This window comes from Halopseudomonas sp. L-58, from assembly GCF_056859475.1.
In genome coordinates, this window is record NZ_JBSXON010000059.1 from 10001 (window position 1) to 67671 (window position 57671).

Below are 57671 nucleotides of genomic sequence, written 5' to 3' on the forward strand. Positions count from 1 at the left end.
CCTTGAAGCTGTAGTAGCGGAAGTTACTGACCATCAGCAAGCCGCCTAGCGCAGTGAGTATGCCAACCAACAGAGCAATATCATTGCCGTCAACACCGAAGTCACTCAGTGACCAGACCATGCCGGCGACGAGCCCCGCCCCCGATGGGCTCGGCAACCCGGTGAAGTAACGCTTATCGTCATCACCAATATGCGTGTTGAAGCGAGCCAGACGCAGTGCAGCACCCGCTACGTAGATGAACGCAAACACCCACCCCACCTTACCCAAATCAGTCAACGCCCAACTGAACACAACAACAGCTGGGGCGATGCCGAAAGCGACCATATCCGACAACGAGTCGTACTCGGCACCAAAGGCACTCTGGGTGTTGGTCAGACGCGCAACGCGGCCGTCCAGGCCATCAAGCACCATGGCAATGAAAATGGCGACCGCCGCATGGGTGAAGTTGCCGTCCATTGCACTGACAATGGCGTAAAAGCCGGAAAACAGCGCCGCCGTGGTAAACAGATTGGGCAGCAGATAAATTCCTTTGTGACGAATCTTACGACCGTCTGGCCCTGACACCTCTTCGACGTGCTCATCAATCGGCAGCAGCGCGTGTGCACCTTCTACCTCGGTGTCATGGTCTTTGATTTGATGTTCTGTCATAGAGTTACCTTGCAACATTGCCGGGCTGAACAGTGTGGCAATTTGACAAACAAATAACCAGTTCAGCTCCGCGTTCGGACATAAAAAAACGCGGCTTGAAAGCCGCGTTTTTCATTATCGCTCGACTTAGTTCTTGGACTTGTCGACGATCTTGTTCGAAGCAATCCACGGCATCATTGCGCGGAGCTTCTCACCCACCTGCTCGATCGGGTGCGCCGCGTTGTTACGACGGGCAGCAGTCATCGACGGATAGTTGTGAGCACCTTCAGCGATGAACATCTTGGCGTACTCACCGTCCTGAATACGCTTCAGGGCATTGCGCATGGCTGCACGGGACTCATCGTTGATGACTTCCGGGCCAGTCACGTACTCACCATACTCCGCGTTGTTGGAGATGGAGTAGTTCATGTTGGCGATACCGCCTTCGTACATCAGGTCGACGATCAGCTTCAGTTCGTGCAGACATTCGAAGTAGGCCATTTCCGGCGCGTAGCCTGCCTCAACGAGCGTTTCGAAACCGGCCTTGACCAGCTCGACAGCACCGCCACACAGAACAGCCTGCTCACCGAACAAGTCGGTTTCGGTCTCATCCTTGAACGTAGTTTCGATGATGCCGGTACGACCGCCGCCCACACCGCTGGCGTAGGACAGCGCAACGTTCTTGGCATTGCCGGACGCGTCCTGGAAGATCGCGATCAGGTCAGGAATACCGCCGCCCTTGACGAACTCCGAGCGCACAGTATGGCCCGGCGCTTTCGGTGCGATCATGATGACGTCAAGGTCAGCACGCGGAACGATCTGGTTGTAGTGGATAGCAAAGCCGTGAGCGAAGGCCAGGGTAGCGCCCTGCTTCAGGTTGGGCTCAATCTCGGCCTTGTACAGCTGAGACTGGAATTCGTCCGGGGTCAGGATCATGACAACGTCAGCTGCTGCAACAGCGGCCGGCACATCGCTGACCTTCAGGCCATGGGCCTCAGCCTTGGCGATGGAGCTGGAACCAGGACGCAGGCCAACAGTTACATCGACGCCGGAGTCTTTCAGGTTGCAGGCGTGCGCGTGGCCCTGCGAACCGTAGCCGATGATGGCAACTTTCTTGCCCTGGATGATGCTCAGATCACAATCTTTATCGTAATAGACTTGCATGAAATTCCCCTGCTTACTGAGCGGGCCATCTGGCCCGCAACCCATTAGTTTAGATACTCAAAACCTTTTCACCGCGGGCGATACCCGATACCCCAGTGCGCACAACTTCCAGTACCGACGTCGGACCGATGGCCTCGACAAAGCTGTTCAGCTTGTCGCTGGTTCCAGTCAGCTGCACGGTATAGACACTCGGTGACACATCCACGATCTGACCGCGGAAGATATCAGTCGTCCGCTTGACCTCGGCACGCTGAGCGCCGGTAGCCTTGATCTTGACCAGCATCAACTCGCGCTCAATGTGGGCACCTTCGGACAAGTTGACCAGCTTCACCACTTCGATCAGCTTGTTGAGGTTCTTGGTGATCTGCTCGATCACCTCATCCTGACCGACGGTTGTCAGCGTCAGGCGCGACAAGGTCGGATCTTCAGTCGGCGCAACCGTCAGCGTCTCGATGTTGTAGTTGCGCTGCGAAAACAGACCAACCACCCGAGAGAGCGCGCCTGGCTCGTTTTCCAGAAGAACGGAAATGATGTGTCTCATGTCAGGTGCGCTCCGTTTTGCTCAGCCACATATCACGCATCGCGCCACCACGAATCTGCATCGGGTAGACGTGCTCACTGGTATCAACCGCAATGTCCAGGAAGACCAGTCGATCCTTCATGGCAAACGCTTCAGCCATCTTGCTCTTGAGCTCCTTCGGATCAGTGATGCGAATACCCACGTGACCATAGGCCTCGGCCAGCTTGACGAAGTCCGGCAGCGAATCCATGTAGGAGTGCGAATAGCGACTGTTGTACTGCATGTCCTGCCATTGGCGGACCATGCCGAGCGCACCGTTGTTCAGATTGACGATCTTGACCGGCATGTCGTACTGCAGGCAGGTCGAGAGCTCCTGAATGTTCATCTGGATACTGCCTTCGCCGGTAACACAGGCGACGGTGGCCTCCGGAAAATTCAGCTGCACGCCCATGGCTGCCGGAAAGCCGAAGCCCATGGTCCCCAGGCCGCCGGAGTTGATCCAGCGATTGGGCTTGTCAAAGCGGTAGTACTGCGCCGCGAACATCTGGTGCTGGCCAACGTCAGAAGTGATGAAGGCATCGCCTCCAGTGACTTCCCACAACGCCTCGATCACGGCCTGGGGCTTGATGATGCTGCCGTCACCCTTGTCATAGGGAAACAGCGCGCCATCGCCGCGCCACTCGTCGATCTGCTTCCACCAGGTTGCCTGCGCATCAGGATCGGGTGTTTCACCGATCTCCTTGAGGATCGCAACCATCTCGGTCAGCACGCTCTCGACCGGACCGACGATCGGAATATCGGCCTTGACCATCTTGGAGATAGACGCCGGATCAATATCGATATGAATAATCTTGGCGTTCGGGCAGAACTTGGAAGAGTCCTCACCGTTGATGACGCGGTCATCAAATCGTGCGCCGACCGCCAGGATTACATCCGCGTGATGCATTGTCAGGTTGGCGGTGTAGCTGCCATGCATACCCAGCATGCCGACAAACTGCTGATCGGTGCCAGGGAATGCGCCCAAGCCCATCAGCGTGTTGGTAACCGGCACATTCAGCGCCTTGGCCAGCTCGGTCAGAGGAGTTGATGCTCCACCCAGAATGACCCCGCCACCGGAGTAGATGACCGGACGCTTGGCCGCCAGCATCATCTCGACGGCTTTGCGAATCTGGCCGGAATGACCGCGGGTAGCCGGATTATAGGAGCGCAGCTTGACCTTCTTCGGGTAGCTGTACTCGAACTTGTCGGCCGGATTGGTCATGTCCTTGGGAATGTCGATGACAACAGGGCCAGGACGACCACTCTGAGCCAGATAGAAGGCCTTCTTGATGACCTCGGGAATCTCGCGCGGATCCTTGACCATGAAGCTGTGCTTCACGATCGGGCGGGAGACGCCGACCATGTCGGTTTCCTGGAAGGCATCGGAGCCCACCATGTTGCTCGCAACCTGACCGGAGATGACGACCATCGGAATGGAATCCATGTAGGCAGTCGCAATACCGGTAATGGTATTGGTCGCGCCCGGACCGGAGGTCACCAACACCACACCGGGCTTGCCGGTGGCGCGCGCGTAACCATCAGCCATATGGGCTGCGGCCTGTTCGTGGCGAACCAGAATATGCTCTACGTCATCCTGCCGAAAAATGGCATCGTAGATATGCAGAAGGGCACCGCCCGGGTACCCGTAGATGTATTTAACACCCTCGTCACGCAATGAGCGGACGACCATCTCAGCGCCGGATAAAAGCTCCACTTTTGAATCACCTCTAGCATGCCGACCACCAACATGGCGGGCAGCAGGATACCTGTTTACTGCTCGGCAGCGCAGAACAACGGTGGTTGTACTGCATCAGCTTTGACTACGTGCTTGGAGGCGCATTCCTGCTGTTTCGGAATCACCTCACCCAGCGCGAGGTAGCGCGTGCGGGTGCCAGGCCAGGTGGCGACGGGTTTCGCCTCCCGGAATGAGCAACAAAATCAGCCGTCACGAACGCGGGGTGTGCTCCGAAAACAGCTGACTCATGAGAACCACGAATTGTTTACACTCAAGACGTACAAGTCAAGCCAAGTTGCAGAAAACCCCTACCAAGGGATATACCTTGTCAAGAGGATCCGCACTCGGTAGCGGGCAACGCTTATTTCGCGGCAATACAAGGATGCTAGAACCATGCGCAAGTTGATGATCACCTTCCTACTGGCCCTGGGCTGCAGCAGCGCAATGGCGACCCAGCTGTACAAATGGGTCGATGAAAATGGCGTGACACAGTTCAGCCAGCAACCTCCGCCAGACAGTCAATATCAGCGCATGAACGTTGCACCCGTGCCGGAGCTGGGTGCGCCGGCGCAGCCGAACCCACCTGTGACCAGTGACAGCCCGGAGCCAGCGACAAACGATGTATCCCCGGCAGTCGATGAGGCCGCTGCCAAAGCGGAGCTTGAAGCGTACTGTGCATCACAGCGCAATCGCCTTACCACGATGGAGAACAACCCGCGACTGAGTCGCACCTTGCCGGACGGCACGGTTGAGCGCATAGGTGAAGATGAGCGACAGGCCATGATCGCCGAAACTCGCTCAGACTTGCAGAAGTACTGTCAGGACTGACGGACAGCCTCAGCCCAGCGGGCAGCAAGGTGATCGATACTGATCAGAGCAGCCAGCAGACTTTCGCGTCGACGACCGAGGTGAGCAAAAACCTGCTCACCCATCGGATGCAGCCGACACTCACCGGGCAGTGGCCGCCCCTGCTCAATGAGCATCGTTATCTGCGGTATGAGCACCCACTGCAGCCAATGCTCGAAGGCAAGAGTATCAACACAGAATGGTTCCTGACTCTCCAGGCGCCAGTCTTCCGGAGCTGTCTGCGACCAGAGCCCCAGCTCGCGAAGGACTTGCTCAAGTTCGCCAAGCGCATTGAGCAAGGCCTGTCCGGTAGCCGCACTCAAAGCGAAACGCGAGCCCGCTGACGCGCCTGTTCGGCACCAGCGCTATTGCCTTGCGCATCACGCGCCTGCGCGACCAGCTCCCAAAGCCCGGCCTGCAGGGCTGGACGGCCGGACGCGTAGGTCAGACCGCGCTGTGCCAGTTGTTCTGCCTGGGCGGCATCCCCTTGACGCAACCGCACCTGCGCCAGCCGATACAGCACCTGAGGTTCGCGCGGAGCGATGCGCATGGCTCGCTCCAGACTGGCATTGGCACCATTGAGATCACCGCTGCCTTCCTGTTGCCGCGCAGTCGTCAGCAACGCCAGCACCGGGCCGGAAAGCTGCTCATCGGGTTGCAGCACGGAGCTGCCGCCGGTACTGCTGCCAGTGCTGCTACCGGCTGTGCCTGCAGCGGCGCCGCCGACATCGGTCGAAAACACCGGCTGACTGTCCAGCGGGTAGGACTGCACGGCACTGGAGCCGCCAGCACCATCCGGAACCATCACGACCACGCCACTATCCTGCGGCGCAGAGGTTTGCGGAGAACTGCCGACGACCCTGCCCGCACCGGTGCGCATATCCTCATTGGATACCGGGCGCCCCGAATCCACTACCGGGATCGCCCCGCCCGAAACGGTACAACCGGACAGCACCGCCAGGACGGCTGCAGTCAGTGCAGCCTGTTTAATCATCTTCACGTCTGTTCCTCTGCTGAATCATCTGAACCGGGATTCGCAACAGCATACTGAGAGCAGCTCAACGCAGCCAGTCGCGAATGGTATCCAGCACACGATTGGCACCGTCTCGAAGGACCTCGGTATCGATCACCGGCCGGCATCCCGGGCCAGGCAGTGGCTCGTAACCGGCGCGGAACGGAAACTCGACGCTGCCCTCGCAGGACGGATCGCTGCCAAGCCCGGTCGCGGGGTCAACCCAGGCCGAAACCACACCACCCGGCGGCACTGCCGACAGGCTCTGCGGATGCGCCTGCCCCATAAACGCGTTCCAAACCTGAAGCGCGCCAGTCGCACCGGTCAGTCGCGTCTGACTGTTGTCATCACGACCGATCCACGACACGGCGACCAGATCGTCAGAGAAGCCGGCAAACCAGCTGTCGCGCAGGTCATTTGTTGTGCCGGTTTTGCCCGCCAGTCGCACGTTCGCCGGCACATGGCTGTAGGCCGAACGACCGGTGCCTTCACTCATGACATGACTCATGGCTTCCTGAGTCAGGTAGATCGTCGCCGAATCAAAGCGCTGGCGCACCTCGAACGGATAACGCTTGAGCGGCTCGCCCTCGGCAGTCAGTACGTTGCGAATTGCACGCAGCGGCGTATTGAATCCGCCATTGGCGATGGTCTGAAACATATCGGCTACCTGCATGGGGGTCATTGCGCCAGACCCCAGCAGCATCGCCGGATAGGCCGGCCAGTCGTGGTCAACACCAAGCCGCCGGACAGTATTGAGCACATTGTCCACGCCAACATCCACGCCAACACGCACCGCGGCCTGATTGTAGGACTTGGCCAGGGCCATATAGAGCGGCACCTGCCCGTGGCTCTGCCGATCATAGTTCTGCGGAGACCAGGTCTTGCCGGGCTCGGCCTCAAGGGTAATCGGCTCATCGTCAATCGGAGTAATCAGCGAATAGCGCTCCGGCTTTTCCAGGGCAGTCAGATAGATCGCGGGCTTGATCAACGAGCCGATTGGCCGCGAAGCATCAAGCGCCCGGTTGAAACCGGAGAAACGCGGATTGCTGCCGCCTACCAGCGCAAGCACCTCGCCGGTCTGCGCGCCAGTCACCACCATTGCCGCTTCCAGCGGCGGTCTGTCCGGTGTCTGACCAAAGCGCTTGAGCGTCGATTGCACGGCATCTTCAGCCTTCTTCTGCAGCAACGGATCAAAGCTGGTGAAAATACGCAGCCCCTCGCTGGTCAAATCCTCATCGCGATAGTCGGCACGCAACTGACGTTTGACCAGATCCATAAACGCCGGATGACTGGTGTTGGCCATACTGCCGCCAACCGTCACATCCAGCGGCTTACCTTTGGCATCACTGGCCTGCTGCTGGCTGATCATGCCCTGCTCAGCCATCAGATCCAGAACCAGATTGCGCCGGGTCATCGCCCGCTCCGGGTTGCGACGCGGATTGTAGTAGGACGCCCCCTTGACCATACCCACCAGCAGCGCGACCTGGTGCAGCTGCAGTTCCTGCAACGGTTGGGCGAAGTAGTACTGACTGGCCAGGCCAAAACCGTGTACGGCACGATTGCCATCCTGGCCCAGGAACACTTCGTTGAGGTACGCCTCGAGAATGTCTTCCTTGCTGTAGTGCAACTCCAGCAGCACCGCCATCATGGCTTCAAGCCCTTTGCGCACGATATTGCGGTCGGCCGAGAGGAAGAAGTTTTTTACCAGTTGCTGGGTCAGCGTGCTGCCGCCCTGCTGCAAGCTGCCAGAGGTCAGGTTGACGAACATCGCACGGGCAATCCCCTTGGGCGATACGCCGAAGTGATTGAAAAAATCGCGGTCTTCCACAGCAACCAGCGAATCAACCAGATAAGGTGGCGCCTGATCCAGCCGAATCAGGATGCGATCCTCGTTGTGTGCCGGGTAGATACCGCCGATCATCATGGGCTCAAGCCGCGCCATCACCAGGTCACGATTGCCGCCAATGCTGCTGATAGTTGAACCGTTGAAGTGGACGCTGACCTTCTGCGCTGGCTCGGTGCCCTCGAAAAACTGAAAGCCGCGGGTGTAGACATCGATACGACTGCTGCCCACCGCCATCTGCCCCGGCCCGTTGGCCGCATTGGTCTGCCGGTAGCCCAGCGCACGCAGTTCGGTGAGGAAGTCATCACGGGTGAGGGCACGCCCCGCGTACAGTTCCAGCGGCCGCGCGAATACCTTGGCCGGCACGGCCCAGCGCTTGCCCGAAAACTTCTCCTGCACAACCGCGTCCAGATAGACCGCGAGCGCGCCCAGCAGCACCATGCCGACCAGTCCCAACTTGAGCAGCCAACCCCATAACCGGCGCCCGCCAGTGGACTTGACCTTGCCTCGAGACCTGCGTTTTTTAGCCATCGTTGTCTGTCTTGCTCCGCATCCGTTGAACCCGCAGCCGCTGCCGCCGGTAATTGACTATGGTTGGCCTCGGACCAGCCAACCCGCATAATGTTCGCATTGCCGACCAAACAAGGAAACGTCGTGAGCCAGACCCTGTTAACTGCGCTGCAGAACCCTGACCTGTATGACCACCCGGTGAGCGGTTTTACTCTGATCGAGACCCACATTTCCTGGGTACTGCTGACCGGCGACTACGTCTACAAGGTCAAGAAGCCCGTGAACTTCGGTTTTCTCGACTTTTCCACACTGGCGCAACGCGAGCATTTCTGCCGTGAAGAGGTTCGTCTGAACCGCCGTATCGCGCCCGACCTGTACCTTGACGTCATTGCCGTCACCGGCAGCGAAGACGCACCAACCCTGGGCGGCGAAGGTCCTGCCATCGAGTACATGGTCAAGACCCGGCAGTTCCGCCAGCAGGACCTGCTGAGCAATCTGCAGCGGGACGGCGGTCTGACCAGCGCCCATATCGACGAACTTGCCCAGGTTATGGCGCGTTTTCACGGCCAGATCGAACACGCCGAACTCGATACCCCGTTCGGCGCGCCGGAGCAGGTTCATGCCCCGGTTGCCCAGAACTTTGAACAGATCCGCCCCTTCCTCAGCAGTGCACGGGATCTTGGACAGCTCGACGCGCTCGAGCAGTGGGCGAATACTACCTACCAGCGGCTGATTCCCCAAATCGCCGAACGCAAGGCCGGCGGTATGGTCCGCGAATGTCACGGCGACGTTTACCTGGATAACGTTACCCTGATCGACGGGCAAGTGACGCTGTTTGACTGCATCGAGTTCAACGAGCCCTTCCGCTGGACCGACGTCATGGCCGATGTCGCGTTCATGAGCATGGATCTTGAAGACCGCGGCCTGCACGCCCTGTCAAACCGTTTTGTCAGCGCCTATCTGGAACAGACCGGCGACTACCAGGGACTCGCAGTGCTTAACTACTACAAGGCCTACCGGGCCGTGGTACGAGCCAAGGTTGCCCTGTTCGGCCTCAACGACGGCATGACCGAGGAGCAGCGGGCAGCGACAATGCAGCGCTACTACAGCTATACCGCGCTGGCCGAAAGCTACAGCGAACTGGCGCCGCGTTTCGGCCTGCTGACCTTCGGCGTCTCAGGTAGCGGCAAAAGCACCCTGGCCGTCAAGCTGGTTGAGCAACTCGGCGCCATTCGCATCCGTTCCGACGTCGAGCGCAAACGCCTGTTCGGCGACGAAGACAATGCCAGCCTGGAGTCCGGCCTTTACAGCCCGGAACGCAGCGAACAAACATACCGGCGGCTAGCCAATCTGGCCGCCCAGATACTCGCCAGCGGCTACCCCGTGATTGTTGATGCAACCCATCTGAAGCAGAACCAGCGCGACCTGGTCCGCGATGCTATCGAAAATCAGGGCGCGCCCTGCCTGATTCTGCAATGCGAAGCACCGCAGGAAGTAATCGAACACTGGCTTGAGCAACGCCAGCAGCAAGGCGGTGACATCTCCGACGCAGGTATTGAAGTCATGCACCACCAACTGACCACCCGGCAACCGCTCAGTGACGAGGAGGCACAACTGGCTGTGCAGATCGATACCAGCAGCGAGGAAGCCATGAACAGCATTGCCGAGCAGCTTCGCCAGCGCCTTTAAGCGCTGGCCGTCGCTCGCTGTACGGATAGCCAAGGTCGATCTACACTGCAGTTCGGGATCACTAATAACAAAAGCCGAACCCGACGCCATGCCGCATATTACTCTGTGCCCGGATACCGTGCCGGGCCCATCTCGCCTTCTGCCTTTGCTGTCTTCACGTAGCACCCCAGAATCGCAACGATCCACGCGGGAGTGCCCCTATGGATACCGATGAACTGCTGGGCCTGCGCAACCTTGGAAAAACCTCGGCGCAATGGCTGCACGCCTCCGGCATCCACAGCCTTGACCAGCTCCGCCAGCTGGGGCCGGTAGAGGCCTACCGCGCCGTTCGCACGCGCGGCTTCAATGCTTCCAAGGCACTGATGTTCTCAATCGCCGGCGCCCTGCAAAACGTGCACTGGAATGAACTTGATCCGGCATACAAGCGCCAGTTGCTCGAGCAGCTTGAGGGCAGAACAGGCAGCGACACCGGCGAGGATTAAGCGACCTGGCTCACACTGGCACCGCGATCATCTTGCCCGTGTACCGGCAGCCTTTTATGTTGACGTAATGCAACCTGACTGCGCTAATGTAACGCTATCCTGCAGTGTCGGCGCCCCCGTCCGACCCCGTGATTCCGACGGCGTATCAGGGCAACAACAAAAGGAATTCAGCCATGTATCTGATAGGTGATCAGCCACCCTACGCCGAGAAGCTCATTGCCTCGCTTCAACGCATACCGGAACTTCTGCTTGAGGGGCTTGAGCCCTGCGGTGAACCGATTGAACTGGGTGCGATAGACAACCTTTACGATCACGTCAGCGGAGCTCAGCTTTATCTGCTCAAAAGCGGTCTGCTGCACGCACTGATAGATGGGAAGCCATTGTTCTACATCCAGGAGGGTGACCTCATCGGCTTGCGTCAGGGCCTGAATGCGGCGCCCTGCACCTATCTGAGCGAAGAATCGCTGACTCTGATTCCCTACGACCGCGAAGCCCTGTTCAGGCACATTCACGCTGACAGCCGCCGTCAGGAGCAGTTCACCCAGTATGTGCTGGGTCAGGCCGCACTGATGTCGGATGCACTGGCACACACCAAGCAACCCGAAGTCAGGCCGGTCACAGGGTTCCAGCACTTTGCCCCGGGAGCGGAGCTGATTCGCCAGGGGGATGAGGCTGATCACGTATTCATCATCACCGAGGGTCACGCCGAAGCCTTCGTTCAGGGCATCAAGGTCGGTGACGTACAGAAAGATGAAATTTTCGGTGCCATGGCCCTGTTCACCCGCGAAAAGCGCTCCGCCACCGTGATTGCCAGCGTGCCGACCACCGTCATGATGATCCCTAAGGAACAGTTCCTCGCGCTGATGCAGAGCAATCCACGCATCGCGCACAGCCTGATTGAAAGCATGGCCCGACGCATCGACCTGATGAACAAGGAACTGACGCACTACAAGCAGCAGGCGCAGAAATAATTCTCATTTGGGCTTGACAGGCAAATGATAACGTTTATCATTAGCAACAAGTCATCGCGAGATGGCTGTGATAACAGGATTGTCGCGAGACAAACGGTTATCTCCTCATCAGGCTAATCACGGATTTCGCCCGCTCACTGAGCGGGCTTTTTTTTGGTTTTTGGACACAAAAAACGCCGTCCAGCCCAGGCTGAACGGCGCTTCAGACACGCTGCAAGCCTAGCCTTCCGTATTGGCAGCCTGCGTGGCTCGGGTCTCGGCAAAGTCACCACCGCCCAGCGCCTTATACAGACTGATCTCGCTGAGCAGTTGACTCAGTCGGTCAGAAATCACGCTCTGCCGGGCTTCAAACAGCTGACGCTGAGCGTCCAGCAACGTGAGATAGCTGTCGACACCAATGTTGTAACGCCGATCCGCCAAGCGGAAATACTCCTCCGACGCCTCCAGCAGCGCGCGCCGGGCAGCCACCTGGTCTACATAGGTTTGCCGCGCCTGCAGCCCGTCGGCAACCTCGCGGAAGGCACTCTGAATGACGCCTTCATAGCGGGCAACCTGCTGATTACGGCTGATTTCCGCATAATCCAGACTGGCTTTCAGGGCGCCCGCGCGAAAAATCGGCACGCTGATGCTCGGCGAGAATGTCCAGTACTCGGACCCGCTTCCAAACAGACCCGACAGCTCATTACTGGCTGTGCCGGCGGCGCCAGTCAGGCTGATACGGGGGAAGAATGCCGCCTTGGCAGCACCGATACTGGCATTGACCGCCAGTAACTGGTACTCGGCCTGCAGCACATCAGGACGGTTGTATAGCACCTCGGAGGACAGCCCCACCGGCAACTGAGCAAGCACCGGCTCGTCCAGCAGCAGCGGATTGCCTGCTGTTACTGACCACGGCTGCCCAACCAGCACGGTCAGGGCATTACGATCCTGCGCGACCTGACGCTGATAGCGGGCCAGCACCGCCCGGGCCGACTCGACCGCCGTCCTGGTCTGAGCCAGTTCCAGACTCGACGCCACGCCAACCTCGTTGCTGCGCTTGGTCAACGCGTAGCTGTCTTCGTAGGTCTTCAAAGTCTCTGCGGCAACATCCAGCAGCGCCTGATCGGCCTGCAGCGTCAGGTAGGTACTGGCAACCTCGGCGACCAGACTGATCTGCACGCCACGGCGGGCCTCGTCACTGGCCAGGAAGGTCTGCAGCGCCTGCTCACGCAGACTGCCGATGCGTCCGAACAAGTCCAGCTCCCAGGATAGCCCCAGGGTTGCCGAGTACTGGGAATTGATTGATCGCTGCTCGCCTCCGGACAGATCCTGCGGCATTCGGGTACGCGTGCCGCTGCCGTTGGCATCAAGCTGCGGATAGCGCTCGGCACCCTGAATGTCGTACAGCGCGCGATTGGCTTGCACGTTCAAGGCCGCAACCCTCAGGTCGCGGTTGTTCTCCAGTGCCAGACCTATCAGATGCTGCAGCTGCGGGTCCTTGAAGAACCCGCGCCAGCCAACGAGCGGGGTCTGCTCCATCCCCTGCTCGACACCTTCACTCCAGTTGAGCGGCACCGGAGGTGCCGGACGCTCATATTCCGGTATCAATGAACAGCCGCTCAGAGCAGCCAGGACCGCAAGGCTCAATACGCCGCGTTTCACTGTGCATCCTCCGCTGTGTCAGTCTTGCCCTTGCGTTCGGTGAACCACTGAGTCACCAGGACATAAAACAGTGGCACCCAGAAAATCGCCAGCACAGTAGCGGTGATCATGCCGCCAATCACACCGGTACCGATCGCATGCGAGCTACCGGCACCAGCACCGGAGGCCAGCGCCAGCGGCACAACCCCCAAGGTAAAGGCCAGCGAGGTCATGATGATCGGGCGCAGGCGCAGACGGCAGGCTTCAACCGCTGCTTCGCCGATACTCATGCCCTGCTCATGCAGATCCTTGGCAAATTCGACAATCAGAATCGCGTTCTTGGCCGTCAAACCGATAGTCGTCAACAGGCCGACCTGGAAGAACACGTCGTTCGAAAGGCCACGGCCTAGTGTTGCCAGCAAGGCACCAATAACACCAAGTGGAACGACCAGCATGACTGCCAGCGGAATCGACCAGCTCTCGTAGAGCGCGGCCAGACAGAGGAACACGACAATCAGCGACAGTGCATACAGCGCCGGCGCCTGATCACCGGACAACCGCTCCTCGAACGACAGGCCGGTCCAGGACAGGCCGATCCCCTTGGGCAACTGCTGACCAAGCCGCTCGATTTCAGCCATCGCATCACCGGTACTGTAGCCAGGACCAGGTTCACCCTGTATTTCCATCGCCGGCACACCGTTATAGCGCGACAGCTTCGGTGAGCCATAGACCCACTCGCCAGTGGCAAAGGCACTGAACGGCACCATCTCGCCCTGACTGTTGCGCACAAACCATTTCTGCAGGTCTTCCGGATTCATCCGCGAATCAGCCTGGCCTTGCAGGAAAACCTTCTTGACCCGACCACGATCAATAAAGTCGTTCACATAGCTCGAGCCCCAGGCAATCGACAGCGTCTGGTTAATATCGGCCAGCGACAATCCCAGCGCACTGGCCTTCTCGTCGTCGATGATCAACTGGAACTGCGGCTGGTCATCCTGGCCATTGGGCCGCACGTTGGCCAGCACCGGGCTCTGCGAGGCCATGCCAAGCAACTGATTGCGCGCCTGCATCAATACGTCATGACCTGCGCCGGCGTTATCCTGCAGATAAACGTTGAAACCTGAGGCAGTACCCAGCTCCATCACCGCAGGCGGTGCGAACGCAAACACCATGGCATCACGGAACCCGGCAAAATACTGCTGTGCTCGCTGCTGCACAGCGAAGACGCTCAGGTCAGGATCATTGCGCTCTTCCCAGGGCTTGAGACCGATAAATGCCAGACCGGCATTCTGTCCGCGGCCGGCAAAATTGAAGCCGGTAACAGTGAACACGGAGCTGACCGAGTCCGACTCCTGCTCAAGCAAATACGTCCGCATCGCGTCGACAGTTTGCTGCGTGCGTTCGGCACTCGCGCCAACAGGAGCCTGAACCTGGGCAAACAGCACACCCTGATCCTCACCAGGCAGGAAAGAGCTTGGCAAACGGGTAAACAGGAACGCCATCAGTGCAACAATCACCACATAGAGCAGCAAATAGGGCGTCTTGCGCTGCAGAATTGAGGCTACGCTACCCTCGTACCGCTTTACGCCGCGATCAAAGGTCCGATTGAACCAGCCGAAAAAGCCTCGCTCTGCCTGGGTATGCCCCTTCTGCACCGGTTTGAGAATAGTGGCGCACAGTGCCGGAGTAAAAATCAGCGCGACCAGCACCGACAGAATCATCGCCGATGCAATGGTGATCGAGAACTGGCGGTAGATCACACCGGTAGAGCCACCGAAGAATGCCATTGGCAGAAATACCGCAGACAGCACCAGACCAATACCCACCAGCGCGCCCTGAATCTGCCCCATCGAACGACGCGTTGCCTCCAGCGGCGACAGCCCCTCTTCGGCCATGACTCGCTCGACGTTTTCAACCACCACGATGGCATCATCCACCAGCAGACCAATCGCCAGCACCATGGCAAACATGGTCAGGATGTTGATGGTGAAACCAAATGCCGCCAGCAGACCAAAGGTCCCGAGCAGCACCACCGGCACAGCCAGGGTCGGGATCAGCGTCGCCCGGAAGTTCTGCAGGAACAGGTACATCACCAAGAACACGAGCACTACCGCTTCGAACAGGGTTTTGACAACACCCAGAATCGACTCGGACACCACCGGCGACGTGTCGTAAGGAAACTCGACTTTCATCCCCTCGGGGAAAAAGGGCTCCAGATCGGCCAGCGTCTTGCGAATGGCCTTGGCAGTCTCCAGCGCGTTGGCACCGGTCGCCAGCTTGATCGCCATGCCTGACGCCGGCATACCATTATAGAGTGCGGTGATATCGGCATTCTGCGCGCCCAACTCGACGCTGGCCACATCGCCCAGACGCACCTGTGAGCCGTCACTGTTGACCTTCAGCAGAATGTCGCGGAACTGCTCCGGGGTCTGCAGGCGCGTCTTGCTCAGGATGGTAGCGTTCAACTGCTGCCCTGGCACCGCCGGCAAACCGCCGAACTGACCGGCCGAGACCTGCACGTTCTGGGCCTTGATTGCCGTGCTGACATCACCCGGCATCAGGTTGAAGCTGTTCAGTTTGGCGGGATCGAGCCAGATACGCATGGCGTAAGGCGCACCGAATACCTGAAAGTCACCAACACCCTGAGTCCGCGAGATCGGGTCCTGGATGTTGGAGACGATGTAATCGGCCAGATCGAAGCGATCCATGCTGCCGTCTTCAGATACCACGGCAACGACCATCAGGAAGTTACGCACCGCCTTGGTCACGCGAATACCCTGCTGCTGAACCTCCTGCGGCAACAGCGGCGTGGCCAGTTGCAGCTTGTTCTGCACCTGTACCTGAGCGATGTCCGGATCAGTGCCCTGGTTGAAGGTCACGGTAATCGACATGCTGCCGTCGGAATTGCTCTCCGACGAGATATAGCGCAACCCGTCGATGCCGTTAAGCTGCTGCTCGATGACCTGTACGACCGTATCCTGCACGGTCTGCGCAGAGGCGCCCGGATAGGACACGGAAATACCGACCGCCGGAGGAGCAATGCTCGGATACTGATTGATCGGCAGCTTGAGGATGGCAAGCCCACCAACCAGCATGATGACCAGTGCGACTACCCAGGCAAAGATCGGGCGGTCGATAAAAAATCTCGACATAATTCGCTTCCTTACTGATCAGCGTCGGGCTGAGCAGCGCTGTCCTGTTGCTCGGCGACATTGCCGGCCGGCTTGACTGTTACCGGAGCTCCCGGGCGGATGTATTGCAGGCCTTCGGTAATCAGTTGATCACCCTCGCCCAGGCCCGATGCGATCAGCCAGCGATTGCCCACTGTGCGATCGGTCACCACCTCGCGCTGCTCGACCTTGCCCTCGGCATTGACCACCATCGCAACGGCAGTGCCGCGCGGTGTGCGCGTAATACCCTGCTGCGGCGCCAGAATCGCATCACTCTTGGCGCCAGCAACCAGGTTCGCGTGCACAAACATGCCAGGCAGCAGCAGTCGATCGGGGTTGGGGAATACCGCGCGCAGGATGACCGAACCGGTGCCTTCGTCAACACTGACCTCGGAAAACTCCAGCTTGCCCTCCTGGGCGTAGCGACTGCCGTCTTCAAGTGTCAGCGTCACGGTGGCAGCATTGTCGCCTGCGCGCTGCAGACGACCGGCCTCCAGATCACGACGCAGATCCAGCATCTCGCGCGAAGACTGGGTAATGTCCACATAAATGGGATCAAGCTGCTGGATGGTTGCCAGTGGCTGGGCCTGGCCACTGGTGACCAGCGCCCCCTCGCTGACCGCTGAGCGGCCGATCCGACCGTCAATGGGTGCCAGCACGCGGGTGTACCGCACATTGATACGCGCCTCATCGAGCGCAGCCTGGGCCTGCAGGCTGGCAGCCCGGGCTTCGTCGAACGCCTGCTGACTGACCGCATTCTCCTTCACCAGAATGCCGTAGCGCTCGGCCAGAGAACGGGTCGAGATACTGCTTGCCTCGGCACTCTTCAGCGCGGCCTGATAAACATCGTCGTCGATCTGATAAAGCTGCTGGCCGGCCTTGACTTCAGCGCCTTCATCAAACAGACGTTTCTCCAGGATGCCGTTCACCTGAGGACGCACTTCGGCAACCCGATATGCAGTGGTTCGACCGGGAAGAGTATTGGTCAACAGGAAGCGTTCGGCCTTGAGCGTGACCACGCCAACCTCTGGCACCTGCTGTTGTTGCTGCTGCCCGCCCTGTTGTTCGGCGTCCTGGCAGGCGCTGATCAGCAACAGGGATGCAAGAAGCGGGAAGAGAGCAGCGCGCGCTGGCTTCATCGGCATGGTGAATCCTCGTGAAAAACCGTTATGTCTGATTAGGCGCATGCCCCTTGGGTCCCGTTAGGGGCATCACTGATTGGCGCACAATATACTTACATTCACACCTGTCTGTAAATTGTTTTGGTCTTACGATAACATTCGCTCACAACTTGGCCACCATGGCCCCCGCTCCCTGTTTTCCGCTCGAGACTTGCATGGCCAGACGCACAAAAGAAGAAGCCTTTGAAACCCGCGAAAGCATCCTCGACGCAGCCGAGCAGTGCTTCCACAAAAAAGGTGTTTCACGCACCTCCCTGAGTGATATCGCCCAGGCAGCCGGCGTGACCCGGGGAGCGATCTATTGGCATTTCCAGGATAAGGCAGACCTGCTGGAGGCCCTGTTCCAGCGCATTCAGCTGCCACTGGCATCGCTCAACCAGGCAGCCCGAGATGCCAGCGCCCCGAATCCGCTGGAGCGCTTTCGCGAGCTCCTGGTGACCGTGCTCAAGCGCCTGGAGTCAGACCCGTCATCGCGCCGGGTGAACGAGATCCTGTTACTCAAATGCGACTACATCGACGAGCCCTGCACGCAGAAAAAGCACCTGCAGACCATGAACCGGCACCATGATGACAACCTGCGCACATCCCTGATGCTGGCCATTGCCAGCGGCGAACTACCCGCTGACCTGGATATCGATATGGCCCTGTTCTGTGCTCACTCGTTCATTTACGGTGTACTGCATCAATGGCTGATGCAGCCGCAGCAGCTCAGCCTGGTAGAGCGGGCAGATGACATTGCTGCCACGCTACTGGACATGCTGCGCAACAGCCCGCATCTGCGCAGCCGCAGCGTCTAGCTCTCAGCCGCCGCGCGCATCCCCGCGCAATGGTCCTGCTCAGGCAATCCCGGAGCCAGCCAGACGAAATCAGCCTGCTCCGGGCCGGGCAATGGGCTACCCGCTTCCGATAGCAACACGACCACCGGCGCAGCCCCCCATTGGCCATCCCAATGCAGCGGAACGCCGAGGTCACGGCGCCCGTGATACGCCCCGGCAATCAGCAGCGCTGGCGCCGGGGCTGTCGCCAATGCCTGCCCCATGCGCAGATCGCGCGCCTGCTGAATGCGCAGCATGGGAGCAACCTGCGACGCCTCAATAAGGTCACAGTGACTGGCAATAATGATGCGCTCCAGCTTGGCGCGGGCGGAGGCAGGGTAGCCAGACACATCGGAGGACGGATCGCGATAGAACGCCATCAGCTCGTCACGATCCAGATTCGCCGTCAGCAGCCGTTGCGGCACAGCCAGCCCCCAACGCACCAGCGGGCCATACAACGCCCAATCCCAACCCGGCTGCCACTGCAGCTCTTCAGCCAGCATCGGGTCAGCCGGCAGCGGCTTACCCTGCAAGGCGTCGACCTGCGGCTGCTGGCTGGATTGCAGCATTTCCATTACCAGTGCACCCTGTGGCCGCTGCGCCTGCAGCTGTTCCAGCAACCAGAGCTGAAGCCGGTGATGATCAGGATGATCATGTCGCTCGCCGAGAATGACACGCGGCTCATCCAGCAACGCGTCGACCAACTGCTGCGGCTCAAGCCAGCGCTGGGCATGGGTGTCCCACACCTGCCCCAGATGCGGATCATCAAGGCCATCGGTTGCCTGCCAGGCAGGCAGCGGCGCGGCCAGCGCCAAGGCCGCCCCGAAAAGACCGGCGATCAGAATCAGTACGTTCATTGCCACCTCACAGAATAACCAGCGGGCAGTCGTGCTGCGGATGCCGCTGAACCTGCACCGCAACGCCGAACACCCTCTCAATATGGTCGGCCTGCAACACCTGCCAGGGCGTACCCAATGCATCCAGCCTGCCCTCGTGCAGCAGCAGAACACGATCGGCATAAGCCGCAGCCAGATTCAGATCGTGCAGCACGACCAGTACACTCAATCCCCGGGACGCCATCGCACGGGCCTGCTGCATGATCAGTCGCTGATGCGCCAGGTCAAGCGAGGCGGTTGGCTCATCCAGCAGCAGACAGCCACCCTCGCCAACCTCCCAGACCTGCGCCAGCACGCGGGCCAGATGAACCCGCTGACGCTCACCGCCAGATAGCGTCAGATAGCTGCGCTGCGACAGGTGCGTCACATCGGCTGCCGCCATCGCATCGGCACAAATAGCCCGGTCCTGCTGCAACCCGGTGGCGTGCGGCATACAGCCCAGCGCCACGACCTCCTCCACGCGAAACGGAAAGGCCAGCTCCGATTGCTGAGGCAATACGGCCAGCCGGCGAGCCCGCTCACCTGCCGTCCACTCATCAAGGTTCCTGCCTGCCAACTGCACTCGCCCGGTATCTACCGCAAGCTCGCCACACAGCGCCGCGAGCAAGGTACTTTTGCCGGCGCCGTTGGTGCCCAGCACCGCGATGACCTCCCCTGCGTGCAGATCGAATGTCAGGTCGCGCAGTACCTGTCGCCCACCGCGACTGCAACCCAGCTGTTCGACACTGAGCATCAGAAACCACCCTGGCGACGCACGCGCATCAGCAGCGACAAAAAGAACGGCGCCCCCAGCAGCGCGGTAATGATCCCCAGGGGCAGTTCCGCCGGCGCGAGGAGCAATCGGGCAATCACATCCGACAGCAGCAGCAATGCCGACCCCAGCAGCATCGAGGCCGGCAGCAGCCAACGATGATCCGGCCCCAGCACCAGCCTGACCAGATGGGGCACCACCAGCCCGACAAAGCCAATCAGTCCGCAGGCGGCCACACAGGCACCCACACCCAACGCCGTCAACAGCACCAGTTCACGCTTGACCCGCTCGACTTCAACGCCGAGATGGCGCGCCTCCGACTCACCCAGCAGCAGGGCGTTCAATGCTGGCGCCAGCCGGGGCAGGCGCCACCAGATGGGCAGACAGCACAGCAACAGCAGCCCGACTCTCGGATAGTCGGCAGCGGCCAAACTGCCCATATTCCAGAACGTCAGCGTGCGCAGCATGCCATCATCGGCCAGGTAGCTGAGCAAGCCAACCAGTGCGCCACTGATGGCTGTGATGGCGATACCCGCCAGCAACATGCTGGCTACCGAGGTGCCCTGCACCGACTGGCCGAGACGGTAGACCAGTGCCGTGCATGCGAGCCCGCCAACAAACGCCCCGGGCACCGTCAGATAGGGCTGCCAGTCGGCACCGAGCGGGCCAACCAGCAACGAACCCAGCACGATTACCAGTGCCGCGCCGAGCGCCGCACCACTGGAGATACCAATCAGGCCGGGATCGGCCAGCGGATTGCGAAACAGCCCCTGCATGGCCGCACCGGTGAGCGCCAGGGTGGCGCCGGCAACCACGCCCATCAGCATGCGCGGCAGGCGAATCTGTTCGATGATCAGTTGCTGATCGGCCGGCACTGCGCTGTCGGCAAAGCGCCAGAACAGCGCACGCAGCGTGTCGGACGGCGCAATACTGACCGGGCCGAGCGCCAGCGACAGCAGACAGGCAACCAGCAGAAACGCCAGCAGCCCCATCATTACCAGCCTTTTGTAGCGCGGCTGCAGCACCATCTCGTATTCCTGTTACCGATCGGTGGCGCGGACGCCAACCTTTAAAGGACTGCCAGCATACCGGGGGACGCTGTCAGCGTCATGACCACGACTGGCTTTGTAACGAGCATCGCAGGATAATCCACCCATGTCAGACCACGACTTTCTGCCCAAGCCTCTGTGTCGCCTTGATGACCTGCCCCTGCGCGGCAGCAAGGGCGTTCTCTATCAGGGGCAATCACTGTTCCTGGTGCGCCAGGGTGAGCACATCTATCTCTACGAAAACCGCTGCCCGCATCGCGGTATCAGCCTGGAATGGGTACCCGACCAGTTCCTCGACAGCTCCGGAAGACTGATCCAGTGTGCCACTCATGGCGCCCTGTTCCTGCCGGAAAACGGTGAATGCGTTGCCGGCCCCTGCATTGGACAGTCACTGCGCCAGCTGCGCTGCCATGTCAGCAACGGGCACGTCTGGCTGGACGACGAACAGCCGTCATAACACGACCGGCAACGCCCCACGTACGTGCATTCCATTCGGCTGCGGCCAGACCGACCAGGCCAGCACCTCTACCCCGGCTACCGCCGCCTCGCGCAACAACCGCCCATACTCCGCATCGATCTCGTCCGCCGGCCGAACCTGCTCGATGCCCGAATGCATCACGCAGAACAGCAGACAGGCACGGCGTCCGCCCTGCACCACCTCGATCAGTTCGCGCAGATGCTTCTGACCCCGGGCACTGACCGCATCCGGAAACGCCCCCACACCCTCCCCCAGAGCCAGGGTTACGCTTTTCACCTCAACCACACACTCCGCCCGGCCGCCGCCCGAGAGCAGAAAGTCAAAGCGGCTTGAGCCCTCGGGCAGCCGCACCTCGGCGCGCACCTCCGGATAGCCGGCCAGGGGCGTGATCAACCCATGCTGCAGCGCCTGAGCAACCACTCGGTTGGCCCGCGCACTGTGGATGCACGCCACCTGGCCAGAGCCGATCTCGACCAGCTCCCAGGTACCCGGCAGCTTGCGCCCGGGTTTGTAATCCAGACTCACCCAGACCCGGTCGCCGGGCTGACCGCAGTTGCGCATCGAACCGGTGTTGGGGCAATGCACCGTGATTTCCTGGCCGTCCGGCAGCCGAATATCGGCCAGAAAGCGCTTGTAACGGCGCAATAGCGTCGCCTCGCGCAGCGGTGTTTCAAACGGAATCAGCACTCGGGCGACCAACTGTTCAGCGCCCGCGAAAGTCGCTCAACCGCTTGCTCCAGGCGCTCCAGCGAGGTGGTGTAGGCCAGCCTGAGATGCTGCGCGGCACGGTGATGACCGAAATCCAGCCCTGGCGTCAGCGCGACGAACTCGCGCTCGATGACATGCTGGCAGAATCCGGCACTGCCCCCCCCCAGCCCCTGCATGTCGGCATACAGATAGAAGGCACCCTGCGGGGTAACCGGTACTTTGAAGCCGAGGTCGCGAACGGCCGGCAGCAGAAAGTCACGGCGCACCTGAAAGGCACGACGGCGAATCTCGCAGATTTCCCGACTTTCCTCGCCAAAGGCCGCAAGGGCCGCCTGCTGCGCCATATGCGGCGCGCAGATGTAAAGATTCTGCGCCAGCTTTTCCAGCTCAGGCACCGCCGCCTCGGGCGCGACCAGCCAGCCAAGGCGCCAGCCGGTCATGCCGAAATACTTCGAGAAGCTGTTGAGCACAAAGGCATCGTCAGCCACCTCCAGCACCGACGGCGCGTCCAGCCCGTAGGTCAGTCCGTGGTAAATCTCGTCGACAATAAGCTCACCGCCAAGACGCCGGCAGGTCGCCGACAGCGCAGCCAGCTCCTGGCGTGACAGCAGGGTGCCGGTTGGATTGGCCGGCGACGCCGCCAGCACGGCGACGCAATCGGCACCCCAGTGCTGCTCAACCAGCTCGGGCGTCAGTTGATAGTTGGTTTCCGGACCGGTCGGCACCAGCACCGCGCGCCCCTCGACCAGTCGCAGAAAATGCCGATTGCAGGGGTAGGCCGGATCGGCCATCAGCACCTTGCGGCCGGGCTCGACCAGCAACGCGCTGACCAGCAGTAGTGCCGCCGATCCACCAGGCGTAACCACGATCCGGGCGGGGTCTACGTCCAACCCGTGACGCTGACGGTAGAGGCCCGCAATGGCCTCGCGCAGCGCCGGCAACCCAAGTGCCGGCGTATATCCGGTACAACCATCAGCCAGCGCCTGCTGACCGGCACGAACAATGGGTTCAGGGGTAGTGAAATCGGGCTCGCCAATTTCCATATGAATGACATCACGCCCATGGGCCTCAAGCGCACGGGCGCGTGCCAAAACGGCCATGACGTGAAACGGTTGAATTTCCTGAACCCGTCCGGCCCAGCGCTGCTGCGACATAGAAACATCCCGAGATGGCGACAAACACGCCGATGATACCCTGTCAGAGCCTGACTGGCAGCGGCTTGCAGGCCTGCGTCTGCCTTCTGGCGGCAAACAGTAGCGCAGGCCATCAGCTTCTGGTAGCTTTGCCCGCTTGCAGGCTTTAGGCCGAAGCACGTCAGGTTGAGTGGGTGAGACCTGAAACAGGAAGATAGAGCAACAAGTGAGGGGTCCTCATGCCCAGCAATGCCAAGCAGAAAACATCAATGTTGATCCGTGGCTTCGTCCCCTATCAGGAAAAGAAGGGTGAGGAGTACATGAACGAGCAACAGCTCGCGCATTTCGCCAACATTCTCAACACCTGGAAACAGGAACTGATGGAAGAAGTCGATCGTACCGTGCATCACATGCAGGACGAGGCGGCCAACTTCCCCGATCCCGCCGACAGGGCCAGTCAGGAAGAGGAATTCAGCCTGGAACTGCGGACCCGTGATCGCGAGCGCAAGCTGATCAAGAAGATCGACCAGACCCTGCAGCGCATCGAAGAAGATGACTACGGTTTCTGTGACTCCTGTGGTGTCGAAATCGGCATTCGTCGTCTTGAGGCCCGCCCCACAGCGACGCTGTGCATCGACTGCAAGACCCTGGCCGAAATCAAGGAAAAGCAGGTCGGCAGCTGAGTCGACCCGCCGCATTGCAGGCTGCCCGGCAGCCTGCAATTGCCTTACCCCGCATGACCTCTCCCTACATCGGGCGCTTCGCCCCCACCCCCAGCGGCCTCTTGCACTTCGGCTCTCTGGTCGCGGCACTGGCAAGCTACCTCGATGCCCGTCACGCCGGCGGTCAATGGCTGATTCGCATCGAAGATCTCGATCAGGCGCGCAGCCAGCCCGACGCAGAAACCCAGATACTGCAGGCACTTGACGACTTTGGCCTGAAGCACGATGGGCAGATAGTGCGTCAGAGCGAGCGGCTGGACCTGTATCGCGCACAGATCGAGCGCTGGCTGGATGACGGGCTGGCGTACTACTGCGACTGCCCGCGTAAAACGCTGCTGCAGCACGGCCCGGTCTATCCCGGCACCTGCGCCGGGCGCCGGCTGCAGGCAGCCGCCGATCACGCGGTACGGGTACGGGTCAACGATACCCCGATAACCTGTATCGACCGTCTTCAGCCACCGCTGACACATAATCTGGCCAGCGAACTCGGCGATTTCATTATCCGCCGGCGCGACGGGGTATACGCCTACCAACTGGCCGTCGTGCTGGACGACATTGATCAGGGTGTAACAGATGTCGTGCGTGGCGCCGACCTGCTGGATTCAACACCGCGACAGATCTGGCTGTATCAGCTGCTCGGTCAGACGCCACCACGCTATCTGCACGTACCACTGATCATGCGCCCCGACGGCGAGAAGCTGAGCAAGCGACTGGGCTCGGCCCCGCTGCAGCGCACGCAAGCGCCAGCTACGCTCTGGCGGGCCCTGCGCGCCCTGGCCCAGCCGGTACCCGAGACACTGCGCGGCGCCCCCGTCGCCGAGCTGCTGCAGTGGGGCATCGCCCACTGGCAACCCGGCCGCTTGCCCGCCACAAAACACATCCTTGAGGCCAGCCTGCCGAGTTGATTGCTTGGCAAGCCGTGGCGCGCTGATTACCATCACCGACTGAACCGCGACGCCCCTCCTTCGGGCGGTTGCCCCAACCGACGGATACCCATGTATATCTACCGACTGGTACTGCTGCTGGTCATCGGCATCTACCTGTTCTCGCCGGCCATCATGGACTGGTGGATAGAACCGCAGGGTGCCTGGTACCGACCCTATGTGCTGTGGCTGATCCTGATCGTCGCCGGCATGCTGCTACAGAGTCCCCGAGATGCCGATGAGCTTTGATCTCAGCCAGTTGCTGTTGATCAGCATTGGCTACCTGATCGTCCTGTTTGGCGTGGCCTGGGCCACCGAAAACGGTCGCGTGCCGCGCGCCGTGCTGCGTCATCCCGCGGTCTACACCCTGTCACTGGGGGTCTACGCCAGCGCCTGGGCGTTCTACGGAACAGTAGGACTGGCCTATCAGTATGGTTACGGTTTTCTAACCTACTACCTCGGTGTCTGCGGCGCCTTTCTGCTGGCACCGGTGCTGCTCAACCCGATCCTGAGGATTACCCGCACCTACCAGTTGTCTTCACTGGCCGACCTGTTTGCCTTCCGCTTTCGCAGCACCTGGGCAGGGACCCTGACCACCATATTCATGCTGGTTGGCGTACTGCCGTTGCTGGCACTGCAAATACAGGCGGTGGCCGACTCGGTGCAGATCCTGACTCAGGAATCTGGCCAGGGGTCGGTTGCACTCGGGTTCTGCGTGCTGATCATCCTGTTCGCCATTCTGTTCGGAGCCCGCCATATCTCGGCACGCGAGAAACACGAAGGGCTGGTCATGGCGATTGCCTTCGAGTCACTGGTCAAACTGGTCGCTATCGGCGCCATCGGTTTGTATGCGCTCTATGTTGTATTCGACGGTCCGCAGGGACTGCAGCTCTGGCTGGATACCAATCAGGAGGCCCTCAGCACGCTGCATACACCGTTGCAGGAAGGTCCCTGGCGTACCCTGCTGCTGGTGTTCTTCTCGGCGGCATTCGTCATGCCGCACATGTATCACATGGCCTTTACCGAGAACCTCAATCCGCGCGCCCTCAGCACCGCCAGCTGGGGTCTACCCCTATTCCTGCTGCTGATGAGCCTGGCAGTCCCGCCGATCCTCTGGGCAGGCCTGCATCTGGGTGTACGCACCAATCCGGAATACTTCTCACTGGGCCTGGGCGTGGCCGGTGGTTCCGAGTGGCTCTCGCTGCTGGCCTTCGTCGGCGGCCTGTCGGCGGCCAGCGGCCTGATCATCGTCATCACCCTGGCACTGTCGGGCATGGTGCTCAATCATCTGGTGCTGCCGCTCTACCAGCCCAGCGCCGACAACAACATCTACCGCTGGCTGCTGTGGACCCGCCGCACGCTGATTGCCGCCATCATCATGGCCGGCTACGGCTTCTACCGCCTGCTCGGCGCCGAACAGGACCTGGCCAACCTCGGAATTGCCTCGTTTGTCGCCACCGTACAGTTTCTGCCGGGCACCCTGTCAGTGCTGTACTGGCCACAAGCCAACCGCCGCGGGTTCATCGGCGGCGTCGTTGCCGGCATGCTGGTGTGGGCCGTCACCCTGCTGCTGCCACTGGTCACCGAACTGCCCGGCATCACCCTGTTCGGGATGACGATGGCGTTCAATGCCGACACCTGGCACCTGGCCGCGATCTCCTCGCTGGCTGTCAACGTCGTGGTGCTGGCGCTCGTCTCGCTATTTACCCAACGCTCGGTTGAGGAGCAGAGTGCTGCCGAGGCCTGCTCGGTCGACAACGTCAGTCGCCCCCAGCGGATGCAGCTGATGGCGTCCTCGCCGCAGGAGTTTGCCCAGCAACTGGCCAAGCCGCTCGGCAACAAGACCGCCCAGCACGAGGTCGAACAGGCGCTGCGGGACCTCAAGCTGCCGTTCGACGAGCGCCGCCCCTATGCCCTGCGCCGCCTGCGCGACCGGCTGGAAGCCAACCTGTCGGGCCTGATGGGGCCGTCGGTGGCCCAGGACATCATCGAAACCTTCCTGCCGTTCAAGATGGGCCGCGACGGCTATATGACCGAGGACATCCATTTCATCGAAAACCGGCTGGAGGACTACCACAGCCGCCTGACCGGCCTGGCCGCCGAACTCGACGCCCTGCGACGCTATCACCGCCAGACACTGCAGCACCTGCCGATGGGTGTCTGCTCGCTGGCCCAGGACAATGAAATCCTGATGTGGAACCACGCCATGCAGGCGCTGACCGGCATCGACGCCGACAGCGTCATCGGCTCGCGGCTGAGCAGCCTGCCCGGCCCCTGGCGAGACCTGTTCGAGCGATTCGTCGAAGACCAGGCCTCGCACCTGTACAAGCAGAAACTGGCGGTCAATGGCCATACCCAGTGGCTCAGCCTGCACAAGGCTGCGATCGACGAGCCCGGCTATGTTGGCGGTAGCGGCCTGGTACTGCTGGTCGAGGACCAGACCGAAACCCAGATGCTGGAAGAGGAGCTGATGCATTCCGAGCGCCTGGCCTCGATCGGTCGTCTGGCTGCCGGCGTTGCCCACGAAATCGGCAATCCGATCACCGGCATCGCCTGTCTGGCGCAAAACCTGCGCGACGAATCGGAACAACCGGAATCACGCGAAGCCGCCGAGCAGATCCTCGACCAGACTCGCCGGGTCTCCCGGATCGTGCAGTCACTGGTCAACTTCGCCCACGTTGGCAGCCGCCACCAGAACCCCAACGAGCCGGTCGATCTGGCGGCCTGCACCAACGAGGCGATTCACCTGCTGTCGCTCAACCGCAGGGGCCCGGAGGTCAAGTATGTTAACCTGTGCCGACCCGAACACATGGTAGCCGGTGACGCCCAGCGCCTGGTTCAGGTCCTTATCAACCTGCTGGGTAACGCACGGGACGCCAGCACTGATGGCGACAGCATCACCATCGCCACCCAGGAAAACGAACACCAGGTACTGCTGCAAGTAGAGGATCAGGGCAGCGGCATCGACAAGGACATCATGGATCGGCTGTTCGAGCCGTTCTTCACCACCAAGGACCCAGGGACAGGTACCGGGCTCGGATTGGCACTGGTCTACTCCATTGTCGAAGAGCATTATGGCCAGATAACCATCGACAGCCCGGTCGACCAGACAACCCGGCGCGGCACTCGCTTCACCATTACCCTGCCGCGCTATAGCATGAGCGGTAACGGCGCCCCTGCCTGATGCTGTAACAGGCGCCGTCACCTGTGAGGTAACTATGTCAGACATTCTGGTTGTTGAAGACGAAGCCATCATCCGTACGGCATTGAAACGGTTGCTGGAGCGCCACCACTACCAGGTAGAGGAGGCCGGCTCGGTCAGCGAGGCCGTCGAGCGACACGATCTCGAGCGCTTCAAGCTGATCATCAGCGACCTGCGCCTGCCGGGCGAGCCCGGCACCGAACTCATCCGCCGTGCGCCGAACACGCCCGTGCTGATCATGACCAGCTACGCCAGCCTGCGCTCGGCGGTCGACTCGATGAAGCTCGGCGCTGTCGACTACATCGCCAAGCCGTTCGACCATGACGAAATGGTTGAAACCGTGCAGCGCATTATTGCCGCCGGCGACCAGCGCAAGCAGCAGAGCGGCGCGACTCCTACGCCAGAGCCGGCGCCCAAGGCCACCACGGCCAGCACCGATGGTGGTGGCCAGGATATGGGTATCATCGGCGCCTGTGACGCCATGCAGACTCTTTTCAAGCGCATTCGCAAGGTCGCGCCAACCGACTCGACCGTACTGATTCAGGGCGAGTCCGGTACCGGCAAGGAGCTGGTTGCCCGGGCCATGCATGAACAATCCCAGCGCGCCAAGGCACCGCTGATTTCAGTCAACTGCGCTGCCATTCCGGAAACCCTGATCGAGTCTGAACTGTTCGGCCATGAGAAGGGTTCCTTTACCGGCGCTACCAGCAACCGTACCGGCCTGGTCGAGGCGGCCGACGGCGGCACCCTGTTCCTTGACGAGATTGGCGAGTTGCCGCTGGAGGCTCAGGCGCGATTACTGCGGGTGCTGCAGGAAGGAGAGATTCGCAGGGTCGGCTCGGTGCAGTCGCACAAGGTCGATGTGCGTCTGGTGGCCGCCACCCACCGCGACCTCAAGACCATGGCGCGACAAGGTCTGTTCCGTGAGGACCTGTATTACCGCCTGAACGTGATCGAGTTGCGCCTGCCGCCACTGCGCGAGCGCGGCCGGGACGTGATGCTGATCGCCGAGGCGCTACTGCAGCGCGCGGCACGCAACATGAATATGGAAGGCCTGCACTTCAGCAGGGACGCAGAGCGCGCAATCCTCGCCTACAGCTGGCCGGGCAACGTGCGCGAGCTGGAGAACGCAATCGAACGTTCGGCCATTCTCTGTGATCACGAGGAAATTACTGCCGACCTGCTGGGCATTGAGCTGGATGCCGAGATCGAGCGTGCTTCCGAGGCCGCCAACGCCCTGCAAACCATGCAGAACGAAGTAACCCCCGGGCAGGAACCGGCCGAAGACCTGTCACTGGAAGACTACTTCCAGCACTTTGTACTGGAGCATCAGGACCACATGACCGAAACCCAGCTGGCACACAAGCTCGGCATCAGCCGCAAGTGTCTGTGGGAGCGTCGGCAGCGCCTGGGTATTCCGCGCAAGAAAACTGCCAGCACCTGATTTGCCCTCCCTGCAAGGCTGCCGGCAACGTGCAGCCTTCCCCTCTGGCTCTATCCAACCCTGCTCAGGGCCGTCCTTAGCCCGCCAATGTGTTACCTGTTACCGGGAAAGTTCCCGCAAAACTGTTACCGCACCCCCACACAGAGGTAACACTTTAGTCCAATCGGAGGTAACACCTTGGGGGTAACACAGGGTAGGAAAAGACAGGAAAATCACAAGTCACTGATTTTAAACGAATTTAAAAAGTTGGCACGCGGAATGCTTTATATCTGGCACAACAACAATAAAAACCAAAACACATAACAAAAATAACATTCGACTCCACACACAATAAAAACAAGACGTGAGAGACGCAGCAAACTGATTTTTTTGGAGAATAGCAGTCGATTTGCGAACAGGATGTTCGGTTGGACAGAGAAGAATAAAAGTTGCTCAAGCAACCCACCGTCCAAAGCCAGCAGCAGGCCACTTCGAACCTAAGCTTCCAAAGCAATCCGTTTGTTTTGGACAACCCGAGATGGGTCAGTCGCAAAGCGGTGACTACCGCTTCAAACAAACAAGAAGAACAGCTCTGATAAAAACAATAATAAAAAACCATTAGGGGGAGTTAACCACTCCCCTTGAGCTTTCCCCCCTCCTGATTCTCCGTTGCCCATCCCCCTGATTTCTTACCTTTCCCGACAATTCAGGCTAGAATGCACGTCAATCGCGGCCAACAGGCTGCATGCGCGTCCGGCCCAACCGCCTGTTGCGCGACCCATTCACCAGCGCTACCGTGCAGGTCAACAGGCAGAGCGACCGCTCACGCTGATCGGCAGCCGGAACAACCAGCCCCTATGATTCGAAAGCTGTTGCAGAAAATACCCTCTCCCTTCGGCCACCCTCAGCGCCGCCGAACTACGCCGAGCATTATCCCCGCCAGCCAGCATTCGCTACGCCGTGAGCGCCTGAGCAGGCACGCGGTCAGCGTGGTTGAACGGCTGCAGCAGGCAGGCTATCAGGCCTTTCTGGTGGGTGGCTGTGTGCGTGACCTGCTGCTCGATATCACCCCGAAGGACTTTGACGTCGCCACCAGCGCCACTCCCGAGCAGGTCCGCGCAACGTTCCGCAACGCGCGCCTGATTGGCCGTCGCTTCAAGCTGGTCCACGTGCATTTCGGGCGGGAAATCATTGAAGTCGCGACCTTCCGCGCCAATCACGAAGCCGAAGCATCGGAGGAGCAGTCCCGCCAGAGCGAATCGGGCCGACTGTTGCGCGACAACGTGTACGGTACCTTCGAACAGGACGCCCAACGCCGCGACTTCACGATCAACGCGCTCTACTTCGACGTGACCAGCGGCCAGATCCACGACTTTGCCAACGGCGTGCATGATATTCGCAACCGCCTGATCCGTCTTATCGGTCAACCGGAACAGCGCTACCAGGAAGACCCGGTGCGCATGCTGCGCGCCGTACGCTTTGCGGCCAAGCTGAACTTCGATATCGAGCAACATACCGCAGCGCCCATCGAATCGATGGCACCACTGCTGCACGACATTCCTGCAGCACGCCTGTTCGATGAAAGTCTAAAGCTGCTGATGAGCGGCCAGGGCCTGGCAACCTTTGACCTGCTGTATCAATACGATCTGGTAGCGCCGCTGTTTCCGGATACCGACGACGCTATCCTTGAACGCCCTGACTACACCCTGCAGCTGGTTCGCCAGGCGCTGCGCAACACCGACGAGCGCATCGCCCAGGACAAACCGGTTACCCCTGCGTTCCTGTTTGCAGCCCTGCTCTGGCCCGCGCTGCCCGGGCGGGTGAAGTATCTGGAGGAGCAGGGTATCCCGGCGATACCCGCCTATCAGCAGGCCGCCCACGAGCTGCTCGCCGAGCAATGCCGCCATACCGCGATTCCGAAGCGCTTCAGCATTCCCATGCGGGAAATCTGGGACATGCAGCCACGCCTGGAGCGCCGCAGCGGACGCAGGGCAGACCAGATGCTGGAGCATCCGCGCTTCCGGGCGGCCTACGACTTCCTGCTGCTGCGCGAAGCTGCCGGCGAGGAAACCGATGGCCTTGGTCAATGGTGGACACAATACCAGGACGCCAACCCCGATCAGCGCCGGCAGATGATTCGCGAGCTGGGTGACGGCAGCAAAAGCAGCGCCAAACGCGCTCGCTCGCGTCCGCGCAGAAACAAGCCGCGCAAGCCGCAGAGCAACTGATGCCGCGCAGCTATATTGCCCTGGGCAGCAACCAGGGCGACCCGGTTCAGCAGGTCCAGACCGCCTGCGGCGCGCTGCGCGAGCTGCCCCGCAGCCAGCTTGTAGCCTGCTCATCGCTATACCGCAGCGCGCCCATGGGGCCGCAGGACCAGCCAAGCTACATCAACGCGGTGCTGGCGCTGGATACCGAGCTTGAGCCAGCGGCACTACTCGACAACCTGCAACGCATCGAGCTGGAGCACGGCCGGGTACGCAAGGCCGAGCGCTGGGGCCCCCGCACCCTGGACCTGGATATCCTGCTGTACGGTGACCAGCTCATCCGCACCGAGCGTCTGCAGATTCCGCACTATCACATGCATGCCCGCGCCTTCGTCCTCTACCCCCTGGCCGAGATAGCGCCCGCGCTGAAAATGCCTGACGGCACAGCGCTGGAAACGCTGCTGCAGAACTGCCCCCGCGGTGATCTGCAGGCATTGCCGTTTTTTATACAACAGCCTGGTGCGCAAACGGACTTGACACCCCCGGGCTGACACGTAGGATGCGATTCCGGTGACCAGCCAAGTGTTACCGAAATCCTGCCCGGCCAAGGCTATACTCTCGCCAGGACACCCGGCGCGAGAGCCAACCCCAACGGTGCCGAAGCGCCAAGTAACAGCCACACACTGGAATCAGTCATGCCTGACGTTACTCTGACCACGCTGAACAAACTCAAGCAAAGCGGCGAAAAGATCGTTTGTCTGACAGCCTACGACGCGACCTTCGCCCATGTCGAAAGTGAAGCCGGCGTCGAAGTCATCCTGATCGGCGACTCGCTGGGCATGGTCCTGCAGGGACACGACAGTACCCTGCCGGTCAGCGTCGCCGACATGGCGTACCACACCGCAGCCGTCAAGCGCGGCAACAAGGGTGCGCTGATCATGGCCGACCTGCCCTTCATGGCGTACGCCACCCTCGACCAGGCCCTGGCCAACAGCGCAGCGCTCATGCGCGCAGGCGCACACATGGTCAAGCTGGAGGGCGGTCGCTGGCTGGCAGACAGCATCACAGTACTGAGCCGCAACGGTATTCCGGTCTGCGCACACATGGGCCTGACGCCACAGACAGTCAACGTACTGGGCGGCTTCAAGGTTCAGGGTCGCGACGAAGCGCAGGCCCGCGCCATGGTCGAAGACGCCAAGGCGCTGGAAGCGGCCGGTGCAGCCATGCTGCTGCTCGAGTGCGTGCCGCCGGCGCTGGCCAACGCGATTACTGCTGCGGTCAGTGTTCCGGTTATTGGCATCGGTGCCGGCAGTGGCACCGATGGCCAGGTACTGGTGGTCCACGACATGCTCGGACTGTCGCTCAGCGGACGCATGCCGCGCTTCGTGAAAAACTTCATGGCTGGTCAGCCCGACATCCCGTCGGCCATCCGCGCCTACGTCGAAGCAGTCAAGAAGGTCGAATTCCCAGCAGCCGAACACGAGTTCTGAGCCCATGAACACCCTGCATACCATTGCGCAAGTGCGCGCTGCGGTTAGTCGTGCCCGCCAGGAAGGCAAGCGAATCGGAATGGTTCCCACCATGGGTAACCTGCACGCTGGCCACATTGCGCTGGTCGAGAAGGCGCTGCAGCGCACCGACTACGTGGTCGTCAGCATTTTCGTCAACCCGATGCAGTTCGGGCCCGGTGAAGACCTGGACAGCTATCCACGGACCCTGGCCGAAGATCAGAAAAAACTGCTGGAGGTCGGAGCCCATCTGGTATTCGCCCCCAGCGCGAGCGAGATGTACCCCGAGGGCATGGACGGCCACACCCGGGTGAGCGTGCCGGTGGTTTCGGAAGGATTATGCGGAGCCAGCCGCCCAGGCCACTTCGAGGGTGTGGCGACCGTTGTCAGCAAGCTGCTGAACATCGTCGGCCCCGATGTCGCCGTGTTTGGTCAGAAGGACTACCAGCAGCTCGCGGTCATTCGCAAGATGGCGCAGGACCTCTGTCTGCCGGTGAAGATCATGGGGCATCCGACCATACGTGCCGAGGACGGCCTGGCGCTGTCCTCGCGCAATGGCTACCTGACCGCAGAGCAGCGCGCCGTTGCGCCGCTGCTGCAGCGGACCCTGCAGCAGATTGCAGCGCAGGTGACCTCGGGGCGTACCGACTATGCGCAGATCATCAACGAGGCCAGTCAGCAGCTGAGTGCCGCCGGCATGCGCCCGGACTATCTGGACCTGCGAGATGCCAGCAACCTGTCACCGGTAACCGATCAGACCCGCGATCTGGTGGTGCTGGCCGCCGCCTACCTCGGCACCACACGCCTGATCGACAACCTCGAATTCAGCCGCTCCTGAGCGGCTGTCCCCTCTCTTTTGCGGGCCCATGGCCCGCCGATTTGACGCCCGCCTCTCATACCAAAGAAGGGTTGTCTTGCCCCCCTCTGATGGCCGACGCTAAATGGCCTAGACTGATCGCACAGCCCCAACGGCTTTGTCGGTCCGGAATCTCTGCTGCAGCACCGGAATGACCCTCTTCAGGGCCGGCTGACAAGAGACTGCCTGAATTCAATAACAAGAGGGGAATACCCATGTACGCAATCGAAAACCACAAGGTGTCCGAGTCCGCTCGCGCGCATACCCACCTGGATGACGCGACCTATCAGCGTATGTACAGGCAGTCGCTTGAGCAGCCCGACCAGTTCTGGGCCGAGCAGGCCGAACGCTTTCTGACCTGGGACAAGCGCTGGAGCAAGGTACACGAAAGCGATCTGAGCAAAGGTCAGGCTGCCTGGTTTATCGACGGCAAGCTCAACGTCAGCGTCAACTGCATTGACCGCCACCTGGCCGAGCATGGCGACGAGATCGCCATTATCTGGGAAGGTGACGACCCGAGCCAGGATGCCCGCATCAGCTACCGCGAACTGCACGACAAGGTCTGCCGACTGGCCAACGTGCTGAAGGCGCGCGGTGTCAGCAAGGGTGACCGTGTCTGCCTGTACATGCCGATGATCCCCGAAGCGGCCTACGCCATGCTGGCCTGCGCGCGTATCGGTGCGGTTCACTCGGTGGTCTTTGGTGGCTTCTCGCCGGACGCACTCCGTGACCGTATTCTCGATGCCGACTGCCGTGCAGTCATTACCGCCGACGAGGGCGTGCGCGGAGGCAAGACCGTCCCGCTGAAGGTCAACGTCGAAAAAGCGCTGAAAGACTGCCCCGACGTCCACACTGTGATAACCGTCAAGCGCACCGGTGCTGACGTTGCCTGGGATGAAAAGCGTGACGTCTGCTACACCGAAGCGACCAGCGCTGCGAGCAACCAGTGTGCGCCAGAACCGATGGACAGCGAAGACCCGCTGTTTATCCTTTACACCTCCGGCTCCACCGGCAAACCCAAGGGCGTGCTGCACACCACCGGCGGCTATCTGCTGATGGCGGCAATGACCCACTACTACGTGTTCGACTATGTGCCGGGCGAGGTCTACTGGTGTACGGCTGACGTGGGCTGGATCACCGGCCATTCCTATATCGTCTACGGCCCGCTTTGCAACCGCGCGACCACCGTGCTGTTTGAAGGCGTACCGACCTACCCGGATGCATCCCGCTGCTGGCAGGTGATCGACAAGCACCAGATCAACATCTTCTACACCGCGCCAACCGCTCTGCGCGCACTGATGGCCAAGGGCGATGAGCCGGTCAAGTCGTCCTCGCGCGCCAGCCTGCGCCTGCTCGGCAGCGTCGGCGAGCCGATCAACCCGGAAGCCTGGGAATGGTATTACCACGTGGTCGGCGAGCAGCGTTGCCCGATTGTCGATACCTGGTGGCAAACCGAAACCGGCGCTGCCATGATCACTCCGCTGCCGGGCTGTACCCTGCTCAAGCCGGGTTCGGCCACCCGCCCGTTCTTCGGCGTCGAGCCGGCCCTGTACGACCCCGAAGGCAACGAACTGGAGGGACCAACCAGCGGCAACCTGGTAATCAAGCGTTCCTGGCCGAGCCAGATCCGTACCGTTTACGGTGACCACCAGCGCCTGATCGACACCTACTTCAACACCTACAAGAACGTCTACTTCACCGGTGACGGCGCCCGCCGCGATGAAGACGGCTACTACTGGATCACCGGCCGGGTCGATGACGTGCTCAACGTCTCCGGTCACCGTATCGGCACCGCCGAAGTGGAGAGCGCACTGGTGCTGCACGACGCGGTCGCCGAAGCGGCCGTAGTAGGCTGCCCGCACGACATCAAGGGCCAGTGCATCTACGTCTATGTCACCCCGATGAACGGCGTTACCCCAAGCGAGGAGCTGGTCAAGGAACTGAAGGCCTTCGTGGCCGATCAGGTTGGTGCCTTTGCCCGCCCCGAGTTCATGCAGTGGGCTCCAGGCCTGCCGAAGACCCGTTCGGGCAAGATCATGCGCCGCATTCTGCGCAAGATCGCCTGCAACGAACTCGACAGCCTTGGCGACACCTCGACCCTGGCCGATCCGGCGGTTGTACAGGATCTCATCGCCAACCGCATCGAGCACGCCTGACGCGGTTCGTCGCCCTGGTACTGCACTAATGCTGTACCAGGGCCGAGACAACTTGTCTGGAGTAGGGCGCCCCTCTATGCTTGTGCACTCGAAAAACAGTGCCTGCATAGAGGAGCCCGTTCATGCAAGAGGTCGTGATTGTTGCCGCCACCCGTACCGCCATCGGCAGTTTCGGGGGCCAGTTTGCCAAGGTACCCGCCCATGAGCTGGGTGCTACCGTTATCCGCCGCTTGCTCGACGAAACCGAAATCGATCCGGCTTCGGTTGACGAGGTCATCTTCGGCCAGGTTCTGACCGCAGGCTGCGGCCAGAATCCCGCTCGCCAGGCTGCTATCCACGCCGGCCTGCCGCACAGCGTTCCCGCTCTGACCCTGAACAAGGTCTGTGGCTCCGGCCTCAAGGCATTGCATCTGGCCGCTCAGGCCATCCGCTGCGGCGATGCCGAAATCATGATCGCCGGTGGCCAGGAGTCCATGAGCCTGTCGCCGCACATCATCCCGACCTCCCGCACCGGTCAGCGTATGGGTCATGGCCAAATGATCGACACCATGATTCAGGACGGCCTGTGGGATGCGTTCAACAACTATCACATGGGCATTACCGCCGAAAACCTGGTCGAAAAGTACGGCATCAGCCGCGAGGAGCAGGACGCCTTCGCCGCCGCCTCCCAGCAGAAAGCGGTTACCGCACGCGATACTGGCGTATTCGATCAGGAAATCACTCCGGTGAGCATTCCCCAGCGCAAGGGCGACGCCCTGCTGATCACCCAGGATGAGCAACCCCGCGCCGGTACCACTGCCGAAAGCCTCGCTGCGCTCAAGCCTGCATTCAAGAAAGACGGCAGCGTTACCGCCGGCAACGCCTCCAGCCTGAACGATGGCGCCGCTGCAGTGCTGATGATGAGCGCCAGCAAGGCCGCCGAGCTGGGCCTGCCGGTGCTGGCCCGCATCGCCTCCTACGCCAACGCCGGCGTTGATCCGGCGATCATGGGCATTGGCCCGGTTTCAGCCACTCAGCGCTGCCTGGCCAAGGCCGGCTGGCAGGTTGCCGATCTGGATCTGATCGAAGCCAACGAGGCATTCGCGGCTCAAGCCCTGGCTGTCGGCAAGGAACTGCAGTGGGACGCCAGCAAGGTCAACGTCAACGGCGGTGCCATCGCACTGGGTCACCCGATCGGCGCCTCCGGCTGCCGTGTACTGGTGACTCTGCTGCACGAAATGCTGCGCCGCGACGCCAAGAAAGGCCTGGCGACGCTATGCATCGGCGGCGGCCAGGGCGTTGCTCTGGCGCTCGCCCGCGACTGATCCCCCTTCCGGCGGCGCCTTTCAGGGCGCCGCACTTTTGCTCATCACTTATCTACACTGAACTGATCCGGGTCGGTCCGGTCATAGCCTGCGCGGCCTTCCCGTCACGGAAAGTCGCACGGGCCTGCGCCGCGCATCCGCCTGATTTGACGTTCAACCACACGAGCCCTGCATGGACAGCCAGACCAATCACTCTGCCTCCGCGCCAGCCGCTGTTTTTCTCATTGATGGCCTGCGCACGCCCTGGGTCAACGCCGCAACGCTGCAGACCAGCGGCTTTGGTCTGCTCGACCTGGCGCTGCAGTGCGGCGCACCGCTGCTGCTGCGCTGTGCGGTTCCTGCGCACCGGCTGGACAGCCTGATTCTCGCGGCGGACGGCGCATCTCAGGTACACCCCCTGCGCAAACGCCTGCGGCTGGACAGCACGACCGAGCTGTATCAATGCAGCCATGGCCTCTCGGCAGTTGCGCTGGCCAGCCAGCAGATTCGCAGCGGCGACGCCGACCTGGTGCTGGTCATCAGCGCCGATCGGCAAGCCGCACCCCAGGAGCCACTGCTGACGTCCGCCAAGCGCACAGCGCGCATGTTCGATATACAGGATGAAGACGCCAGTGCCTTCGCTGAAGCCAGTCGCCTGCGCGCTGACGATGCCGAACAGGGCGGACTCACTGCCCGTCACCGTGTAACCCTGTTCGATAGCCAGGGGCGCACACACAACGAAGACCAGGCGAACGCAGTGGCGGGTGCCTGCGCCCTGCTGCTGGCCTCAACGGCGGGACTGCAACAGCTGAAACGCGCGCCGCTCGCCCAGCTCGGAGCCGGCACGCATGCCCAGGCACCGTCTGACTACCCGACGCTGGCACCCTTGCTGGCGTCCACACGCCTGCTGCGCCAGCAGCGGTTGTCGCTCGACGATATCGATCAATGGGAGCTGCCGGAGTCGCCTGCACTGGCACTGCTGAGCCATCTGGCCGCCTGGCAGGATGCCGATTTCTGCCGCCGTCAGCTTGAGCTGGAACAGCCCGTCGGCCGTCTGGACCCGTGCAGCCTCAACGTTCACGGCGGCAGCCTCGCCCTCGGCACACTGAGCGCGGGTGACGGCTGCCGCCAGGTGCTGCAGCTGGCGGACAGCCTGCAACGTCATGCGCTTTGCCGCGGCATCGTTTGCGATCAGCACGCCGACGGCCACGCGCGGGCACTGCTGATCAGCTACCCACAGGAGACCAGCGCATGACCGAGGCGAGCAACCCGCTCACGCTGCGCGAACGCGAGCTGGGGCCGTTCAACTATCTGGAACTGCAGCACCCTGCCCAGCCCACCTGGCGCCACTGGCGCCTGCGCCGGGACGAACGCAACGTAGCCTGGTTGCTGTTCGACCACGCCGACAGCAACGCCAACCTGCTCTGCGTGGCGGCGATGACCGAGCTGGGCGACGTGCTGGCCAGCCTGCGCCGCGACATGCCGGCTGCGCTGGTCATACGTTCGGCCAAGCCGTCCGGGTTCTGCATGGGCGCTGATCTGAAAGACTTCCGCCAGCTCGACAACGAAGCCGATGCGGTGCGGCAACTGGTCGACGCCCACCTGCTGGCCCAGCAACTGATCGACCTGCCCTGCCCGACCCTGGCTGTGCTGCATGGCGAGACCCTGGGCGGCGGGCTGGAGCTGGCGCTGTGCTGCGACATGCGGCTGGCAACGCCGGACACCCGCACCGGCCTGCCGGAAATTCGAGTTGGACTGCATCCCGGGCTGGGCGCTACCGCACGCTTGCCCGACCTGATCGACCCGATGCTGGCGATGCGCATGATGCTGACCGGCAAGGCGCTTAGCGCCGAACAAGCCCACAAGGCAGGGCTGCTTGACCAGGTCGCTGCCGAGCACAAGCTCAGGCCGCTGATCGACGATGCCCTCAACGGCCGGCTGGAGCTGCGGCGCCGTAACCTGAAAGCGCGCCCGTTCCGGCTGAACTGGGTGCGCCGACTGGCCGCACTGGCTATGCGCCGTCAGGCCGGCGCCAAGGCCGACCCGCGCCACTACCCGGCGGCTGAGGCCCTGATCGAGCTCTGGCAGCGCCACGGCGGCCAGCCCGACCTGCTGCTGCACCGGGAGATCTATTCCTTCGCGCGCTTGCTCAATAGCCCGACCAGCCGCCACCTGATTCAGTTGTTCTTCCAGCGCCAGCGCCTCAAGGAGCTGGCCGCCGGCAAGGAAAGCCGTCGCCTGTCCCAGCTGCATCTGATCGGCGACAGCGAAGACAGTATTCAGCTTGCGGCACTGGCGGCGCTGGCCGGCCTGCGCGTCAGCGTTGGCGGCTCGGCAGCCAGCATGAGCGCCTGCATCGGGCAGATCCGCCGGCTGGCCCGTGACGACGCACAGCGCCAGCAGGCGCTGGACGCGCTGGTTTTTGATCCGCAGCACCACGGGGTGGCGCTGGCCGATGCCGTGATCGACAGCCAGCAGGCGGATATGGAACAGCGCCGCGCGCAACTGCAAACACTGGAAACCAGCCTGCGCCCGCAGGCCCTGGTGCTCAGCTTCGCCGATCCGGTAGAGCCGCTGCGCGCCGCACTCGGCGATGCCGGCCGCCTGCTGGGCCTGCGCTTCGCTTCGCCAGAGCGCGGCGCCCTAGTCGAGATTGCCGCGCATAGCACCAGCCGCACTATCAGTCAGCAGCACGCCCGTCAGCTGGTCGGCCAGCTAGGCTGTCTGCCGCTGCCGGTCAGCAGCCAGCCGGGTCTGTTGTTGCGCCGGGTGCTGGCACCCTGGCTGCTGGAAGCCATGTTGCTGCTGGAGGAAGGAGCCAGCGCCGACGCCATCGAACAGGCGGCCCTGGCGTTCGGCTGCCCCCAAGGCCCGCTGGCAATTGCTGAGGGATGGGGCCTGAGCCACTGCCTGGCCCTGTTCGAGCGCCTGCACGGCGAACGCGACACCCCCTTATCGGAGCCCCCTGCCATCCTGAGCAACAGCGTCGAGCAGGGGCGCACATCGTTGCTTGCCCCCAAACGGCGCCGTTGGAAAACCGGCAAAACCCGGTCAGCCAAACTCAGCGCCGACCAGGGCGACCGGTTGCTGCTCAGCCTGCTCAATAGTGCGGTACGCGCCTGCCGTCAGGGTATTGTCAGCGACGCGGACATGCTGGATGCAGCTCTGGTGCTGGCAGGCTATTTCCCGCCGTTTCGCGGCGGGCCGCTTTGTCACGCACGCGAAACCGGACATGCGGCGATCGTGCAGCGCCTGCGTGAGCTGAGTAACGATCTCGGCCCCCGCTTTGCGCCGGACCCGGGCTGGCAACCGGTGCTCGAAGACGCGGCCCCTGGGGAGCCTTTACAGGCCGGGTAGCGGCTGGGTCTGCTGCTCGGCCCGGCGGAGCTTCTGCTGCATCTCGGCGCGCATCTTCTCGGCCAGCGGTGCGTCCAGCAAGCGGCGCAGAAAGGTCGGATTCAGGCCCTTGCCGTGGCAGTAACGGAACACCTCGTTGATGCTGGGGAAGGCCGTATCACCCGGGGTTACGGCTAGCGTCTGTCCGACGCAGACGACACCTTCGTTGAGCACCCGCGCGTAGGCGCCGCAGCGTTCGGCTTTCACGAAGGCCTTGGCAAAGCGACTGTCGCCCACCCGTGCCGCCAGTGTTGAGCAGGGAATCCGCGGTGCGGTGATCTCCAGCAACAGCTCGCCAATGCGCACACGGTCGCCGATGCGCAGCTCCGGCCACCAGTGCGAGAGAGTCAGGTTCTCGCCAAAAAAGCCGGGCTCAAGCGGGCGCTGCAGCTGTTCGCTCCACCAGTCGATGTCTACCTGACTGTAGAGGTAGACCGCCTGATCGGGGCCGCCATGGTGCTTCAGGTCGGCAATAAAATCCCCGGCAATGCCGCCGGCACCGATCAGCACTTCGCCGCTGCAGGCCTGTTTGAAATGCCCGGTACGGGTTAAACGCGTACCAATGCGCAGTGCCTGCGGCTCGGCGGCATTGATCGACAGCAGGGTAACGGCGGTTTCAGTCATGATGGGCGCTCATCCGGCGTGGGAAAGCCCCCAGTCGAGCGGATATACCCCATTGCTGTCAACCACGGCGCGCCAGATAGCCCCGCGCCAGAAACAGAAAATGCGCGCTGCCGATCAACGGCAGGACCACCAGCATCAGATTGGCAGCCGGCGATAACGTCCAGTGACTATAGAAGGTCAGCAGGCTGGCCACACCCAGCAACAGCATGATCACGATGGCCCGGGGCGAAGCCACTTCACGCGTCGGCACAACCACCTTGGACACCAGCTGGATCAGAGCCCAGAGGCCGCACAGCCCACCAAGCAGTAACAACGTAAGCAGCCAGGCGAAGGGTTTGTCCGCCTCGTTGGCAAAGGCCATCGGCAGCATCAGCACACCTAGACCAATCAGCACCACCAGGCTGCCAAAACACACTACGGCCTCAAGCAGGTACCCTCTGCCACTGGAACGCAGCAAGCGTCGAACGGCACTCTCTCTCATGCGCCAGATACTCCCGATCCTGCAGCTGTCTGTATCAGCGCAGAAAGCACAAGACATGTTCCGGACATAGGCTGGGCCTGCAACTCGTCAGTGATAATGCAATGCACGGTAACGCCGCCGCGCTTGCCTGTCGACCCGCGCAACCGATGCCGGATCGCAGGCGCCCAGCGTCAGTACGTTCTGCCGTCCTGCCGCCAGGGTCAGATGGTTGGGCGCGCTGAATTCTGCCGGGGCACGCACGCCGTCATCTTCCCAAAAGCAGACAGGGCAGATTTCATAGCCGCTTTCACTGCTCAGGCTGAAATAATCACAGCACGGGCAGGGAAACATCGGCTCAGCCTCACCGTCGACCTGCTGGACGATCATGCCGCGTTCGCTCAACGCCTCACGCAGATAGCTGTTGGTCACGCCATACAAATCCTCAACCAGACTGGCCTGTACCAACGGGTCCAGCTGGCTGTCGTTCGGGTTGGCAGGCTCAACGCCGCGACATACCAGCGCTCTTAGCGTGTCAGGCAGGGCAGCCACCTGCGGATCACCCTCACAGAAGCCGCAGAAGAACCAGAAGGCAACAACCTCGGCACGCTCTGATGGGGCCATTTGCGCCATCATCAACCTGGCCAGTTGTGCTTTTGCCTGCTCTCGCTGCATCGGTTTTCTCCATGGCACGCTTTCCCACTTCAAAGCGTAGCAGGCGCACACCATCAGATTCCGCCGGCTGCGCCTCGATACAACGCATCATGCCCATGGCGCGCCTCCAGCCCCTGCCGCACGGCTCGCGCCAGACCTTTGACCACCAGTGCGTAAGACTGATCAATCAGGCGCTGCAGCTCGCCCTCAGGCAGGCTGCCGTCGTTACGGACCGTATTCCAGTGGCGCTTGTTCATGTGATATCCGGGACTGACCGCAGCAAACAGGTCACGCAGGCCGACCGCCTCTTGCGGATCGCACTTGAGATTGATGCACTCGCAACCGGCCCGCTGGAACACCAGCGCAAACAGCTTGCCTTGAACCCTGAAAACCTGGGCCTGCGGACCGAACGGATAGGCCTCCTCGGCCTCGGGTTTGCTGCTCAGGTAGCCTTGCAAATCCATCTGCGCCCCTTGTTGGCTAGTGTGGGTCAGTCGTTAATTTGGGAATGTGCAGGGTGAAGCAGGTGCCCTGCGGAGAGGACACAAAGTCAATCCGTCCGCCCATGCCCTCGATCAGCCCGCGGGCAATGGCCAGCCCCAAACCTGTTCCCCCTGTCTTGCGACTGCTGGAACCGTCAGCCTGAGTGAATCGATCGAAAACCCGGGGCTGAAACGCCGGCGGAATGCCATCGCCCTGGTCGGTAACACTGACGCGCCAGGTACGCTCATGCTCATCGGAATGCACAGCAATACTGACCGCTGAGCCAGCCGGGGAGAACTTCACCGCATTGGACAATAGATTATCCAGCACCTGACGGAATCGGGTGGCATCCACCCGGACCCAGGCTTGCGGGCAGGGATTGTCGTAGATCCAGCGGATTTCATGCTGCGCCGCGTAGCCGGCGTTTTCCTCAATCGCCGCCTCCAACAGTGCACTCAGTCGCAGCGGCTGCATATCCAGAGGCAGTTGTCCGGCCGCCAGCTTGTCGATATCAAGCAAATCACTGATCAGCCTCAGCAGGTGCTCGGCATTGCGGCGCGCCACCGCAACCAGGTCCTGAGCCTTGTCGGAGAGCTCCCCCACGACCCCGCCAGCCAGCAGGCTGAGGGTACCGATAATACTGGTCAACGGTGTGCGCAATTCATGATTGACCGTTGAGACAAAGTCGTTCTTGAGGCGCTCGTTCTCGGCCCGCATGGCCTCACGCTCGCGCTGCTGGGCAATGGCATTGCCCCACGCATAGCCCAGCAGCAGCAGAATCAGCGCCAGACCCGCGTACAGAGTCCAGTGCCGCAGTTGCACACCCGCCGCCGGTTGGCGGTTCTGGAGGACCAGTCGCCAGGTCACGCCGGGCAAGTGAATGGGCATGCTCTGCTGCACCTCATCTGCGACCAGCGCGTCACCCCAGATCGGTACCACCTGCCCATCGGGCTCGACGCGCTGCAACTGAATGTGCAGATCCTGCCAGCGTGGCTCGGTTTCCAGCATGCCCAGTACCAGATCAGCATTGATCACGGTGCTGACCAGCCCCCAGTAGCGGTCATCCATGAATACCGGGACCCGATAGAGCAGCGCCTGCCCGCCCTGCACCAGCTGCAGCGGCCCAGCCAGCACGGGTGTGCCAGTCTGCATCATCCGCTCAACGGCGGGCCACTGGGCCGGGGTTTTGCGATAATCGAGCCCAAGGGCGGCCTCATTGCCGGCAAGGGGATAGATCAGCGCAATACGATTATCCGGCGCAATACCAATGTTACGGATATCGGTAGCACCGGCCAGCATGCTGGCAAGCCAGCCCTCGATGGACTGCCGGTCCGACATGCCCTTCTGACTGTGCAAAAAAAACACCAGGCCACGCGTCAGATAGATGCCATCGAGTAACCGGGTCTCGAGCGTGCTGCGCACATCAGAAGCGCGGATGATCAGATCATGCTGGACCTGTTCGCGCTCAAGCGTGCGCCATTGCCAGACCAACAGTTCAATGGCGAGCACACCCAGCACAGCCAGGAGCGAGAGGCTGACAAGCAAACGGCGAAAGCGCCTTTCCAGCCGCCACCAGGTCATGGTTTACCCACCAACAGCCCTGGACAGAGGCCAAGACTCCCAAGATCAGACCTGCGGAATTGAATAAACGGCATGCGGCAGATTTCCGTCAAAATGGGTAGTCCGTACTGTAAGCTGAAACGTACCGCTGCGCTTGGCCCTATCGCAGGGTACGACGCCAGCGGGCAGGTGTTGTCCCGGTCCAGCGACGAAAAGCCCTGTTCAGGGCACTCTGCTCGGAAAACCCAAGCAAGAGCGCAACCTCACCGAGTTGCAGCGTCGAGTCTGCCAGATAGGCTTCAGCAAGCCGCTGCCGGGTGCGATCGAGCAAACTCCGCCAAGTCAGGCCGCGCTGCTGCAGACGACGTTGCAGGGTTCGCGCAGACAGACACAGCTCCTCGGCAACGAGTTCTAATCCAACCTCACCCTCCGGTAGCCGACGCACCAGCGCCCGCTGCAGTGCGCAATCAAAGGCATCCGCTCCAGGCAGCGCCAGCAGCAGAGCCCTGGCCTGTTGATCCAGCTGCTCGCGCACGTCCGGATCACTGTGCGGCAGTCGGCAGGCCAGCCAACTGACTGGCAATGCGACCTCGGTAGCGGCAGCGTCAAATACGACCTCACAGCCAAAAAAGGCGTCATAGGCCGCGCGCGAACGAGCATCAGGCGCGGGAAAGACAAATCCGACCCGAGCCACAGCCGATACCTCCGGCAGCAGCCGTCGCAGAAAACTGACCAGCGCTGCAATGGCTACGGTATCGGCCGAGGCCCCGGTACTGGCATCAGCATCCCAGCAGAGCACAACCAGCTCACCCTGCACGCGTACACGAACCAGTTGCTGACCGTAGAACAGCTGCTCATAGCGCTGGTAGACCTGCAATGCCTCGCCCAGCGTATGGCTGGCAAGGCTCAGGTAGCCAAGTACGCCGACATGCCGCGGCCGAACTTGCGCGCCTATCTCCAGCGCCGGCACAACCGCCGTTGCAGGCAGCATACTGGCGCGCTCCAGCAGTTGCTGCCAGAGTGCCAGAGGCACCGCCTCGTCCTGACGCCGACTATCCAGCAGCAGGCGCAAATCCGGGGCGGGGAACTGGTAAAGATCAAGCCAGTCAGTCAGCAGCTGTATCCAGCCGCCGGTGACCCGCATGGGCATGGCCATGGTGATTCCTGTTGGCGTATTGGGTCAAAAATGCAGCATATCTGGTCAATATTCAAGCGGCGCTATGGCGCATCATCACATTCGATAGCACCTGGAGGGGATGATGGAACGCCTTTATGACAGCTTTGCCCAGGTGCTCGCAGACAGCGGCCTGACGACCCTGCTGAACGCTCTGCCCGCCTGGCTGGCATTCGATGAGCGCCAGCTGATATTCGTCCTGGCTACACCGGTGTTCATTGGCGTATTCGTCTGGGAGTACCTTAAAATCCGCCACGACCACAGGCTGGTCGACACCCGGGAGTCCGTGCGCAACTTCATGCTCGGAGCCGGATACCAGACGACAGAGTTACTGTTCGCCGGCCTGATTGCCTTCCCGGTTCACGCACTGGCCTACCAGCATCGACTGTTCGATATTCCGCTGACCTTCACTACGGCAGTTCTGCTCTGGGTGCTGACCGATCTGTGCTTCTACTGGATGCATCGCAGCTCCCACCGAATACGCTGGTTCTGGGCCGCACACGTGACCCACCATTCCAGCGAGCGGATGAACTTCTCCACCGCCATGCGCCAGAACGCGACCAATATCTTCAACGGCGGCTGGCTGTTCTATGTGCCGCTATCGCTGCTGGGCTTCAACCCGGTATGGATCGGCGTCTGCTATGCCCTGTCACTGGTGTATCAGTTTTTCATCCATACCACCCTGATCGGCAAGCTGCACCCGACTATCGAGTATGTGTTCAACACGCCGAACCACCATCGGGTTCATCACGCCCGCAACCCCGGTTACATCGATACAAACTACGGTGGTGTCTTCATTCTCTTTGACCGGCTGTTTGGGACATTTGCCAGCGAGCGCGACGATCAGCCGATCGAGTACGGCATTACCCGACCTGTCTGCAGCAACAGTCTGTTGGTCAACTGGCTGCACGAATACCGCGACATCGCCCGCGACATGCGCAAACCGGGCACGCTTTGGCAGCGCCTGCAACATCTCTGGCGCCCGCCGGAGTGGGAGCGCACCCATCGCGAGGAGTGATGACAGACGCGTATACTCCGCGACCATGAAACTCGACCGATTTATCAGCAATAACACGCCCCATAGTCGGCAGACCGCGCGCCTGCTGATTGCCAGCGGCCGGGTAACCGTTGCCGGTAAGCAGGTCTTTGACCCGCGTTTTGAGGTCGACCAGTTCGTGGCTATCTGTCTGGAAGAACAGCTGCTGCAATACCGTCCTGCATTGTTCTTCATGTTGCATAAACCGGTCGGCTACCTGAGCGCCACCCGCGACCCGCAGCACCCAACCGTGCTGGAGCTGTTTCCTGCCGAGCTGCGCGCGGAGCTGCATATCGGTGGCCGCCTGGATCGCGGCTCCAGCGGACTGCTGATTCTGACCAACGACGGCAGCTGGTCGAGGCGGCTGACAGAGCCCAGGATAAAGCTGCCCAAGACCTATCACGTCACGACACTGCGGCCCATCACCAGCGACACCGCCGAGCGTTTTGCTGCCGGGATCTACATGACCACCGAGCAGCTGACCACCTCACCGGCGCAACTGGAGCAGCTCGGTGCACGAGAATGCCGGCTAACCATCTACGAAGGCCGCTATCACCAGATCAAGCGAATGTTTCATGCCGTTGGCAATCAGGTGGCTACCCTGCACCGCGAAAGCATGGGCGCGATTCAACTCGACCCTGCGCTACGGCCAGGGCAGTACAGGGCCCTCACCGCTGCGGAAGTCGCCTCGGTCGATCAACCGGCCACCGGCTCCAGATCCTCGTAGCAGCCCGGCACAAAGCGCGGCGTGCATAGTGCCAAAAACACCAGCACCTGCTCGCCGACGCAGCGGATACGCTGCGGGCAGCCCGCCGGGATGACCACCACATCACCGGCGCCCACCAGCCGGGCCGGCTGATCTGCCAGTTCGACCAGCCCCTCACCTGCCTCGATCAGATAACGTTCGGTCACCCCGTGCAACCGATGCCAGCGAGTCTGCCCGCCCAGCGGCAGGCGCGCGCGAGCCACCGACAACAGCGGATCATCCGCCGCATTGGACAGTTCATGGATATAACAGCCTTCGTCAAAGTAATACTCGGCTGCGGGGTCGTAACGACGAATCAATGGCTGCATCAGCCCTCCAATGGATAACGCGCCAGTACCGAGTAGCGCGAGCCACCGGAGCCAGGATCGCTGTTGAACAGGCAAAGCTCTTTCACCTGCCAGGGCGACGACAGCAATCCCCGCCGACGCTGGAGGAAACCTTGCAGAGGCCCGCTGCCCGAGCCGCAGCGCGCCAGCGTGACATGCGGCACAAAGCGCTGCGGATCGGCGGCGCACCAAGGGGCGATCAGCTCGTCGACCTGCTCACGCAGCGCCTGCAGCGGCGCTGGCGCAAGCACGCCAGCCCAGAGAATACTTGGCCGTTGCGGCGAGCCGAAATAGCCGACTCCGCCGAGCTGAAGTAAAAACGCCGGCGCATCAAGCGCAGCCAGCGCCGATGTCAACTCGGCCACCTGCAGATCTTGCACATCACCGATGAAACGCACAGTCAAATGCAGCTGCGCAGCCGTCTGCCAGCGCAAGGAAACAATCGGCTCCTGCAGAGCCAGTAACTGCTGACACTGATGCTCAGGCAACTCCAGACCAAGAAACAGGCGCGGCATCAATTTCCTCCATTAGCCCTTTCCTTCTCAATGTAGCCGCTCGTCGGCACAGCCGGCAATTGATTGACACAGTCAACCAAAATAAACATAGTTGAGAACATCAACCTAATTACAGCCAAATTGATGCAACACCCATCACTCAGCCACGCTCTGCAGCAAGTCGCTCACGCCTATCGAAGCCACATGGTGCAAACCATCCGTGACGCCAATCTGCCGTTGCCCGGCACCCATGTCCGTATTCTCAAGGCAGTGTGCTATGTGGAGGCTTGTACCGCCCGGCGCATCGCCCAGCGCATGCGCCGTGACAAGGCACAGATCACCCGCGTACTCAATGATCTGCTTGAAGCAGGACTGATCAGCAAGGCCTGCAACCCGGCAGACAAACGCAGTCAGTTGCTGCACCCAACCCCGGCAGGTGAGGCAATGATGCAGCGCATTCAGGAACTTGAGCAGCAAACGCTTACACGCATGACCCGTGACCTGACCCAAGCAGAGGTCGAGCACTTTATCCGTATCGCCTGGCATATGACCCAAAACCTGGAAGGCGACCTGCCACCAGACAGCTGATTGGAGAATTATCCATGGCCAAACCCGCACCACGGACCCTGCAGGTCCTCTGCAAGCAGCCAGTGACTCGCAACATGCTGCGAGTCACCCTCGGTGGAGAAGGCATGCAAGCCTTCCCGGATGCCCAGGCCGGCGCTTATATCAAACTGATTTTCCCGGCGACCGCCACCCAGCCCCAACGGATGCGTACCTATACCGTGCGCGCCCAGCGTCCAGGCGAGATTGATGTCGACTTTGTCCGTCATGCCGACGACGGTCCGGCCTCAAGCTGGGCCGAGCAATGCAGCCCTGGCGATACCATCCTGATTGGCGGGCCTGGGCCGCGCAAGCCACTGCCGCAGGACGCCGACGGATTTGTTGTAGTCGGTGACATGACTGCCCTGCCGGCTATCAGTGTCAATCTGGAGTCCCTGCCGGTCAGCGCCTGCGGAGTCGCGGTACTGGAAGTGATCGATCCGGCGGATATTCAGCCATTGAACGCGCCAACCGGTATCGCGCTGAACTGGCTGGTCAACCCCGAGCCCGGCAGCAACCCTGCGGCACTGGTGGAGCGTCTGCGCCAGATAGACTGGCCGGCAGGTCGCGTGAATGTATGGGCCGCGTGCGAATTCGCCAGCATGCGTGCATTGCGCCAATTCCTGCGAGAGGAACGCCAAATCGTCCGCAGCGACCTGTACATCTCCAGCTACTGGAAGCATGGCGCCAGCGAAGACCAGCACAAGCAGGAAAAGCGGGGCGATGCCGAACAGGACACCCGATACTCCGCATGAGGCTGCAGCCGGTGCAGCAGCGCCAGCTCGATTTCCGGCGCCACCCTTGCAGGCGGCGCCCATCAACGCGCTGCCCGGTCGCCACGCTGCGCCAGGGTTTCCACACAGTGATCGATAAAAGCACGCACCGGCGGCAGCATGCCGCGGGGCGTGGTGAAGACCATGTGAATCTGGCCTTCCAGTGCATGCCATTGGGGCAGGATGTGAACCAGCCGGCCTGAACGAACCTCCGGCTCGCAAATATGTTCAGGCAACAACACCACGCCCTGACCGGCAACTGCCGCCTCGCATATCAGTTGCAAGTCACCGCAACTGATATGCGGGGCATGGTGAAAGTCGCAGGTCTCGCCTGCATCATTGGCAAACTCCCAGCGATCCCGTTCCAGCATGTCGCCAACCGACAGGGTTGGGAAACGGCTGAGATCCTCCAGCTGTGCCGGCGCGCCCCCCATGCGCTGCAATAGCGCTGGGCTGGCAACCAGAATACGTGCGCCAACCCCAAGCGAACGCATAGCCAATGACTGATCGGTATCGAAACGGGTTGCCACTCGGAAGGCAACATCGATGCGCTCATTAATCAGATCAATCCGCTGACTGGACAGCCGGATCTGCACGCGTACTTGCGGATAGCGGGTCATGAAGTCGACCAGGGTATCGCGCCCCAAATACTCCAGCATGCCGGAAGACATGCTGACTCGAACCGTACCGGACACCTCATCACGCGCTGTCATCGCCAGCGCCTCGGCCGACTCCAGCCGCTGCAGGATCACTTCGCATTCACGATAAAGCTCGCGCCCCAGATCCGTCACCCGGAAGTGGCGAGTGGAGCGCTCGATGAGCCGGGCGCCGAAGTGTGTCTCCAGCCGCGCAACCCGCTTGCTGAGTTTCGACTTGCGCTCACCCGTTGCTCGTTCGGCGGCCGCAAACCCGCCAAAACGCACGACGCGAGCAAAGCACAACAGATCGTTCATATCCTGCATCGCAAGCGCCACCAGGGTTGTTCAGAGGGACCCGAATGCACAGTGAGACGGGCGTAAACGGGCCTATTGTTTCCAAAAAGGAAATTCTGAATCGCCAAATAGTGCGCTACTGCGACACTTTGTCGCTGCCATATAGTGACCACACCGCCCTTGCGACAGGTTCTCGACAGAAAGTCGAGAACCAGAAATCCTGCAAAAACAGAAACAGTTTCAGAATATTTCAGAAGTATACGCTGGAACCGGGGCGGTACTCATCAACAGGAGAACCCTGCATGAAAAATCTGTCTGCATTGATTGTTGCATCCTTCCTCGCCTCCAGCCCTGCTATCCAGGCCGATGACAACCGCCAGCGCCTACAGCAGAACAGTGACCGCACAGCCAGTCAAAGTACCGCTGACTATCTTCAGGAGCTCATCGAGGCGCAGGCACGGGCCGATACCGACACAGACGACCAAGGCAAGGCCTGATACCCCATTAGCAATAGCGAGCGCTTCGGTGCAACCCGGGGGCTCCGGCTTACTCACGACAGCTGTGGCAAGAAAAGCAGCAGCGCCAGAGTCACCGGAATCAGAATGGCCCCCATCACCGCCTGCGGGTGGCGACAGCGCCACAGTGCCATCCAGACAGCCCACGGCGGACTCAAGCGCGAAGCTTTGAGCCGCGGGAAGACCAGCGTCTCCAGCGCCTGACGGTCAAACACCGGCTGCATTGGGTTGCCCAGAAACAGCACAAGGTCATCCGCAATCAGATGGGTCGCGCTATAGCGTACCTCGGCCAGCGGGACGGTGCGCTGCCTGCCCTGCCCATCCAGGATCAACGCCCGATCGGACACCCCAAGCCGCTGCCGCGCCGAGGCCCACAGATCATGGATCATGAGCCCCAGGCAGAGCGCGCCGTAGCACGCCAGCAACACCAGCGGCCAGGCGGAGCTGCCCAGCATCACTATCTGAAACAACACATACCCGAGTGCTGCAACGACGAGCACCAGCATCGGCATGATCCAGCGCAGGCGCCGTTGCAGCCGATTGGGTAGCCAGTAGACGTCGCCTCCGGGAATCGGCGCAGGTTCTGCCGCGACCGCCGCAATGAACCCGCGACCGGCCAAACCACGGAACTGCGCCAGGGTTTCCTTGCGCTCCAGCAACCACGCCGCGGCAAAGCCAGCGACCAGGCCAAGCCCCATCACCCCAAGTCCCAGCCACCCCAGCCAGCGGTAGTGCTCACGCTGCTGCGTCGCCTGCTGCTCCAGCGAGGTCAGCGTCGGACTCGCTATCGCGGTCGGGTGTTCGCCCCGACTATCCAGCAGGAAAAGCCGTTGCGCGGCACCGTCGACCACCCACAGACGTTCACGCCAAAACTCGAATGCCAACGGATCACCGATCAGCTCGGCAGCAGGCGTGGCAATGACCTTCAGATCGCCATCAAACTGAACCAGGCGGCCATCGCGCATGGCGTTATTGGCCAGGTTGACCAGCCAGCCATCCGCGCGTTCGGCAAACTGATGTGGCCAGCGCAGCGCGCCCTGGGCCGGCAGCTCAACATCGCGCCTTCGCGAGCCAAAGTCATCGACGCCGTCATCCAGCATCACCAACCGATGGTTATTGGTATCGGCGACCCAAAGACCATCAGCGGTCAGTCGAAGCTGATTGGGGAAACGCAGCAGTCCTTCAGGTGTGCGCTTCAGCTCAAGCTGATCGGCAGACAGGCGGTAAACATGGAAGCCGGGCGTATCCGCAACAAAGAGAACATCGTCTGCCGCCAGCGCAAGACGAAAGGCACTGTCCATTGCCGGCAGCAGTCGACCGTAGGGTTCACAGGCCAGTTGAGGCAGGGCGCAACGATAAAACCCCTCAGGACCAACGGGAGCCCTGCCGGCGGTCTTCTGCAGCCGCAGGTAGCGCGCCAGCCAGTAGTCGAACCCGGCTTCTTCGGGGCGATGATAGACCAGCAGATCACCATTACTGAAAAAGGCATGGTCACCCACCGGAGCGATACCGGCCTGACCAATATCCAGATGCTGTTGCTCCCGGCCCTCGTGATCAAGCCAGACCAGGTGAGAGCCGAGGCGCACAGACAGCCCGGCTGCCTGGGGCCGAATAAAGCCATAACCCGGAACATCCAGTCGCAACTGGTTGGCCCAGAGGTACCCCAGCAATCCAAGGGTCGTAAACAGCACTACACCCGCAGCCGCCAGCCGGGACGTCCCTTTCATTTCGCCGCTCCATCATCGCAATACAGGCAGAAGCATCACCCAGACGACCAGCGAACGCAAACAGGGTGTGCCAACCCGATCATGCAGGGTGAATGCCCACAAAAAAACCCGGCCGAAGCCGGGTTTCCTGATGCCTGAGGCAGCGGGTCGTCAGACTCCGCTGGTCTCGGCAGCTTCAACGTCCTTCATGGACAGCTTGATACGGCCGCGGTTGTCCACGTCCAGTACCAGAACCTTCACTTCTTGACCTTCCTGCAGTACGTCGGTCACCTTCTCGATGCGCTCATTGGCGATCTGGGAAATGTGAACCAGGCCGTCCTTACCCGGCAGGATGTTGACGAAGGCACCGAAGTCGACAATGCGCTCGACCTTACCGGTGTAGACCTTGCCGATTTCGGCCTCGGCAGTGATGGCGTCAACACGTGCCTTGGCAGCGTTGGCGGCGTCCTTGCTGGCGGCGAAGATCTTGACCATGCCGTCGTCGGTAATGTCGATAGAGGCGCCAGTCTCGTCACAGATACCACGGATGGTTGCACCACCCTTGCCGATAACGTCGCGGATCTTCTCCGGGTCGATCTTCATGCTCAGCATGGTCGGCGCATTGGAAGAGATTTCCTTGCGCGACTCGGGCAGCACTTCGTTCATCTGCTTGAGGATGTGCAGACGCGCTTCGTGCGCCTGCTGCAGCGCGATTTCCATGATCTCTTCGGTGATACCGTTGATCTTGATGTCCATCTGCAGCGCAGTAACACCCTTCTCGGTACCGGCCACCTTGAAGTCCATGTCGCCCAGGTGATCTTCGTCACCCAGGATGTCGGTCAGAACAGCGAACTTCTCGCCTTCCTTGACCAGACCCATGGCAATACCGGCAACCGGCGCCTTCAGCGGCACGCCCGCGTCCATCAGCGCCAGAGAGGCACCGCAAACGGACGCCATGGAGCTGGAACCGTTGGACTCGGTGATCTCGGAAACCACACGGATGGAGTACGGGAACTGATCCATGTCGGGCATGACAGCCTGAACGCCGCGACGCGCCAGACGGCCGTGGCCGATTTCGCGGCGGCCAGTACCGCCCATACGACCACACTCACCTACCGAGTAGGGAGGGAAGTTGTAGTGGAACATGAAGGGCTCTTTGCGCTCGCCTTCGAGCATGTCGAGCAGCTGGGAGTCACGTGCGGTACCCAGGGTGGTCACAACCAGCGCCTGCGTTTCGCCACGGGTGAACAGTGCAGAACCGTGAGTGCGGTCCAGAACGCCAACCTCAATATTCAGCGGACGGACAGTCTTGGTGTCACGACCGTCGATACGCGGGTTGCCGTTAACGATGCTTTCGCGAACTGTGCGGTATTCGATCTCGCCGAACACGTCCTTGACTTCACCAGCCGGGAACTTGCCTTCGTCTTCGCCGGACAGCGCGGCAACGGCCTGGTCACGCAGCTCGCCCAGACGGGTGTAGCGCTCCTGCTTGTTGACGATGGTGTAGGCGTCAGCAATGCCGGCACCGAACTGGCTCTTGATGGCATTGATCAGCGCGGTGTTCTCCGCCGGCGCCTGCCAGTCCCATGCCGGCTTGCCAGCTTCGGCAGCGAATTCCTTGATGGCCGCAATCGCGCCCTGGAATTCCATGTGCGCGAACAGGACCGCGCCCAGCATCTGGTCTTCGGTCAGCTCTTGCGCTTCGGATTCAACCATCAGCACGGCTTCTTCGGTACCGGCAACCACCATGTCCAGACGCGAAGTGGCCAGTTCTTCGTAGGTCGGGTTCAGCACGTAACCGCGCTGATCGTCGAACGCAACGCGGGCAGCGCCGATCGGGCCGCTGAACGGTACACCGGAAATGGCCAGGGCAGCGGAGGTACCGATCATCGCGGCGATATCCGGATCGGTGGTCTTGTCGGTGGAAACGACGGTGCAGACAACCTGCACTTCGTTCATGAAACCTTCGGCGAACAGCGGACGGATCGGGCGGTCGATCAGGCGGGAAGTCAGGGTTTCCTTTTCGGAAGGACGACCTTCACGCTTGAAGAAACCACCGGGGATACGGCCGGCGGCGTAAGTCTTTTCGATGTAATGAACAGACAGAGGGAAGAAATCGCGGCCAGCTTCGGGCTGCTTGGCGGCCACAACGGTGACCAGAACGCTGACAGCATTGTCGATACTGACCAGAACGGCACCGGAAGCCTGGCGAGCAATGCGGCCTGTTTCCATAGTGACTGTGCTACTGCCTAACTTGAATTGCTTGATTACCGGTTTCACGGTGTCTTCTCTCTCTTCTTTTGCCTTTGGGGGAAACTCTGGGCATGGCCGGGGATCGGACCCGGCCATGTCCAAACGGAGCTGGTCTTAGCGACGCAGACCCAGACTGCTGATCAGAGCGCTGTAACGAGACAGGTCCTTCGACTTCAGGTAGTCCAGCAGCTTGCGACGCTGGTTAACCATGCGAATCAGACCACGGCGGGAGTGGTGATCCTTCTTGTTCTCTTTGAAGTGGCCCTGCAGCTTGTTGATGTTTGCAGTCAACAGAGCTACCTGGACTTCCGGAGAACCGGTATCACCTTCAGCACGCTTGTACTCGGCAACGATTGCAGCTTTTTCTTCAACACTCAGTGACATCTCGTATTTCCTCTGAGGTAACAGGCCGGGACCAGTGTCCCGTGTTTTAAATCGAGGAATGACCATGCCTGTTGACAGCCACCCTCGTGGCGACCCGCTATCGGGTCAACTCCATGCCGAATCATACTCCCGAATGATCGGGGATTCAGCCAATTCTGTATGACGTCCCGGCGGCACAAGCCGCGGAACATCACGCCTCGAAGCGCAACAACCGCTTGGGCGCAACCCGAGCATCGTCGGTCATTTCGCCGATACCGAGAAAGCGGCCACTGGCATCGCGCAGGCGCACCTTGCCAAACGCCGGACTACCCGGTACGCGTACCGCCTGTCCGTGATTCAGGTAGTAGGCGGTCTGCTCGGTCAACTCCAGGACCGGCCAGTCTTCCAGCCCGCTATCCATCGGCAGCAGCAGATGATCAAGCGCCTCCGCGCCACCCTCGGCGTGCAGCGCCTCAAGCGCCTCCAGGGTAACCGATTGGGACAAATCAAACGGCCCGGCCTTGATCCGGCGCAGCGCTGACACATGCGCGCCACAGCCCAGCGCAGCGCCGATGTCCTCGACCAGGCTGCGGATGTACGTCCCCTTGCTGCAGTGCACTTCCAGCTGCAGACGATCGCCTTCCAGGCCCAGTACCTTCAGTTGACTGATGGTGATGGTACGCGCCTTGCGCTCGATGGTTTCGCCGGCACGGGCCAGCTTGTAAAGCGGCTGCCCCTCATGCTTGAGCGCCGAGTACATCGGCGGCACCTGATCGATCTCACCGGTAAAGCGCGGCAGCAGTGCCTCGACGTCAGCCAGCGTCACGTTGACCGGCTTGATCTCCAGCACATCGCCCTCGGCGTCACCGGTGGCGGTGGTCATACCCAGACGCGCCTCGGTGACATACGCCTTGTCGGCGTCCAGCAGGTACTGGGAAAACTTGGTTGCCTCACCCAGGCACAGCGGCAGCACGCCGGTCGCCAGCGGATCAAGGCTGCCGGTGTGACCACCCTTGTTGGCGTTGAACAGCCAGCGCACCTTCTGCAGGGCCGCGTTGGAGCTCATGCCCAGCGGCTTGTCGAAAATCAGGATGCCGTCAATGGAACGGCGCTTGCTCTTCGCTCCTGCCACGGTTTACTCCTTGTCGCCATCGCCGTGCTGGCGATCCTCGGCCACTGCCCGCTCGATCAGCGAAGACAGATGCACGCCACGACGAATGCTCTCGTCGTACTGGAAATGCAGTTGCGGAATGGTTCGCAGCTTCATCGAACGCCCAAGCAGCATCCGCAGATAACCGGAGGCATCCTTGAGGATCTCAAGGTTGAGCGCGATGTCTTCGGCGCTGTCCCGGTTCATCAGAGTGATAAACACCTTGGCGTGGGACATATCGCGACTGACTTCAACCGCGGTCACGGTCACCATACCCAGACGCGGGTCACGTACCTCGCGCTGAATCAGTTGAGCCAGCTCACGCTGCATCTGATCCGCCACACGCTGGGTACGACTGTATTCTCTTGCCATATTAACCGTCTCAAGCAACAAACTCCGGGCTGCCTGGCAGCCCGGAGTTTGTTGCGAATGTCAGGCGGCGCCCCGCAGGACCGCCGCTGTAGTGTTACAGACTGCGCTGAACCTGAACACGCTCGAAGACCTCGATACGGTCACCGGGACGAACGTCGTTGTAGTTCTTGACGCCGATACCGCACTCCATGCCGTTACGCACTTCGCCCACGTCGTCCTTGAAGCGACGCAGGGATTCCAGCTCGCCTTCGTAGATAACGACGTCTTCGCGCAGAACGCGGATCGGACGGTTACGGTACACAGTTCCCTCGATGACCATACAACCGGCTACCGCGCCGAACTTCGGCGAACGGAATACGTCACGTACTTCAGCAACCCCCAGGATCTGCTCGCGGACATCGCTGCCGAGCATACCGGACAGTGCTTTCTTGACGTCATCGATGATCTCGTAGATCACGCTGTAGTAGCGCAGATCCAGACCTTCGCTCTCAACGATCTTGCGTGCAGTTGCATC

The 57671-nt window shown here is 61.2% G+C and carries 54 protein-coding genes (2 of these 54 running past the window's edge); 24 read left to right on the top strand and 30 right to left on the bottom strand.

Translation table 11 applies throughout. The features are described 5' to 3' along the window. From pssA to AC13EY_RS09160, 4 genes are all read right to left on the bottom strand, one after another. Positions 1 to 649, bottom strand: partial view of a CDP-diacylglycerol--serine O-phosphatidyltransferase gene (gene pssA, locus AC13EY_RS09145; protein ID WP_233048348.1) — the 5' portion only. 182 nt of this gene lie to the left of the window's left edge; the window shows 649 of its 831 coding nt (coding positions 1-649); it begins with the start codon at positions 647 to 649; its stop codon lies off the left edge, out of view. Between the two features lie 126 nt (positions 650 to 775). Continuing rightward, positions 776 to 1792: a ketol-acid reductoisomerase gene (gene ilvC, locus AC13EY_RS09150; RefSeq protein WP_088276446.1), complete on the bottom strand. Its 1017-nt coding sequence runs from the start codon at positions 1790 to 1792 to the stop codon at positions 776 to 778. A gap of 49 nt (positions 1793 to 1841) precedes the next feature. Further along, positions 1842 to 2333, bottom strand: a complete 492-nt coding sequence (gene ilvN, locus AC13EY_RS09155; RefSeq protein ID WP_088276445.1) for an acetolactate synthase small subunit — start codon at positions 2331 to 2333, stop codon at positions 1842 to 1844. A gap of 1 nt (position 2334) precedes the next feature. Beyond that, positions 2335 to 4065 (bottom strand): acetolactate synthase 3 large subunit, encoded by a 1731-nt coding sequence (locus tag AC13EY_RS09160; RefSeq protein ID WP_233048349.1) that lies wholly within the window; start codon positions 4063 to 4065, stop codon positions 2335 to 2337. 414 nt (positions 4066 to 4479) lie between these two features. Between AC13EY_RS09160 and AC13EY_RS09165 the strand changes: the two genes are divergently transcribed. Further along, the gene (locus AC13EY_RS09165) at positions 4480 to 4914 is read left to right on the top strand and encodes a DUF4124 domain-containing protein (protein WP_233048350.1); all 435 of its coding nucleotides are present in this window, start codon (positions 4480 to 4482) and stop codon (positions 4912 to 4914) included. Here the strand turns inward: AC13EY_RS09165 and AC13EY_RS09170 are convergent. The 3 genes from AC13EY_RS09170 to mrcB form a co-directional block, all read right to left on the bottom strand. Then, positions 4905 to 5231: a YqcC family protein gene (locus AC13EY_RS09170; RefSeq protein ID WP_233048351.1), complete on the bottom strand. Its 327-nt coding sequence runs from the start codon at positions 5229 to 5231 to the stop codon at positions 4905 to 4907. The genes AC13EY_RS09165 and AC13EY_RS09170 overlap by 10 nt on opposite strands. A gap of 20 nt (positions 5232 to 5251) precedes the next feature. After that, positions 5252 to 5926: a tetratricopeptide repeat protein gene (locus AC13EY_RS09175; RefSeq protein ID WP_276530410.1), complete on the bottom strand. Its 675-nt coding sequence runs from the start codon at positions 5924 to 5926 to the stop codon at positions 5252 to 5254. Between the two features lie 64 nt (positions 5927 to 5990). Further along, positions 5991 to 8318, bottom strand: coding sequence for a penicillin-binding protein 1B (gene mrcB, locus AC13EY_RS09180; RefSeq protein ID WP_233048352.1), 2328 nt, complete (start codon positions 8316 to 8318; stop codon positions 5991 to 5993). A 123-nt stretch (positions 8319 to 8441) separates the two neighbouring features. On the opposite strand from mrcB, the gene AC13EY_RS09185 reads away from it, so the two are divergent. From AC13EY_RS09185 to AC13EY_RS09195, 3 genes are all read left to right on the top strand, one after another. Continuing rightward, complete coding sequence (locus tag AC13EY_RS09185) at positions 8442 to 9986, top strand: bifunctional aminoglycoside phosphotransferase/ATP-binding protein (protein ID WP_233048353.1); 1545 nt, start codon at positions 8442 to 8444, stop codon at positions 9984 to 9986. 200 nt (positions 9987 to 10186) lie between these two features. Beyond that, complete coding sequence (locus AC13EY_RS09190; protein WP_228246891.1) at positions 10187 to 10468, top strand: TfoX/Sxy family protein; 282 nt, start codon at positions 10187 to 10189, stop codon at positions 10466 to 10468. A gap of 173 nt (positions 10469 to 10641) precedes the next feature. Further along, positions 10642 to 11439 carry a cyclic nucleotide-binding domain-containing protein gene (locus tag AC13EY_RS09195; RefSeq protein ID WP_228246890.1) on the top strand — a complete coding sequence of 266 codons (798 nt, stop codon included), beginning with the start codon at positions 10642 to 10644 and terminating at the stop codon, positions 11437 to 11439. 219 nt (positions 11440 to 11658) lie between these two features. Here AC13EY_RS09195 and AC13EY_RS09200 read toward each other — a convergent pair whose 3' ends face one another. Genes AC13EY_RS09200 through AC13EY_RS09210 form a run of 3 tightly spaced genes read right to left on the bottom strand, consistent with a single transcriptional unit; the run spans position 11659 to position 17374 of the window. Continuing rightward, positions 11659 to 13080 carry an efflux transporter outer membrane subunit gene (locus AC13EY_RS09200; RefSeq protein ID WP_335599009.1) on the bottom strand — a complete coding sequence of 474 codons (1422 nt, stop codon included), beginning with the start codon at positions 13078 to 13080 and terminating at the stop codon, positions 11659 to 11661. Continuing rightward, complete coding sequence (locus tag AC13EY_RS09205; protein WP_233048355.1) at positions 13077 to 16211, bottom strand: efflux RND transporter permease subunit; 3135 nt, start codon at positions 16209 to 16211, stop codon at positions 13077 to 13079. Before AC13EY_RS09205 ends, AC13EY_RS09200 begins: the two co-directional genes overlap by 4 nt. An 11-nt stretch (positions 16212 to 16222) precedes the next feature. Continuing rightward, positions 16223 to 17374, bottom strand: a complete 1152-nt coding sequence (locus tag AC13EY_RS09210; RefSeq protein WP_088276433.1) for an efflux RND transporter periplasmic adaptor subunit — start codon at positions 17372 to 17374, stop codon at positions 16223 to 16225. Between the two features lie 191 nt (positions 17375 to 17565). Between AC13EY_RS09210 and AC13EY_RS09215 the strand changes: the two genes are divergently transcribed. Then, entirely contained in the window at positions 17566 to 18207 is a 642-nt protein-coding gene (locus AC13EY_RS09215) for a TetR family transcriptional regulator (protein ID WP_228246887.1), read from the top strand. Here the strand turns inward: AC13EY_RS09215 and AC13EY_RS09220 are convergent. The 3 genes from AC13EY_RS09220 to AC13EY_RS09230 are packed head-to-tail and all read right to left on the bottom strand — an operon-like array spanning position 18204 to position 20867. Beyond that, positions 18204 to 19082 carry a ChaN family lipoprotein gene (locus AC13EY_RS09220; protein WP_228246886.1) on the bottom strand — a complete coding sequence of 293 codons (879 nt, stop codon included), beginning with the start codon at positions 19080 to 19082 and terminating at the stop codon, positions 18204 to 18206. The genes AC13EY_RS09215 and AC13EY_RS09220 overlap by 4 nt on opposite strands. Before the next feature lie 7 nt (positions 19083 to 19089). Further along, positions 19090 to 19854 carry a heme ABC transporter ATP-binding protein gene (locus AC13EY_RS09225; RefSeq protein WP_233048356.1) on the bottom strand — a complete coding sequence of 255 codons (765 nt, stop codon included), beginning with the start codon at positions 19852 to 19854 and terminating at the stop codon, positions 19090 to 19092. Beyond that, a complete protein-coding gene (locus AC13EY_RS09230; RefSeq protein ID WP_373315114.1) occupies positions 19854 to 20867 on the bottom strand; it encodes a FecCD family ABC transporter permease in 1014 nt (337 codons plus the stop codon). Before AC13EY_RS09230 ends, AC13EY_RS09225 begins: the two co-directional genes overlap by 1 nt. 160 nt (positions 20868 to 21027) lie before the next feature. Here AC13EY_RS09230 and AC13EY_RS09235 point away from each other — a divergent pair, with 160 nt between their 5' ends. After that, positions 21028 to 21378, top strand: coding sequence for a Rieske (2Fe-2S) protein (locus AC13EY_RS09235; protein WP_228246883.1), 351 nt, complete (start codon positions 21028 to 21030; stop codon positions 21376 to 21378). Here AC13EY_RS09235 and sfsA read toward each other — a convergent pair. Continuing rightward, on the bottom strand, positions 21373 to 22080 hold the full coding sequence (gene sfsA, locus AC13EY_RS09240; RefSeq protein WP_233049897.1) for a DNA/RNA nuclease SfsA: 708 nt from the start codon (positions 22078 to 22080) through the stop codon (positions 21373 to 21375). The genes AC13EY_RS09235 and sfsA overlap by 6 nt on opposite strands. After that, entirely contained in the window at positions 22080 to 23261 is a 1182-nt protein-coding gene (locus AC13EY_RS09245) for a pyridoxal phosphate-dependent aminotransferase (RefSeq protein ID WP_233048358.1), read from the bottom strand. The genes sfsA and AC13EY_RS09245 overlap by 1 nt, the downstream gene beginning before the upstream one ends. A gap of 218 nt (positions 23262 to 23479) precedes the next feature. Between AC13EY_RS09245 and dksA the strand changes: the two genes are divergently transcribed. The 13 genes from dksA to AC13EY_RS09310 all read left to right on the top strand — a co-directional run bounded on the left by dksA (position 23480) and on the right by AC13EY_RS09310 (position 40877). After that, positions 23480 to 23923, top strand: a complete 444-nt coding sequence (gene dksA / locus AC13EY_RS09250; RefSeq protein WP_088276424.1) for an RNA polymerase-binding protein DksA — start codon at positions 23480 to 23482, stop codon at positions 23921 to 23923. Between the two features lie 53 nt (positions 23924 to 23976). Next, positions 23977 to 24867, top strand: coding sequence for a tRNA glutamyl-Q(34) synthetase GluQRS (gluQRS, locus tag AC13EY_RS09255; RefSeq protein WP_233048359.1), 891 nt, complete (start codon positions 23977 to 23979; stop codon positions 24865 to 24867). 90 nt (positions 24868 to 24957) lie between these two features. Continuing rightward, positions 24958 to 25134 carry a hypothetical protein gene (locus tag AC13EY_RS09260; protein ID WP_088276423.1) on the top strand — a complete coding sequence of 59 codons (177 nt, stop codon included), beginning with the start codon at positions 24958 to 24960 and terminating at the stop codon, positions 25132 to 25134. Beyond that, positions 25118 to 28069, top strand: coding sequence for a sensor histidine kinase (locus AC13EY_RS09265; RefSeq protein WP_233048360.1), 2952 nt, complete (start codon positions 25118 to 25120; stop codon positions 28067 to 28069). The genes AC13EY_RS09260 and AC13EY_RS09265 overlap by 17 nt, the downstream gene beginning before the upstream one ends. Before the next feature lie 34 nt (positions 28070 to 28103). Next, complete coding sequence (locus tag AC13EY_RS09270; RefSeq protein ID WP_228246878.1) at positions 28104 to 29531, top strand: sigma-54-dependent transcriptional regulator; 1428 nt, start codon at positions 28104 to 28106, stop codon at positions 29529 to 29531. Positions 29532 to 30367: 836 nt separating this feature from the next. Further along, positions 30368 to 31738, top strand: coding sequence for a polynucleotide adenylyltransferase PcnB (locus tag AC13EY_RS09275; protein WP_233048361.1), 1371 nt, complete (start codon positions 30368 to 30370; stop codon positions 31736 to 31738). After that, positions 31738 to 32268, top strand: a complete 531-nt coding sequence (gene folK / locus AC13EY_RS09280; RefSeq protein ID WP_233048362.1) for a 2-amino-4-hydroxy-6-hydroxymethyldihydropteridine diphosphokinase — start codon at positions 31738 to 31740, stop codon at positions 32266 to 32268. Before AC13EY_RS09275 ends, folK begins: the two co-directional genes overlap by 1 nt. A gap of 144 nt (positions 32269 to 32412) precedes the next feature. Beyond that, positions 32413 to 33207, top strand: a complete 795-nt coding sequence (panB, locus tag AC13EY_RS09285; RefSeq protein WP_088276417.1) for a 3-methyl-2-oxobutanoate hydroxymethyltransferase — start codon at positions 32413 to 32415, stop codon at positions 33205 to 33207. Positions 33208 to 33211: 4 nt separating this feature from the next. Beyond that, positions 33212 to 34063 carry a pantoate--beta-alanine ligase gene (gene panC / locus AC13EY_RS09290; RefSeq protein WP_228246875.1) on the top strand — a complete coding sequence of 284 codons (852 nt, stop codon included), beginning with the start codon at positions 33212 to 33214 and terminating at the stop codon, positions 34061 to 34063. A gap of 233 nt (positions 34064 to 34296) precedes the next feature. Next, positions 34297 to 36237: an acetate--CoA ligase gene (gene acs, locus AC13EY_RS09295; protein ID WP_228246874.1), complete on the top strand. Its 1941-nt coding sequence runs from the start codon at positions 34297 to 34299 to the stop codon at positions 36235 to 36237. Positions 36238 to 36359: 122 nt separating this feature from the next. Next, positions 36360 to 37541, top strand: coding sequence for an acetyl-CoA C-acetyltransferase (locus tag AC13EY_RS09300; protein WP_228246873.1), 1182 nt, complete (start codon positions 36360 to 36362; stop codon positions 37539 to 37541). Positions 37542 to 37713: 172 nt separating this feature from the next. Then, a complete protein-coding gene (locus AC13EY_RS09305; protein WP_233048363.1) occupies positions 37714 to 38775 on the top strand; it encodes an acetyl-CoA C-acetyltransferase in 1062 nt (353 codons plus the stop codon). Next, positions 38772 to 40877: an enoyl-CoA hydratase-related protein gene (locus tag AC13EY_RS09310; protein ID WP_482876503.1), complete on the top strand. Its 2106-nt coding sequence runs from the start codon at positions 38772 to 38774 to the stop codon at positions 40875 to 40877. Before AC13EY_RS09305 ends, AC13EY_RS09310 begins: the two co-directional genes overlap by 4 nt. On the opposite strand, the gene AC13EY_RS09315 is transcribed toward AC13EY_RS09310, so the two are convergent. From AC13EY_RS09315 to AC13EY_RS09340, 6 genes are all read right to left on the bottom strand, one after another. Then, positions 40863 to 41540 (bottom strand): MOSC domain-containing protein, encoded by a 678-nt coding sequence (locus tag AC13EY_RS09315; protein WP_335600597.1) that lies wholly within the window; start codon positions 41538 to 41540, stop codon positions 40863 to 40865. The genes AC13EY_RS09310 and AC13EY_RS09315 overlap by 15 nt on opposite strands. Before the next feature lie 58 nt (positions 41541 to 41598). After that, positions 41599 to 42021 (bottom strand): hypothetical protein, encoded by a 423-nt coding sequence (locus tag AC13EY_RS09320; protein ID WP_228246869.1) that lies wholly within the window; start codon positions 42019 to 42021, stop codon positions 41599 to 41601. An 87-nt stretch (positions 42022 to 42108) separates the two neighbouring features. Next, complete coding sequence (locus AC13EY_RS09325) at positions 42109 to 42672, bottom strand: CPCC family cysteine-rich protein (protein WP_269688586.1); 564 nt, start codon at positions 42670 to 42672, stop codon at positions 42109 to 42111. Between the two features lie 53 nt (positions 42673 to 42725). Next, positions 42726 to 43115 (bottom strand): MmcQ/YjbR family DNA-binding protein, encoded by a 390-nt coding sequence (locus AC13EY_RS09330; RefSeq protein WP_228246867.1) that lies wholly within the window; start codon positions 43113 to 43115, stop codon positions 42726 to 42728. A 16-nt stretch (positions 43116 to 43131) separates the two neighbouring features. Further along, a complete protein-coding gene (locus AC13EY_RS09335; protein ID WP_269688585.1) occupies positions 43132 to 44715 on the bottom strand; it encodes a sensor histidine kinase in 1584 nt (527 codons plus the stop codon). 139 nt (positions 44716 to 44854) lie between these two features. Beyond that, positions 44855 to 45850, bottom strand: a complete 996-nt coding sequence (locus AC13EY_RS09340; RefSeq protein ID WP_335600598.1) for an AraC family transcriptional regulator — start codon at positions 45848 to 45850, stop codon at positions 44855 to 44857. A 103-nt stretch (positions 45851 to 45953) separates the two neighbouring features. Between AC13EY_RS09340 and AC13EY_RS09345 the strand changes: the two genes are divergently transcribed. Together AC13EY_RS09345 and AC13EY_RS09350 are read left to right on the top strand one after the other, a co-directional pair. Next, positions 45954 to 46886 (top strand): sterol desaturase family protein, encoded by a 933-nt coding sequence (locus tag AC13EY_RS09345; RefSeq protein WP_228246864.1) that lies wholly within the window; start codon positions 45954 to 45956, stop codon positions 46884 to 46886. A 25-nt stretch (positions 46887 to 46911) separates the two neighbouring features. After that, positions 46912 to 47631, top strand: a complete 720-nt coding sequence (locus AC13EY_RS09350) for a pseudouridine synthase (RefSeq protein WP_335600599.1) — start codon at positions 46912 to 46914, stop codon at positions 47629 to 47631. On the opposite strand, the gene AC13EY_RS09355 is transcribed toward AC13EY_RS09350, so the two are convergent. Next, positions 47601 to 47978, bottom strand: coding sequence for a cupin domain-containing protein (locus AC13EY_RS09355; protein WP_228246862.1), 378 nt, complete (start codon positions 47976 to 47978; stop codon positions 47601 to 47603). The genes AC13EY_RS09350 and AC13EY_RS09355 overlap by 31 nt on opposite strands. Then, a complete protein-coding gene (gene thpR, locus AC13EY_RS09360) occupies positions 47978 to 48511 on the bottom strand; it encodes an RNA 2',3'-cyclic phosphodiesterase (RefSeq protein ID WP_335600600.1) in 534 nt (177 codons plus the stop codon). The genes AC13EY_RS09355 and thpR overlap by 1 nt, the downstream gene beginning before the upstream one ends. Positions 48512 to 48694: 183 nt before the next feature. Here thpR and AC13EY_RS09365 point away from each other — a divergent pair, with 183 nt between their 5' ends. After that, entirely contained in the window at positions 48695 to 49078 is a 384-nt protein-coding gene (locus tag AC13EY_RS09365) for a MarR family winged helix-turn-helix transcriptional regulator (protein WP_228246860.1), read from the top strand. A 14-nt stretch (positions 49079 to 49092) separates the two neighbouring features. Further along, positions 49093 to 49848 carry a siderophore-interacting protein gene (locus AC13EY_RS09370; RefSeq protein WP_335600601.1) on the top strand — a complete coding sequence of 252 codons (756 nt, stop codon included), beginning with the start codon at positions 49093 to 49095 and terminating at the stop codon, positions 49846 to 49848. Positions 49849 to 49910: 62 nt separating this feature from the next. Here AC13EY_RS09370 and AC13EY_RS09375 read toward each other — a convergent pair whose 3' ends face one another. Further along, complete coding sequence (locus AC13EY_RS09375) at positions 49911 to 50819, bottom strand: LysR family transcriptional regulator (RefSeq protein WP_335600602.1); 909 nt, start codon at positions 50817 to 50819, stop codon at positions 49911 to 49913. A gap of 281 nt (positions 50820 to 51100) precedes the next feature. Between AC13EY_RS09375 and AC13EY_RS09380 the strand changes: the two genes are divergently transcribed. Beyond that, positions 51101 to 51295: a hypothetical protein gene (locus AC13EY_RS09380; RefSeq protein WP_233048375.1), complete on the top strand. Its 195-nt coding sequence runs from the start codon at positions 51101 to 51103 to the stop codon at positions 51293 to 51295. Between the two features lie 53 nt (positions 51296 to 51348). Here the strand turns inward: AC13EY_RS09380 and AC13EY_RS09385 are convergent, their stop codons facing one another. From AC13EY_RS09385 to infB, 6 genes are all read right to left on the bottom strand, one after another. Then, positions 51349 to 53040 (bottom strand): hypothetical protein, encoded by a 1692-nt coding sequence (locus tag AC13EY_RS09385; protein ID WP_335600603.1) that lies wholly within the window; start codon positions 53038 to 53040, stop codon positions 51349 to 51351. A 150-nt stretch (positions 53041 to 53190) separates the two neighbouring features. After that, positions 53191 to 55299 carry a polyribonucleotide nucleotidyltransferase gene (gene pnp, locus AC13EY_RS09390; protein ID WP_335600604.1) on the bottom strand — a complete coding sequence of 703 codons (2109 nt, stop codon included), beginning with the start codon at positions 55297 to 55299 and terminating at the stop codon, positions 53191 to 53193. Between the two features lie 87 nt (positions 55300 to 55386). Further along, positions 55387 to 55656: a 30S ribosomal protein S15 gene (gene rpsO, locus AC13EY_RS09395; protein ID WP_088276391.1), complete on the bottom strand. Its 270-nt coding sequence runs from the start codon at positions 55654 to 55656 to the stop codon at positions 55387 to 55389. Between the two features lie 190 nt (positions 55657 to 55846). Further along, positions 55847 to 56767, bottom strand: a complete 921-nt coding sequence (gene truB / locus AC13EY_RS09400) for a tRNA pseudouridine(55) synthase TruB (protein ID WP_335599024.1) — start codon at positions 56765 to 56767, stop codon at positions 55847 to 55849. A 3-nt stretch (positions 56768 to 56770) separates the two neighbouring features. Then, a complete protein-coding gene (gene rbfA, locus AC13EY_RS09405; protein ID WP_335600605.1) occupies positions 56771 to 57157 on the bottom strand; it encodes a 30S ribosome-binding factor RbfA in 387 nt (128 codons plus the stop codon). 94 nt (positions 57158 to 57251) lie between these two features. Then, positions 57252 to 57671 carry the final stretch of a translation initiation factor IF-2 gene (gene infB / locus AC13EY_RS09410; RefSeq protein WP_482876499.1) on the bottom strand. It continues 2091 nt past the right edge of the window, so 420 of the gene's 2511 nt are visible here — the last part of the coding sequence; the start codon falls outside the window, past its right edge — the gene reads right to left on this strand; it ends in the stop codon at positions 57252 to 57254.

Coding starts and splice junctions, on each gene's coding strand:
- ilvC (WP_088276446.1), bottom strand. CDS start 1,792: ATGCAAGTCTATTACGATAAAGATTGTGATCTGAGCATCATCCAGGGC.
- ilvN (WP_088276445.1), bottom strand. CDS start 2,333: ATGAGACACATCATTTCCGTTCTTCTGGAAAACGAGCCAGGCGCGCTC.
- AC13EY_RS09165 (WP_233048350.1), top strand. CDS start 4,480: ATGCGCAAGTTGATGATCACCTTCCTACTGGCCCTGGGCTGCAGCAGC.
- AC13EY_RS09175 (WP_276530410.1), bottom strand. CDS start 5,926: ATGATTAAACAGGCTGCACTGACTGCAGCCGTCCTGGCGGTGCTGTCC.
- mrcB (WP_233048352.1), bottom strand. CDS start 8,318: ATGGCTAAAAAACGCAGGTCTCGAGGCAAGGTCAAGTCCACTGGCGGG.
- AC13EY_RS09190 (WP_228246891.1), top strand. CDS start 10,187: ATGGATACCGATGAACTGCTGGGCCTGCGCAACCTTGGAAAAACCTCG.
- AC13EY_RS09195 (WP_228246890.1), top strand. CDS start 10,642: ATGTATCTGATAGGTGATCAGCCACCCTACGCCGAGAAGCTCATTGCC.
- AC13EY_RS09205 (WP_233048355.1), bottom strand. CDS start 16,211: ATGTCGAGATTTTTTATCGACCGCCCGATCTTTGCCTGGGTAGTCGCA.
- AC13EY_RS09210 (WP_088276433.1), bottom strand. CDS start 17,374: ATGCCGATGAAGCCAGCGCGCGCTGCTCTCTTCCCGCTTCTTGCATCC.
- AC13EY_RS09215 (WP_228246887.1), top strand. CDS start 17,566: ATGGCCAGACGCACAAAAGAAGAAGCCTTTGAAACCCGCGAAAGCATC.
- AC13EY_RS09220 (WP_228246886.1), bottom strand. CDS start 19,082: ATGAACGTACTGATTCTGATCGCCGGTCTTTTCGGGGCGGCCTTGGCG.
- AC13EY_RS09225 (WP_233048356.1), bottom strand. CDS start 19,854: ATGCTCAGTGTCGAACAGCTGGGTTGCAGTCGCGGTGGGCGACAGGTA.
- AC13EY_RS09230 (WP_373315114.1), bottom strand. CDS start 20,867: ATGATGGGGCTGCTGGCGTTTCTGCTGGTTGCCTGTCTGCTGTCGCTG.
- AC13EY_RS09235 (WP_228246883.1), top strand. CDS start 21,028: ATGTCAGACCACGACTTTCTGCCCAAGCCTCTGTGTCGCCTTGATGAC.
- AC13EY_RS09245 (WP_233048358.1), bottom strand. CDS start 23,261: ATGTCGCAGCAGCGCTGGGCCGGACGGGTTCAGGAAATTCAACCGTTT.
- dksA (WP_088276424.1), top strand. CDS start 23,480: ATGCCCAGCAATGCCAAGCAGAAAACATCAATGTTGATCCGTGGCTTC.
- gluQRS (WP_233048359.1), top strand. CDS start 23,977: ATGACCTCTCCCTACATCGGGCGCTTCGCCCCCACCCCCAGCGGCCTC.
- AC13EY_RS09260 (WP_088276423.1), top strand. CDS start 24,958: ATGTATATCTACCGACTGGTACTGCTGCTGGTCATCGGCATCTACCTG.
- AC13EY_RS09265 (WP_233048360.1), top strand. CDS start 25,118: ATGCCGATGAGCTTTGATCTCAGCCAGTTGCTGTTGATCAGCATTGGC.
- AC13EY_RS09270 (WP_228246878.1), top strand. CDS start 28,104: ATGTCAGACATTCTGGTTGTTGAAGACGAAGCCATCATCCGTACGGCA.
- AC13EY_RS09275 (WP_233048361.1), top strand. CDS start 30,368: ATGATTCGAAAGCTGTTGCAGAAAATACCCTCTCCCTTCGGCCACCCT.
- folK (WP_233048362.1), top strand. CDS start 31,738: ATGCCGCGCAGCTATATTGCCCTGGGCAGCAACCAGGGCGACCCGGTT.
- panB (WP_088276417.1), top strand. CDS start 32,413: ATGCCTGACGTTACTCTGACCACGCTGAACAAACTCAAGCAAAGCGGC.
- panC (WP_228246875.1), top strand. CDS start 33,212: ATGAACACCCTGCATACCATTGCGCAAGTGCGCGCTGCGGTTAGTCGT.
- acs (WP_228246874.1), top strand. CDS start 34,297: ATGTACGCAATCGAAAACCACAAGGTGTCCGAGTCCGCTCGCGCGCAT.
- AC13EY_RS09300 (WP_228246873.1), top strand. CDS start 36,360: ATGCAAGAGGTCGTGATTGTTGCCGCCACCCGTACCGCCATCGGCAGT.
- AC13EY_RS09305 (WP_233048363.1), top strand. CDS start 37,714: ATGGACAGCCAGACCAATCACTCTGCCTCCGCGCCAGCCGCTGTTTTT.
- AC13EY_RS09310 (WP_482876503.1), top strand. CDS start 38,772: ATGACCGAGGCGAGCAACCCGCTCACGCTGCGCGAACGCGAGCTGGGG.
- AC13EY_RS09315 (WP_335600597.1), bottom strand. CDS start 41,540: ATGACTGAAACCGCCGTTACCCTGCTGTCGATCAATGCCGCCGAGCCG.
- AC13EY_RS09320 (WP_228246869.1), bottom strand. CDS start 42,021: ATGAGAGAGAGTGCCGTTCGACGCTTGCTGCGTTCCAGTGGCAGAGGG.
- AC13EY_RS09325 (WP_269688586.1), bottom strand. CDS start 42,672: ATGCAGCGAGAGCAGGCAAAAGCACAACTGGCCAGGTTGATGATGGCG.
- AC13EY_RS09330 (WP_228246867.1), bottom strand. CDS start 43,115: ATGGATTTGCAAGGCTACCTGAGCAGCAAACCCGAGGCCGAGGAGGCC.
- AC13EY_RS09335 (WP_269688585.1), bottom strand. CDS start 44,715: ATGACCTGGTGGCGGCTGGAAAGGCGCTTTCGCCGTTTGCTTGTCAGC.
- AC13EY_RS09340 (WP_335600598.1), bottom strand. CDS start 45,850: ATGGCCATGCCCATGCGGGTCACCGGCGGCTGGATACAGCTGCTGACT.
- AC13EY_RS09345 (WP_228246864.1), top strand. CDS start 45,954: ATGGAACGCCTTTATGACAGCTTTGCCCAGGTGCTCGCAGACAGCGGC.
- AC13EY_RS09350 (WP_335600599.1), top strand. CDS start 46,912: ATGAAACTCGACCGATTTATCAGCAATAACACGCCCCATAGTCGGCAG.
- AC13EY_RS09355 (WP_228246862.1), bottom strand. CDS start 47,978: ATGCAGCCATTGATTCGTCGTTACGACCCCGCAGCCGAGTATTACTTT.
- thpR (WP_335600600.1), bottom strand. CDS start 48,511: ATGCCGCGCCTGTTTCTTGGTCTGGAGTTGCCTGAGCATCAGTGTCAG.
- AC13EY_RS09365 (WP_228246860.1), top strand. CDS start 48,695: ATGGTGCAAACCATCCGTGACGCCAATCTGCCGTTGCCCGGCACCCAT.
- AC13EY_RS09370 (WP_335600601.1), top strand. CDS start 49,093: ATGGCCAAACCCGCACCACGGACCCTGCAGGTCCTCTGCAAGCAGCCA.
- AC13EY_RS09375 (WP_335600602.1), bottom strand. CDS start 50,819: ATGAACGATCTGTTGTGCTTTGCTCGCGTCGTGCGTTTTGGCGGGTTT.
- AC13EY_RS09380 (WP_233048375.1), top strand. CDS start 51,101: ATGAAAAATCTGTCTGCATTGATTGTTGCATCCTTCCTCGCCTCCAGC.
- AC13EY_RS09385 (WP_335600603.1), bottom strand. CDS start 53,040: ATGAAAGGGACGTCCCGGCTGGCGGCTGCGGGTGTAGTGCTGTTTACG.
- rpsO (WP_088276391.1), bottom strand. CDS start 55,656: ATGTCACTGAGTGTTGAAGAAAAAGCTGCAATCGTTGCCGAGTACAAG.
- rbfA (WP_335600605.1), bottom strand. CDS start 57,157: ATGGCAAGAGAATACAGTCGTACCCAGCGTGTGGCGGATCAGATGCAG.